We start from the raw sequence: 45,026 nt of genomic DNA on the forward strand, positions 1-45,026 counted from the left end.
GGGCTCGGTCTGCGGAGCACCCCATGCATCAGACTGCACGGGCGACGGGTCAACAACGGGAGCATCCTCAACGACAGGCGAGGGCTCAACGGCAGGAGCTTCCTGCGCGACGGGCGCCGCCTGGACAGCGGGCTGTTCCACGGGCGCGGCAGCCTGACTGTAGGGATCGACCGGTTGCGCCGGGGCAGCGACGGGAGCAGGCTGCGCAACGGGAGGATGAGCGGGAACAACACCCCGGTTTGCTAGCCACTGGGCAAGCGCAGGATACAGCGACGGGTGCGTCGCCACGTAGGGGTGTAGATCCGCGCGAGCGGCGGTGATATCGGCGAGGTCCTGCGCTGTCAGCGCCGGATTGCCCATGTCAGCAGCGGTGAGCTGCGACAGATCAAGAGTGCTCATCTCTATTCCTCTCGCGCCCGAAGGCGCAGTTCATGATGGCGAACATGCAATACTATCGCGTCGAGACGCGGATTAGTCAAGGCGTTTGCCCTCTGACATACAAGTGACAAACAAAAGACCCGGCCCCTCACGGGACCGGGTCTGTGGTGGTAGCGGGGACAGGATTTGAACCTGCGACCTCCGGGTTATGAGCCCGGCGAGCTACCGAACTGCTCCACCCCGCGTCGGCTCTAAATAGTCTAGAGCATCATCCGGGTGGGCACAAACCGAACGCGGTGATGTACGTCCTAGCGACGGAGCGCTGTCAGGAAGCGCAGAATCGACGCCCTATTCGGAGGCCTGCACAGGATCTGTCGGCGTTCCAGGCGCGAGCGGGGCACCGCTCGGAGGTGCAAGCACCGGGCTCGAGGCTTGAACCTGCACGGGAGCACCCTGGGGCGGCGCGGCCTGAGTCGTCGGCATCTGCACGGGAGCACCCTGGGGCGCCGCGAGCTGGGCCGGCGCCACCGCATGAGGGTAGTAGCCGACCGGGGCAGCGCCCGGAGTGGGCACAGTCCCCTGCTGCGACATCGTGGGAGCCTTGCGGTCCGGGATCACCAGGACGAAGGAAGAGACGACGCACAGCCACTTGAGGACCCACATGAAGAGTGATCGCAGGGAGGCCACCACTTCGCCGACCTCCCACTCTGGCGGAGTAAAGGCGATCAGCCAGTCTCCGCCCAGGAAGTGGATCCACACGGGCAGGATGATGAAGTAATCGACGAGCACGATAGCGGCGGCGACGTATCGCAGAGGCTTGATTCCCAGACGCACGTACAGGAACAGGAACACCACGATCACAAGATCGAGCAGCAGCCACGTCCAGAACATGACATCCGTGAACCTATCAAAGTAGTACTCAAGGCGCTCACTGCTGTAGGGAATGAAACGGTTGACGATGAAAATGAGCTTGACGGCAAGGACCAACCACGCGGCAATCCGCCCGTGGGTGGACAGCACGGGGCGCTTCGGGTTCGGCGCAGCCGCGTAGGCAGGAGACGGCGCGAATACGCCGGAGGTCGGAGCGGGCATCGTCGGAGCGGCCGAGGCCGGCACCTCGAACGGCTGGGGCACACCCGTGGGGGCAGGCAGAGAGCTGCGGGGGTCAGTCATGGGTTTCCTTCCACATCGTTGACGAGTCCGCACTGCGGACGCTTCGCACCATAGTAGTGACACTGGACGACGCACACAGGGCAGTCTTGCCGCGAGCACCGCTCCCCTCAGAGAGAAAAATGCCCGGCCCCGCGTCACAGTCGTGACAGCGGGGCCGAGTGCAACAGCGAGCGACTGTGATTATGAGCCGCTTTGCGTTCCCGATTGGGCCGACGTGGTCGGGCTCGGGCTGGGTGTCGGCGAGCTCGAGGCCGCCGACGAGGACGTACCAAGCGCCGCCTGGGCGGCCTCCGCGCGGGCCAGGGCATCGCGCAGGCGCGTCTGGGCCTCGCCGTAGGCGGTCCAGTCAGACTTGCTCATCGCCGCATCCGCGTCGCGCAGCGCCTGCGCGGCGTCGCTGACGGCCTGCGCCAGCTGGGCGTTCGCGTCACTGGAGGTCGCGCCCGACTGCGAGGTATCCCCCGTTGAGGGGTTTGTCGTGCCAGACGATGGGGACGAGTTTCCATCGTCGGAGACGAGCTGGCGCAGCGATTCCTCGAGGGTGGGCGCGAAGCCGACCTTGTCACCGAAGGCGGTCAGAACCGAGCGGAGCACGGGGTAGGACGCGGAGCCGGTGCCCTGCACGTAGACGGGCTGGACGTAGAGGAGGCCGCCGCCGACCGGCAGTGTCAGGAGGTTACCTCGGATCACTGTCGAGTCGGCCTGGTTCAGCAGGTTGAGCTGGGTAGCGATCTTCTCGTCGGAGTCGTACTTGTTCTGTACCTGGCCGGGGCCGGGCACGGTCGTCGACGAGGGCAGGGCGAGCAGGCGGAGCTTGCCGTATCCCTCACGCACCTGGCCGGGGGTGTTACCGGTCTCGGAGTCGACCGCGAGGAAGCCGGCCATGGCCTCGCGACGCCCCTCGCCGCCGCCACCGGGCACGAAGACCGAGGTCAGCGAGAACTCAGCGCTCTCCTGGCCGGGCATCTGCATGGTCAGGTAGTACGGGGGCTGCAGGGCCGTCGGCGCGGGCAGAGGATTGCCCATCGCGTCGACGCGCGGGCTCGCGGCGGCCGAGGAGGCAGCACCGTAGGTCGAGGTCTCCTCGGCCAGGCGCCAACGGTCACCGCCGGAATAGAAGCCGGCGGCGTCGGTCACGTGGTACGTGGCGAGCAGGTTGCGCTGGACCTTGAACATGTCCTCCGGGTAGCGCAGGTGACTCATGAGATCGCCAGAGATCGCCGAGACGGGCTCGACGCTGCCGGGGTAGATCTTTTCCCAGGTGCGCAGGATCGGGTCCTGATCGTCCCAGCGGAACAGGCGCACCGAGCCGTCGTAGGCGTCGACGATGGCCTTGACGGAGTTACGCATGTAGTTGATCTTGTTTGCCTGGACGTACTGGCCAACCTCGGTGGAGCGAGAGTCCACGGTGGCGTTCGAGAGTGTCTCGTGCTGGGCGTAGGGGTAGTTGTTCGTGGTCGTGTACGCGTCGACGACCCACACAAGGCGCTTGGGGGTCGAGGCGTCACCGTCCATGTCGACGACCGCCGGGTAGGCGGACTGTTCGAGTGTCAGGTAGGGGGCGACCTTAGCGACGCGCTGGAGAGGATCACGGTCGTAGAGGATCTGCGAGGCCTCGTTCGTCTGAGAGGAGAAGAACAGGTCCGTGGAGCCGAACTTGATCGCGTACAGGAGTTTGTTCCACACGTTGCCCACGGAGGGGCCGCCGTTGCCGACGAAAGTCGTGGAGACCTGGCCGCCGACCGCGGTGTCGTCCGGGTAGTCGAGTTCCTGCGGCTCAGCGCCTTCGGGGGCTCCGACAATCGAGTAGTCGGGCGAGCCGGGGCTGAAGTAGACGCGCTCCTCGTAGTCACCCATCTCGCCGACCGAGGGCACGGACTGCTCCCAGTAGGAGGGCAGGCCGTCGCTGGTCAGCTGGTTACCGTAGGCGGCGACCGCGCCGTAGCCGTGCGTGTAGACGGTGTGCTGGTTGACCCAGGTCTGCTGCTCGGCGGACAGGCCCGAGAGGTTGAGTTCGCGCACCGAAATGACGGTGTCACGGCGCTCGCCACCGACGTTGTAGCGGTCGACCTTCATCCCGGAGTTGAAGCCGTAGTACAGGCGCGACTGCTGGAGCTGCTGGACGGTCTTCGTAATGACCTGCGGGTCGAGCAGACGCACCTGGGAGGTCAGCGATTCGTTGTCGAACTGTCCCGCCGAGGCCGTGGTGGCCGCGTCGTAGTTGGTCTGATAGTCGACGTCCTGCAGGCCGTAGGCGGCCAGCGTGGCGTCGATGTTGCGCTGAATGTAGGGAGATTCAAGGCTGCGCTGGTTGGGGCGCACGCGGAACTGTTCGACGAGGGCGGGGTACGCGCCAGCGAGGACGAGCGCGGCAACGACCGTCACGGCGACACCGGCGACGGGCAGGCGCCACGTGCCCTTAAAGGCAGCGACCACGAAGAGGAGTGCAACGAGGCCGGAGATGACGGCCAGAATCGAGTGAGCGGGCAGCGTCGCGTTGATGTCGGAGTACATGGCGCCGTGGATGGAACCCGAGTCCGAGGTGAGTAGTTCGTAGCGGCCCAGCCAGTAGTTCACGCCGATGAACAGGGACAGGCAGGCAGCCATCATGCCGGTCTGCAGGCGCGATTGCTTGGAGGCGTGAGGGCGCGGAGTCAGGCGGATCGTGCCGTACAGGTAGGACACGATGATCGCCGCGACCAGGCCGATGCCGGTGACCGTCATGAGGAAGGAGACGAGCACCTTGAGAGCGGGCAGCACGAACACGAAGAAGGAGATGTCAAGCCCGAACTGGGGGTCAACCTGCCCGAAGGAGGATCGGTTGAGGAGTTGCAAGAGCGTCTGCCATTCGGTGGCCAGGCGGGCGCCGTTGGTGAAGCCAAAGAAGAGCGCGACACCCCAGAAGGCGAGGCGACGCATGGGTTCGAGGGCCTCCTGGTACCCGCGCAGGGCGGCCGAGGCCTCGCCCCTCGACGAGGAGGTGCGGTGACGGTAGACGAAGGCCATCGAGAAGTAGACGAGAGCGGTCGCCACGATGAAGCCAACGACGAAGAGGCCGATGTGCGCACCCCACTGGGTGAGGATGACGCGAGTGGCGCTCATCTGGCGGAACCACAGGATCTCGGTCCACACGATGGAAGCCGCATAGATGACGGCTCCGATGATCAGCAGCGCTGCGATCGTGATGCCGGCGGGGCCAGGCTTACGCACCTTGAGTTGCGCACGCGCACGATCGGGGTCTCGCGGAGCACGCGCTCCACCCGGGGGAAAGACTGAAAAATCGAAGCTCACGGCATTCCTCTCTGTCAAACCGATAGCTCCCAACCAGTGTAGCCGGGCACAGGTGTAACTTCGCCTCGGTCTTATTCGCTCTCCGTGAGATTATGGGAGGCATGACTGTTGAGATGATGCCGAGCGCGCGCGAGATCGCGCTGGCCAATGTGGTTGTCGATATCGAGAAGGGCGCTGCCCGTGTGGGGTGGGATCACGCGCCCTCGATCTACGCGCTGGTGCCGACGGCGATGCTTCTGGCTGACCCGAATCTGCCGGCTGACATCGCCGAGCAGCTGCGTTCGGGGTGGGATGGCAGCGATGAGCACCTGAGCGCGATCATCCAGGAGGACCTGGCCGACGACGATATTGAGCAGGTCCTGGCTCACCTGGCGTGGCCGGAGACGGTGCCGGGTGCCGCAATCACGGTTGAGCGCATCGTCGTTCCTCCGGAGGTCGAGGACGAGGCCCCCGAGGATCCCGAGGAGGCCCTCGCGTTCGTCGCCAACCACCCGCTGCGCACTGATGTGCGTCTCGCGGTGGGAGTCATGCGCACGGGCGAGTCCTGGTGCGCGCTGCGTACCCGCGCCTTCGACTCCGACGACAAGGTCGGGCAGGGCTCGGCGCTCGTCCCCGCGCTGGTCGACGCCCTGCGCGCATCCCTCGAGCCCGTGACGGAGGAGGAAGCCTGAGAGCATAGAGGAGGCCCCGGCCTCGTCCGGACCAGAAGGACGAGGCCGGGGCCCTTTGTCACCCCTCCTGCCCGTGGGCGGTGGGCGAGCGTGAGAGCACTACTGGCAGGTCGGCAGGGTGTCTCCCGTACCGTCGGCGATGGAGCGAACCGCGAAGACAGCCTCATCGAGGGTGGATACCGAGACGACGCGCAGGCCGTCGGGAACGTGTCCGACGACCTCGGAACAGTTGGTGCTGGGGGCGAGGAACCACTGGGCCCCATCGCGATGGGCGCCCCACAGCTTCTGCTGGATGCCGCCGATGGCCCCGACCTGACCGTCGTAGGACATGGTGCCGGTCCCGGCGATTGCGTTGTTACCCGTCATGTCGCCCGGCGTCATGCGGTCGATGATGGCCAGGGAGAACATCATGCCTGCGCTGGGTCCTCCGATGCCGTCGAGGTTGAAGGAAATCGTGACGGGCAGGGTGGGCTGCACGGAGAGATAGATGCCCAGCTTGGATCCGCTTTCCGTGGCCGAGGCCGCGACAGAGTCGAAGGAGAGCTCGCGGGTCTCACCGTTTCTCTCGACCGTCAGCGTCATCTGCGATCCCGCGGGGACCGTGCGCATGAGCGAGAAGGGCGTACTGGCATCCGTCACGTCGTGGCGCGTTCCATCCGGGGTGGTGATAGCGCGCAGGATGTCTCCCTTCTCGACGATCCCGTCAGCGTTGGATCCCTCGACCGCACCCTCGATCGTGACGGTGGCGGGGACATCCCATCCAAGGTATTCGAGCGCGGCAACCTGGGAGGTCGTCTGCGAATTACGCATCATCGCCAGCTGAGCCTCGTTGTTCTGCTCGCGGGTGGTTCCCTGGGGATACTTCGACTCATAGTCGGTGATCGTGCTGTGCGGGTCCAAGTACGCGGCAATGAGCTGAGCAAAGTTCAGGCGGGCGTCGGGAGCCCCCGATTCGGAGACCGTCACCATGCGCAGCTGACCCTGCCCCGGCTTCGCAGGCGCCTCGTACGGGCTGGATTGAGGCTCGTCCTGTTGCACGGATTCCCCCGTCTCAGGATTAGTTCCTTCGACAGTGAAGACGGGCACACCTTGTTCGTTGGACGCCAACACATTGATGGTCGGTCCGGGGCTGGAGACCACAAAGGGGACGGGGATCACGAAGAGAATGATGACCATCGCGAGGACGGCCAGGACTGCCGTGAGGATGCGCCAGCTGACGATCGGCGCACGTTTCGTCGGGGCTTGCTCGAAGGCTAGTAGACGGTCAACTGACGAGGTCATCTCCATGTCACTCACCGTGTCATTGTGTCCCACGCGAGGCCCGACCGCACGCGCGCCCCGCCTGCTGCGTTCAGCTCTCAGCGTTTTCGCAGAGATTTGTCAGCCCGGTCGCACGCGTGCTCGCTAGGCTGAATTCATGAACGAGAACGAGTCCGGCACCCCCTTTGAGGATTTCCTGCGCTCCGTGTTGGGCGACGAGGCCGCGGCGGAGGCCGCTCGCGCTTTGCAGGCCCAGGGTTTTGATCCCGCGAACCTGCCCGCGGAGTTTTCCGATCCTGCGCGCATGCGTGCGGCGATGGGTCAGTTCCAGTTCCTCATGAACACGACGGCGGGTCCTGTCAATTGGCGTTTGGTGGAGGACGGCGCAAAGCAGGCCGCCTACGCCAGCGGCGATCCGGCCCCCACCGCCACCGAGGCCGAGGCGGCTCGCCAGGCGATGACGGTCGCAGACCTGTGGCTCGACGCAGTCACGGATTTCGCCTCGGGTCCCGTGACCCGAGGCGTGTGGAGCAGGGTGTCGTGGGTGGAGAACACGATCCCCACGTGGAAGCGCATCTGCGAGCCGATCGCCCTGAACGTGTCGCGCGCACTCTCAGCGGCTCTGTCGGAGCAGTTTGGAGAGGGCGGCCTCGAGGATTCCCCGTCGCTGCCCGACGGCATGGCTGCAATGCTGGGCAAGACGCAGGAGATGATGCCACGCCTCTCCGCGATGATGTTCTCCGCGCAGATCTCGCGTGTGCTGGCAGCCCTGGCGGGCGAGTCCTTCGGCACCTACGACACAGGCATTCCCCTGTCGGACACCTCGCACGCGGCGCTCCTGCCCCACAACATCGCCCAGTTCTCCGAGGGGCTCGACATTCCCTTCGACGAGGTTCGTCAGTTCCTCGCTGTCCGGGAAGCAGCCCACCGACGTCTCTTCGCGTCCGTGCCGTGGCTGGAGGGTGACCTCGTGCGCGCGGTCGAGCGCTACGCCTCTCAGATCGCGATCGATACGGAGGCAATCACCGAGGCCGCCCGCTCGGTTGACCCCTCTGACCCGTCGTCGGTGGAGTCGGCGCTCAGCGGCGGCGTGTTTGCGCTGTCGACGACGCCGGACCAGCGCCGCGCGCTCACCCGTTTGGAGACCATGCTTGCCCTCATCGAGGGCTGGGTCGAGGTCGTCACGGCCCGCGCGACGCTGCCCTATCTCCCCCACGCGGACGCGCTGCGCGAGATGATGCGTCGACGCCGTGCCTCGGGTGGTCCCGCGGAGGAGATTCTGGGGACCCTCATGGGCCTCAAGATGCGCCCGCGCCAGGCCCGGGGAGCTGCCTCCATCTTTACGCTGGTGGAGGCCGACGGTGGTCGCGATGCCCGCGAAGCCCTGTGGTCGCACCCGGATATGGTCCCCTCGGAGACGGAGCTGGCAACGCCCGACACGTTCCTGACGCTGCGGCGAGCGGCGGCTGAGGAGGACGCGGATATCGACGCCGCGCTCAACTCTCTTCTCGATGGAACGCTCGGCTGGGCGGACGGGCTGGAGCCGGGGGACGAGGCCTCGGCAGGCTCGGATGAATCATCCTCGGACCCCGGAGAATCGGACGATCCGAACAAGACGAACTGATTCGCTCCAAAAAGATCTGACAAGTTTTCCACAGATTTTTCAAACGCCCCCGCACGCTCATCACACGGGTCCATGATGGCTCCATCAGCTACAAACTGAAGGAGATTGACATGAACCTGGCACATAATACGGCGGTTCTCTGGCGAGGCCCGGGCAGCGTACAAGTTGGCGGGGACCGCGCTCGACACGTCTTGCTCGACAATCTGCACGCGAGCGACCAGCTCTGGCTGAGCCATCAGGCACACCCAGCCCGCGAGCGCGACGATGTTCAGGCATCGCCCGAGCTTCTCGCGGCTCTGACTGAGGCACGCCTCACCGACGGAAGCGAGGCACTCCCCCACCTTGCACTCGGCATTGTCGGAGCGGTTCCGGCGACGCTCCTCGCGCTCCACAGTCTCGTCGACACGCTATCACTGTCGCTGTCGATCGAGACTCATTCCCTGGTCGACGAGGATTGGGATCGCGTATTCGGCGGGCACTACACGGGCACCCCTCGCCACCGCGCGGTGCGCCGTACGCTTCGTGATCTCATCCCGCTGCCCCGTCTGTACTCCCAGTGTCCGCCCGAGCTTTCGATTGTGTCGGCGGATCGAGTCGTCGATCCGGGGATACCGTTCGAGCTCACCGCTCACGACACCCCTCATCTGATCGTGACGCGTGGCGAGCACTCCTACGAGGTGGGTCCGTTCGTCATCCCGGGGGTGACCCCCTGTTACCAGTGCTCGCAGCTTGCTCGCGCAGCGCAGGACCCGTTCCATCTGACGCACCTGCGTGAGCTGGAAGCGTGGCCGCTCGCGCCGCTGGCTCTGCTGGCTCACTTCGCGGCGGCCCAACGCGTGGGTCAGCTGGTGATGGACTTCGTCTCGGGGGCGCTCACCGAGTCGCAGTGCGCACAGGTAGCGACCATTTGCGATGACGGGTCGGTACGCGTCGAAGACGTGGAACCCGCCAGCCGCTGCGTGTGTGGCATCAACGGGCTCGATTCCTAGCTCAGGCGCCTTCGTCGACGACGACCTCTTCGCCGCGCACGAGCGCAAGAACCGGGGCGGCGAAGCGCTGCACTTTCACGTCGCCGATGCCGCGGATGACACGCAGCTGCGTCGTATTCTTTGGCATGGCCTGGGCGATGTCGCGCAGGGTCTGATCGGTGAACACGGCGAACGGCGGCACGCCCGCCTGGCGTGAGACCTCGAGGCGCCACGCCTTGAGGCGCCCAAAGAGCTCGATAGCCTGGGGCGATGCCTCCTCCTCGAAGGCCTGGTTGAGGGCGCGGGCGGAGGCACGCGCCTTCTTCTTCGGCGCGCCCACTCGTGTGTCTTCGGGCCAGATGCCGTCGAGGAGGCGACTGCGCTTGCGCTTCCCTCGCCCATCGGCGCCGCGCGAGCGCGCCCACGACAGGGTCAGCAGGTCACGGGCACGGGTAACGGCCACATACAGCAGGCGACGCTCCTCCTCACGGGCGGCCGCGGTCTTTGCGTAGGAGATCGGCAGGAGGCCTTCGGCGACGCCGACGAGGAAGACGGCGTCCCATTCGAGGCCCTTGGCGGCGTGAATGGTGGCCAGCTCAACGCCGGCCTTGTCCGGTTCGACCTGATAGGCGACTCGTTCGTCGAGCTCCGCAACGAACGCGGCGAGCGTCTCCGCCTTGCTGTCATCCGCCCAGCCGACGATCGCGTTCATGTTCGACCAGCGCTCGGATCCCGCCTGGCCGGAGGGTGCCTCGGGCGCCCAGCCAACGCCCGACAGGACCTCGCGCACAATCTCGCCCACGCTCCCGTCGTCGGTGGCGGCCGCCGCCGCGGCCCGCAGGCGCGAGATGGCGGTACGCACGTCGTCACGAGCGAAGAAGGGCTTGCCCCCGGCGACGGCCACGGGGATGCCGCGCGCCCCCAGGGCCTCCTCGAAGGCCTGGGACTGGCCGTTCGTCCGCATGAGGACAGCGATCGAATGGGGTGCCATGCCTCCCGCAATAAGGTCGGCAATCGAGGCTGCGACGCCCTCGGCCTCGGCTCGATCGTCGTCGTAGGTGCGGTAGGTAACCTGAGCGCCGCCGTCGCGCTGGCTGGACAGGCGCACCGTACCCTCGCGCTGGCTCGAGCGCGCCAGGACGTCGTTCGCCACACTCACGATCTGCGGGGTCGAACGGTAGTCGCGGGTCAGCTCGACGATGCGTGCGCCCGGATGCTTGCGCCCAAAACCAGTCAGGTAGTCCGGGGACGCACCCGTGAAGGAGTAGATGGTCTGTGCGACGTCGCCGACGACGCACACGTCGTGGCGCCCACCCAGCCACAGGTCGAGCAGACGAGCCTGGAGGAGGTTGACGTCCTGGAACTCATCGACCACGAAGGAGCGGTACTGCTTGCGCACGATCGAGGCGACGTCGGCACGTTCCTGCAGCATGCCGCACAGATAGATGAGGATGTCCTCGAAATCAATGACACCGCGTTCGTTCTTCGCGTCCTCATAGACGTCGAGGAGGCGCGCCATGTCGCCCGCATCCAACCCGGCGGGCACGTCACGGCGCAGGCGAGCCACGCGCGAGGCGTAGTGTGCGGCATCGATCATCGACACCTTGGCCCATTCAACCTCGGCTGCAATGTCGCGCACGTTCGTGCGGTCAATCGTGATCCCCAGACGCGCTGCGGAGGCCGCAACGAGGGAGGCCTTGTGCGGAATGACGTCGGGCAGCGGACCGCCCACGACGGTGGGCCAAAAATGGCGCAGCTGGCGCAGTGCCGCGGAGTGGAAGGTGCGTGCCTGAGCCTTGGGAACCCCCAGCTGGGCGAGGCGGTGGCGCATCTCGAAAGCCGCACGCTGCGTGAAGGTCACGGCGAGCACGTTGGATGGGTCGAAGGCGCCGACGGCCGCCCCGTACGCGATGCGGTACGTGATCGCACGGGTCTTGCCGGTGCCCGCGCCCGCCAGAACAGCGAGCGGGCCAGCCACCTGCGTGGCGACGGCGCGCTGATCGGGGTCCAGGGCATCCAGCAGTTCCTCGGGGTTCATGGTCCCCATTGTTCCATCGCCCGCCCTCAGTTGCGTCCCGCGCCGTCCGGGCCGCTCGGCAGCTCGTCGCCGTACCACTCCCGCAGCAGGGCGTAGGCAATCGAGGCGCGACCGGGGGCGCTGATCTCCCCAGATTCGAGCGCGCGCGTCAGCTCGTCGCGGCTGTAGAAGCGCGCCCACTCGATCTCCACGCCGTCCGCCTGCGGGGTCGGGTGCGGCGAGACGGTGCGAGCCCGGTAGCCCATCATCTGCGAGCGTCCGAATGGCCAGGGCTGCGTCGCGACGTAGGTGGGCGTCTCGATCTCGACGCCGACCTCCTCGGCGACCTCGCGGGCGACCGTGACGTCCGGGGATTCCCCTGCCTCGACGTAGCCGGCGATGATGGAGACGAATCCGGGGCGCCACAGGGCGTTGTGCGCCAGGAGCACACGCCCGTCATGGTCCTGGACGAGGACGATGATGGCCGGGTCCTGGCGCGGATATTCAAGCCGGTCGCACGTCTCGCATCGCGCGGCCCATCCACCGGACACCAGCTGCACCGGCGCACCACAACGCGGGCAGTAGCGATAGTTCGCGTGCCATCCCGCGAGCGCGAGCGCGGTCAGCGCCAGGGCCGCGTCGTCTCCGCCAAGCTGCCAGCCGACCGCACGCAGGTGCTCCCAGCGCCCCCACGCCTCGTCCCGACTCGTCTCGATCGCGACAACAGGCCGACCACCCACGACCCCGATGAACGAGGCAGTGGCTCCCTCAAGCGCGCGCGTGGCCTCGTCCCCACTCAGGCGCCGCAGGACAGGGGCTCCCGAGGAGGATGCCTCAACCTCGTCGAGAAGAACGAAACCGGACGGGTCGACGACAATGACATCGGCCTCACCGGCACGCACCAGCGCCGCGGGAGCCACGGATTCGCGTAGCGCGACGGCCGGGTCGACGTGACCGCGGACGAGAGGTAGATCAAGACTCATAACTCCACGGTAACGCGGTGGGCTACCCTAGGCAGTATGACAAATACTCCCCTGCGCGCCGATGGGCGCACCCCGTCCCAGCTCCGTCCCGTCTCCATTACCCGCGGTTGGTCGGGCACCGGTGAGGGTTCCGTTCTCATCGAGTTCGGCAACACCCGCGTCCTGTGTGTCGCTTCTTTCACTGAGGGCGTGCCGCGCTGGAAGCGCGACTCCGGCGAGGGCTGGGTGACCGGCGAGTACTCGATGCTCCCGCGCGCAACCGAGCAGCGTTCCTCCCGTGAGTCCATCAAGGGCAAGGTCGGCGGCCGCACCCAAGAAATCTCGCGCCTCATTGGCCGCTCCCTGCGCGGCATCGTCGACGTCTCCGCGCTCGGCGAGAACACCATCGTCCTGGACTGCGACGTTCTGCGCGCCGATGGCGGTACCCGCACCGCAGCGATCACTGGCGCTTACGTGGCCCTCGCCGACGCCGTGAGCTGGGCGAAGGAGCAGGGCATCCTCAAGCCCTCCGCCAAGGTCCTCACCGATTCGATCTCCGCGATCTCCGTGGGCGTCATCGACGGCACCCCCATGCTGGACCTGCCCTACGTTGAGGACGTGCGCGCCGAAACCGACATGAACGTCGTCCAGACGGGTGATGGCCGCTTCATCGAGGTCCAGGGCACCGCCGAGCACGCCCCCTTCAACCGCGATGAGCTGGGCGAGCTGCTGGACCTGGCGACCCTGGGTAACGCCCAGCTCGCTCAGGCGCAGAAGCTCGCGCTCGAGGCTCCCCTCATGGAGCGCGTCGAGGTGCGCCCGTGAGCGCGCGCCTGGTCTTCGCGACCTCCAACGCGCACAAGGTCAGCGAGCTTGAGGCCATCCTGGCCCCCGCATGGGAGGGCTTCGAGGCCGGATGCGTGGCTCGCATGAGCGATTTCGACGTGGCTTCCCCGGTCGAGGATGGGGTGACCTTCGAGGAGAACTCCCTCATCAAGGCCCGCGCTCTGGCTCGCGCCACCGGCCTGGCTGCCATTGCCGACGACTCCGGTATCACGGTGGACGTGCTGGGCGGGGCGCCCGGCATCTTCTCCGCGCGTTGGTCTGGCTCCCACGGGGATGACGAGGCGAACCTACGTCTGCTCATCGATCAGCTCTCCGACGTTCCCGACGCCCACCGCGGCGCGGCCTTCGTGTCGGCCGCAGTTCTCGTGACCCCGGACGGTCGCGAGTTCGTCGAGCGCGGCGAGGTGCGCGGCACCCTGACGCGTTCCCCTCGCGGCGACGGCGGATTCGGCTACGACCCGATCTTTGTCCCCGAGGGCTTCGAGGTCACGACCGCTCAGATGAGTGCGGAACAGAAGAACGCGATCAGCCACCGCGGCATCGCCTTCCGCGCCCTCATGCCCCACATCGTGGAGTACCTGCGCGGCTGAGAAGCACCGCAGACACAAATGTGCCGGGCACCCGAGGGTGTCCGGCACTTGTGTGTTGCGCCCGCAGGCGCGCCATCAACGGGCGACGAGGTTGCCGAAGATGGGGCGGTCCATCGAGAACTGCAGGGGGTTGCGCTGTTGGCGCACCCTGCGGTGATGGGTGAGGCGATGAAGGAGTGATGCGACGAAACGAGACATTGTGTGCTCCTCTTTGAGTACCGTGCGATGGATCTGTCACCGCGTCGTACTGACATGATGCGCCTACGTGCCCATTTTTTCCATCGATATTTTCTAATTTTTCTGTGAAGCTTTTCTTACGGACTTTTCCTTGATAATACTTGAAAAAGTCTTGACTGAGGAGATTCGTTTTTCTTAATTGATCGGCCGGTGGATAGAGTGAGGGGGCAGGCCCACGTCCTGCCCCCTCACTTCCCCAATTCAACGAAGAGTCAGCGAGCTCGCGCCAGTCGCATGCGGCGCGGCAGGTAACGGCGCACGTCGAAGAAGCGAACGACCTGCATGACGCGACGCGCGAGGCGGTCGCGCACGCGCCAGATCATGGTGCAGCCGACGCCGATGAAAATGGCGTTGGTCAGGAAGGACGGCCACGCACCGGTGGACGCACAGGCAAGGGCCAGCAGGATGCAGCTGGAGACATTCAGGGAGTGGTAGCGCAGGGAATCAGGAGCAAAGCGCTTGGAAGAAACCAGGTAGTAGGCGGCGATAGAGGCGCCCGCACCCAGCCAACCGAGAACCGGAATTACAAGAGATGAGATCGTCATGACTCATATGATGCACCTTCCGCTAGTCAAGCACAATTGAATGGTTCTATAGTTATCTTACAGTTTCACTTAACCAAGGAGTTCGCGTGGACATCGACCCCCGCCGCTTGCCTTTCCTTCTGTCCGTCGCACGAGAAGGCGGCATCGTTGCCGCCGCGGACATCCTCATGGTCTCGCCCTCCGCAGTGTCCCAGCAGATTCAAAAACTCGAGGAGGAAGTCGGCCTCAAGCTCGTCGAGCGCACCACATCCGGCGCGATTCTCACCCCCGCCGGCACGATCGTCGCCGAGGCCGGCGAACGCATCAACGCCGACATCGAAGAAGCCCTCAAGGCCCTGCGCCCTCTGACGGGACAGGTCACGGGAACGGTCACCATCGGGGCGTTCCTGACGATCTGCAGATCGACCCTCATCCCCGCGCTCCCCGACCTCCTCGACGCACTCCCAGGCGTCGACCTGCGCATCGAGGAAACCGAAGAAACCCCCGGCATGGCGGCACTGCGCACGGGCCAGTACGACATCCTCGTCATTGAACGAGACGAGGACCCGGGTCTGGCCCCTCGCGGCTACACGGACATCCCCTTCCTCGACGAACCCTGGGTGCTCGTCACTCCCGACTCCGCTCCCCCGATTGGCTCGATTGAAGACCTCGCGGACCTCACCTGGCTGCGCGTCAATCCGGGCACCAGCGGCGACCACGTCATGCGCCGTATCACGAAGGCGTTCCCGGATACGCGATGGGCGCCCCACCTCTACGCGACCTACGAGGCCGCCCGTGCCCTCGTGCGCGCCCGCACGGGATCGACGATCCTTCCGGCCATGGCGCTGGCCGGGGCCCACACGGAGGGCATGCGCATCACGCCTCTTCCCTCACTGGGAACGCGCAAGATTCTGCTGCGTCACAAGAATCACGGATGGTCCGAGGCTTCAGGACCGGCGCGCGTGGCCACATACCTGGCGGAGTGGAAGCGACACAACGCCTCGTACTCGACGTCTAGCGACTGACCAAAGAACCACCTCGCCTCACCCACCGGTGGGGCGAGGGTAGGCTCAGAGGATGACCTGCATTCCCGAGGTCGCGAAGTCGAGGGGACCCGACCAGGTCTGTCGGACTTCAGAGGCCACCCGATCACGGGGCGTCCAGGGCTGGATGTGGGTCGCGATCATGCGGCCCACTCCGGCTCGCGTGGCAACCTCGCCCGCGCGCACGCCATCCATGTGCATGTCAGGCTCGGTCTCGTCGCTCGTGAAGCCGACCTCACTGAGGAACACGTCAACCCCGCGGGCGCCTTCGATGATCGTGTCGCACAGGTCGGTGTCGCCCGTGTAGAACAGGGACACGAGGCGCTCGGGATCCTCCTCGGAGGGTCCTTCGATACGCAGGCCGTACGCCTCGACCGGGTGCAGGGCCCGGTAGGGGCGGATCGTCATGGGTCCGACCCGGTAGGCCTCGCCCAGCTGCATGTGGGTGAAGGCGAATTCGACCTCGTATGCCTCATCGTCCGGGGCGTCTTCGATCTGGCGCACGCGGCGCAGCGTCTCGGCGGGACCGTACAGGGGCAGCGCGGATGCGGCCGCTCCCGGGCCCCACTTGCGATAAACCTGGAGGGAGATGATGTCGCCCATGTGGTCGGCGTGGCAGTGCGACAGCGCGAGGGCGTCGAGCTCGCACGGGCACACATGAGCCCACAGCGCGCCGAAAGACCCCGGCCCCATGTCGCACACGAGCGAGAAGGTCCGTTCTTCCCCCGATCGCGGGTCGATGCCGCGAGCCTGAACCAGGTAGGACGATGCCGGCGACTCCGGGCCAGACATCGAACCGGTAGTGCCGATAACAGTCAGCTTCACGCGATACCACCGCCGGTGTTCACGCGGGCAACGGAGCCCACCTCGGGGCCGAGGAAACGGCGAGCCAGGCGCGGGAACGCGTCGGAAGCGCCCGTGGCCAGGAACTGATACTGCGGCCCCTCACCAGCGGGCCACGGATCGTGAAGGAGCCCGCGGTCCACGAGCTCGTTATAGGTGACGTTCGCGGTCGCTTCCGAGGAGGTCACGAGCGTGACTCCCTCGCCCATAATTCGGCCAATGACGCCGGTAAGCAGCGGGTAGTGCGTGCACCCCAGGATCAGCGTGTCCACGCCCGCTTCCTTCAGCGGCGTCAGGTACTCGCGCGCCACAGCCTCGATCTCCTCGCCCGTGGTCACCCCGGCCTCGACGAAGTCGACGAAAGCGGGGCACGCCTGCTGGCTAACCGTCAGCCCGGGGACGGCCGCGAGCGCGCGCAGGTATGCCTCGGACTGGATGGTGGCCTTCGTGCCAATGACGCCGACGTGGTGGTTGCGGGTGGCGATGACGCTCTGGCGCGCGGCAGGGGTAATGACCTCGATGACGGGGATGCCGGCATCGATCCAGTAGCGTTCCCGGGCATCCGCAAGCGCCGCCGCCGTGGCGGTATTGCAGGCGATGACGAGCGCCTTAACGCCGCGCGAGGCCAGCTCGTCGAGGGCGGACAGCGTCAGCGAGCGAACCTGCGCGATAGCTCGCGGGCCGTAAGGCGTGTGCTCGGTGTCGCCCAGGTAGATGATCTCTTCGTCGGGCAGCTTGTCGATGACTGCGCGCGCCACCGTCAGCCCACCTAGGCCCGAGTCGAAAATTCCGATCGGGGCGTTGTTCATATGACGACCTTATGCGTTACTCAGAATTATTGACGGCTTCTAGGAGTGAGTCCTGCCACCATGTGATGAGCATATAGATGGCGGCGACGGTTTGCGAGCGCTCCCCCGTCGGCTCACTGAGCGCCAATTCTTCGATGCGCTGCGCGTCTTGTTGATCCGATAGGCCCAGCTCAGCGGCTAAGCCCAGCCTGATGTCATTGAGAGCCCCCAGCCAGGACCACACGGCCTCGGGCTGGATCCTGAGGGTGTCACTCTCGCCGTGGACGATGTGGTCAAGATCGCCGACGATGGCGCGCAAACGGACAGATTTGTCGGTGCGCAGAGAATCCTCGGTCAGGGCGCGCAGGCGGCCAGCGTCTTCGTCATCCTCACTCATCGAGGGCAGCAGCATACGCAGGGTACGTTCGTGGGGTTCGTCTCGTCGCTGTTCGGTCTCGGTGGCGGCGTTCACCATGGACGAGGTCGCGGCGTACTCACCGGGATCATCCAAGACGACGAGAACCTCCGTCGCCAACTGACGCAGGAGGAGCGCCTCGTCGTCGCTCATCGACGAGGCGTAGACACCGTCTCGAAGAGCGAAGCCTTCCATATCTTCAGTCCCGGTCCTCTTCGATGGTGGCGCGTAGACCGTAGGAGTGCATGGCCATGACGTCGGCCTCGATGCGTTCGCGCACTCCCGTGGAGACGGTGGCACGTCCGCGCGTATGAACGGCCATCATGAGTTCCTCCGCTCTAGCCGCGGAATAACCGAAATACTGGCGAAAAACAGCGCTCACGTAGCTCATGAGGTTGACAGGATCGTCCCACACGACGGCACGCCAACGCGGCACCGCGGTGGGTGCCTCGTGCGTGCGGGACGCGGGCTGGAAGATCGTTGTCATATGTCAACACTAAGACGTATTTGTGTATCAGGGAAGGAAATTCGCACCCCGGTGACACGCTTCTCAAGGTAGGCTCACAGTATGCCTGCATCGACATCTACTTCATTGCTGACCGATATGTACGAGCTCACGATGCTCGACGCCGCCCTGAAGGATGGCACCGCGCATCGTCGCTGCACGTTTGAGCTGTTTGGCCGCCGCCTGCCCGCCACGCGTCGCTTCGGCGTCGTGGCCGGAACCGGCCGAATTCTCGAGGCCCTGGAACGCTTCGAGTTCGACGCGGAGCAGATCGATTGGTTGCGAGACCAGGGGATCATCTCCGAGGAGGCCGCCCAGTTCCTCGCCTCGTGGCGTTTCACGGGCGACATCTGGGGCTACGCCGAGGGCGAGTGCTACTTCCCCGGCTCTCCCCTGCTCACCGTTGAGGGCACCTTCGCGGACTGCACGCTCCTGGAGACCCTGCTCCTGTCGATCCTCAACCACGACTGCGCCGTGGCTTCGGCCGCCTCGCGTATGACGATCGCCGCTCATGGCCGTCCCTGCATGGACATGGGCGCGCGCCGCGCCCACGAGCGTGCCGCCGTCTCCGCCGCCCGCGCGGCCATCATCGGTGGCTTCCAGGGCACCTCCGACCTTGAGGCCGCCAAGCGCTACGGCATCCGCTGCATCGGCACGGCCGCCCACGCGTTCACGCTCCTGCATGACAGCGAGCGCGACGCCTTCGATTCCCAGGTCGCCAAGCTGGGCGCGGGCACGACCCTGCTCGTGGACACCTACGACATCAGGCAGGGCGTCATCAACGCGGTCGAGGCCGCACGCGCTGCGGGTGGCGAGCTGGGCGCTGTGCGCCTGGACTCCGGCGACCTGGTCGCCGAGGCCTTCAAGGTGCGCGGACAGCTCGACGCGATGGGCGCGACCTCAACCAAGATCACGGTGACCTCCGACCTGGACGAGTACGCCATCGCCGCGCTGGGCGCGGCCCCCGTCGACTCCTACGGCGTGGGCACCAAGCTCGTGACGGGCTCGGGTGTGCCGACGGCCGCCCTGGTCTACAAGGTCGTCCAGCGCGAGGACAGTAACGGCCAGATCGTGTCTGTCGCCAAGAAGGCCGAGTCCAAGTCCACGGTCGGCGGGCGCAAGGTTGCCGGCCGCGTCATGGGCGAGGACGGCTACGCGACTGAGGAGCTCCTGCTCGTCGGTACGTCCTTCGAGGAGGGCCAGGCTCTCCTGGCCGAGCGCGGCGCCCGCCCGCTGCAGGTCCAGCTGGTCCGCGGCGGCCAGATCGATGCCGAAGCCTGGGGTCCCGAGGCGCTGTCCCGCGCTCAGGAGCACCACCTGCGCGCCCGCAACGAACTGCCCTACCAGGCATGGCGCCTGTCCGAGGGCGAGGTTGCGATCCCGACGCGCTACGAGCAGGTCGACTGACCCTCAGCTCGCACTCAACGAAGCCCTGGCCTCGTCCTTCACTGAACTGCCTCCCGTTTCTTGGACATCGACAAAAAGTCCGAGGAACGGGAGGCTTTTCATGCCTGTAGCTCCGCGCATGAAGCATGGCCGTATGCTGCGAGTATGAGCTGTCGTCGGCGACTAGTTCCACAACGAAGGTTGTTACCGATGGGGTGTAACACCTGATCGGGAAGATTCAACCCCTTCTGATCGGGTTGAATGCTGCCGATCAGGTTGAATCCTGACGATCGTGTCTTTCGTATTCAGCGTCGGCCCGATGCAGGTCTGGAGGATCAGGCTCACCACGTCACCAATGACGAACTCACACATGTCCCCGCAGTGCGGCTTGTTGCTAAGTGGTGTTACACCACTTAGCAGGGTATTGCACCAGCTCGGAGGTGGTGTAATGCTCCCTAAGTGGTGTAATGCTCCCTAAGCGGCACAGTACTGCCTACCGCAGCTTAGTTGACAGCAATGTAACGACACATTGGGGCTTACCCTGCCGCACGTGAGCTTGTTCTAAGCAGCAGTGCACTACTTGGCGCAGCATTGCACTAGATAGAAGGCAGTGCAATGCCCTCCTAACTAGTGCATTGCTGCTGCATCTAGTGCAGCACTGCCTGGTCTGGCTCGGGTGGAGGCTTGTCGGAGCGTCTCTCGAGCAGGTTTTCCACGACGGGGCTTATTACCGACGGGGCGTGACACCCGATCAGCAAGATTCAACCCCTTCTGATCGGGTTGATTGCTCCTGATCAGGTTGAATCCTGTCAATCGTGCATTCGCTACCTAGTGTCAGATTGACGCGGAGCCGGCGCAGTGGAACCGCGCGTCAGTGGCGGCCGACGAACCACTCGCGCAGCAGGGCGATGCGGGCCTCGATCTGCTCGGTCGTAGCCTGGGCGACCTCGGGGCCGCCGCAGCGCGAGCGCAGGCGCGAGTGAATGGTCGCGTGGGTCTCACCGGAGCGGCGCGACCACGTAGAGACCAGGTGCTGGAGCTCCTTACGCTTGGCGGCACGCAGCTTGTGGGCGGGGATGCCTGCGTTTTCTTCACGCATCTTCTGCGCGGCGCGGGTCTTCTTCTGGGCGGCAACCTGGTCGGCCTGGCGGGCGCGAAGCAGGGTCGTCACCTGGTCGGCGTCCAGCAGGCCGGGAATACCCAGGTATTCCTGCTCTTCCTCGGAGCCGACCTCGGCACCCGCGCCCCACGCGGCACCGTCGAAGAGGACGCCGTCGAACTCGGCGTCCGCACCCAGAACCTCGAACTGTGAGAGCAGGTCGGAGGAGGCTTTCTCCTCGCGGTTCGCGGCCGCGACGAGAGCATCCTCGGGATTCCACATGTCGTCTTCGCTGGCCTCATCGCGCTTGGGGCGATCCAGCGCATGGTCGCGCTCAACCTCCATGCCGCCAGCGAGCGTCAGCAGGGGCACGACGGAGGGAATGAATACGGTGGCCGTCTCGCCGCGGCGACGGGCTCGCACGTAACGGCCGATCGCCTGAGCAAAGAACAGAGGCGTCGAGGCATTCGTCGCGTAGACGCCGACCGCGAGGCGGGGCACGTCGACGCCCTCGGACACCATGCGCACAGCGACCATCCACTTGTCGGTGGAGTCGGCAAACTCGGAAATGCGGTCGGAGGCGTCCGCGTCATCGGACAGGACGATCGTGGGGGCCTTGCCGGTGATCAGGCGCAGGTGGCGGGCGTAGGCGCGCGCATGCTCCTGATTGGAGGCGATGACGAGGCCGCCCGCGTCTGGCACGGCGCGGCGCACCTCTTCGAGGCGCAGGTCGGCGGCGCGCAGGACGGCGGGAATCCACTCGCCCTTCGGGTCCAGGGCGGTGCGCCAGGCCTGCTTCATCATGTCCTTGGTGAGGGGCTCGCCCAGGCGGGCACTGACCTCGTCGCCCGCGCTGGTGCGCCAGGCCATCTGACCCGAGTACGACATGAACAGGACGGGGCGAACGACGCCATCCTTGAGGGCGTCACCATAGCCGTAGGTGTAGTCGGCGCGCGAGCGTCGGATGCCCTCCTCGTCCTCCTCGTAGGTGACGAAGGGGATCGGAGAGGTGTCGGAACGGAAGGGCGTACCCGTCAGAGCCAGGCGGCGCGTCGCGTCCGTGAAGGCCTCGCGCACGCCGTCGCCCCACGACAGGGAGTCGCCGGCGTGGTGGATCTCGTCGAGGATGACGAGTGTGCGGTAGGCCCGGGTGCGCGCCGCGTGGACGGCCGGGTTGGAGCCAATCTGCGCGTAGGTGACGGCCACGCCATCGAAGTGGGAGCCGGCAACGCCCTGCGAGTTCGTAAAGTCGGGGTCGATGTGGATGCCGAAGCGCGCAGCGCTCGAGGCCCACTGCCCCTTGAGGTGCTCGGTGGGGCACACGACGGTCAGCTTGTCGACGATGCCGCGGGCGATCAGCTCGGTCGCAAGCGTCAGGGCGAAGGTCGTCTTACCTGCGCCCGGTGTCGCGACCGCCAGGAAGTCACGCGGGGAGGTCGCCATGTAGCGGTCCAAGGCAGCGGCCTGCCAGGCGCGCAGCCTGCCAACGGGTGCGCGCCGGGTCGTCTCGCTCACTTGTCGGAGCCCTTTCCACCGTCGGAGAAGGGCCAGTTACGCCCGTTCTTTCCCATCGAGTCGCGCAGTTCCTTGCAGGTGGGGCACACCGGGTACTGCGAGGCGTCGCGGGTAGGGATCCAGACCTTGCCGCACAGGGCAACGACGGGCTGCCCCGTCACCATGGACGAGTTCGCCTTGTCCTTGCGCACGAAGTGGGCGAAGCGATCGCCGTCCCCACCGGTGCGCTCCTTGCGGGTCTCGGTACGCTCCAGCAGACCGGTCGAGGACGCGGTGGAGGGACCTGAGGGCGCGGAGGGGCCGGTGGGTTCGTCGAGGGCATTACGCATGGGGACCATTGTACGTGCCTGGGGGTCCTTCCAACGGGTGGCGCGCGTGCGCCGGGAGCGAAGAAAGACGTCACAGTAAAGCCCCGGCCTCGCATTGACGAGGCCGGGGCAACCGGGTAGGGAACCTATCTCACAGGTGTTCCTTCTCCCAGACCTCCTTGTAGAAGTCTGCGAGCTCGAGCTTGGAGGCGGCGGCCTCGTCGAGGAGCACGGTGACGTCGGGGTGGTGCTGGAGGATGGACGCGGGCCAACGCTGGGTGACGCCGCCCTCGATCATGGCCTTGACCGCGTCGGCCTTGCCTTCACCCGTGGCGATGAAGATGTGGGCGCGCGAGTCCATGATCGTGCCCAGGCCCTGGGTCACGCAGTGCGTGGGGACCTGGTCGATGTCACCATCGAAGAAGCGGGCGTTGTCACGGCGGGTCTGCTCGGTCAGGACACCCACGTGGGTGCGCGACGCGAGGGTGCCACCGGGCTCATTGAAGCCGATATGGCCGTCAGAGCCGATGCCGAGGACCTGGATGTCGATGCCGCCGTCGGCCTTGATGGCCTCGTCGTAGGCGGCAGCGCCGGCCTCGAGGTCATCACACCAGCCGTCGGGGCCGTGTGCCGCACCCTCGGGCATGTCGACGAGGTCGACGAGGTTGCGGTGGATGAAGTTCGCGTAACCCTCGTAGTGGTCGCGGGGCAGGCCCACGTACTCGTCGAGGTTGTAGGAACGAACCTGGGCAAAGGAGATCTGACCGGCCTCGTAGCGGCGCACGAGCTCTGCGTAGAGCTTCAGCGGCGAGGAGCCGGTGGCCAGGCCGAGCACGAAGTTCGGCTTAGCGCGGTACACCTCGAGGATGCGGTCCGCTGCGAGGGATGCGATCTGATCTTCGTCGTTGAAAATTCCAATTCTCATGTGTTTAACCTTACACTGCCGACATCGATTTGTCAGACGAATCAATGAAGATTTTTCGAAAACGTGTGAGCTGGGCTATCCGTGCAGGGCAGCGACGATTCGCTCGACCTCCGCCTGATCGGTTCCCGAGGTTCCGGGGGCGCGCATGTGGACCTCTCGTGCTCCCGAGGCAGCCACGACCTCGGCGACGTTATGAGCGCGCAGGCCACCCGACACCAGGATGATGATGTCGTCTCCCCCGCGCTCAACGAGGCGGGCCAGGGCGTCCGGCTGTGCGACGGCCGGATCCCCACCCGTCGTCAGCACGCGGTCATACCCGAGTTCCATGAGGACGTCGAGGCCGCGATCCTGATCCACGACCTGGTCGAATCCACGGTGGAAGGTCAACGGCGCATCCTCGGCCGTGTCCCGCAGGCGCGCGGCCGCATTCACGTCGATCTGCCCGTCACGGGTAATGACGCCGACGACGAAGCCGAGGCGCACAGGCGCTCCCCGACCGATCGACGAGAGGGTCACGATATCGGAGGCGATACGGTCAACCTCTTCGCGCGAATGGACGAAGTCCCCGGGCCTCGGACGCACGAGCACCTGAACGCCGCCAGCGGGCGCCACCTCGAGGGCGGCGGCCACCTCGTCGAATGCGGGGGTCAGGCCGCCACACGACAGGTCGGTGCAGATCTCAATGCGATCCGCTCCCCCGTCGCGCGCACGGCGCACGCCCACGGCATCTTCCACACAAATCTCTACAGTCGTCACGGCTGCCACCTCTCGTAGCACGTCGAACCGCCCACACGGGCGGCCAGGATCGCGGCACCCCAGCGACCGCCCGCGCCCCCGAGGGAAGCACGGACAATCTCGGGAGCGTCACGGAATGTCAGCATCGAAGCGAATTCCTCGCGCAGCGGCGCCAGCAGGTTCTCCCCCGCATGCGACAGGCCGCCGCCGATGATGATGCGCTCGACGTCGACGGTGAGCGTCATGTGGGTGAGGGATAGCGCGAGTGCACGAACCGCGGTGTCCCACACCTCGGTCGCGACCGGATCCGTACCGATGCCGGCTTCGATAGCCTTCGCGCCGATGTCCTCGCCGGTCGCCTGCTCGTAGCGCCTCGCGATGCCCTTCGCCGAAGCGTAGACCTCCAGGCAGCCGCGCGACCCGCAGCGGCATGACTCACCACCGGGGAAGACGGGCGCATGCCCGACTTCGCCGGCGCTAAACGTTGCGCCACTCCACAGGTTGTCCCCGAGCATGAGAGCCACGGAGATGCCGGTGCCGATGGGCATCATGAGGAACGACGAGGCTCCGCGCCCCGCGCCGAGGAGTCCCTCAGCCAGGCCGGCGGCGCGCCCGTCATGCATGAGTGCGGCGGGCACGCCCGTGGCGTCCTCGACCGCGTGGGCCAGCTGGACGCCGCGCAGCTCGAGGTTCGCCGCGTACACGACGGTCCCGCTCTCCTCATCGACGAGGCCGGGGCAGATCAGGCCGAAACCGACCAGTCCCGGATAGTCGCTCGCGAGTCGCGCGCCGATTCGTCCCACCTGCTCGGCCACGGCCTCGCGGTTGGTCGGCTCGTTTCCCTGGGTGAGGATCGCGCCTGCCTCATCGACGATCATCCATTTGATGGATGTGCCGCCGATGTCGATGCCCGCAAATACCGGGCCCTCGGAGTCCTTGACGGCGCTCATGGTACGACGACCTGAGCATGCAGATCGGGATCTGCCATATCCGGATCGAAGGGGAACATCGGGCGCTCAATCTTGTGGTGACCGAGGCGGATGAGGTCCTGATCGACGCCACCGGGGGTCAGCGCCATGAGCCAGCCCTTCTGAGTCTCGTACAGGTCGGGCTCCAGGTAACCGATCTTGACGACGACGACGTCGGCGGTGGTGATATCCACGCCGAGCAGCTCGAACTGGCTGTACATCGTGTACTGGTTGCGGTTCGTCGTGATGATGAAGCGCAGGCCGCCCGTGCGCAGCAGCGCGGTGTGGCCACCCATCGGATCGTCGGCGAGGGCCTCGACCGTGGCGTGGACGTTCAGCGGACCAGGCTCGCGAGTGTCGATGTGCCCACCGACCTCGAGGTCGACCTCGGCGCCGACGCCAGCCTCCCATGCAACGGCTGCTGCGGCGGGATCGATGATCGAGGCGTAGATGACGTCGAGCGTGGCCTCCTGGACGGGCTTCCACGCGAGCAGGGCCGCGAGCGCGACCGTCACGTCGTCGGCACCGCCGGCGCCCGGGTTGTCGCCGGAATCGGAGATGAAGAAGGGCTTGGGGCCCTCCTCGGCGGCTGCCAGGCACTCTTCCATGGAGGCAACAGGGGCCACGAACTCGAAGCGGTCGTGCACGTCCCAGAAGTACTGGCCGATGCGCTCGGCCTGCTCCTTAACGAGCTCCGCGTCGTCACCCGTGACGACGACCGCACCCTTGCAGCGCGGCTGGTCGGCCCACGCAAAACCGATCCAGATCGCGGCGTCCAAGATGCCATCCATCGCTTCGATGGGGTCAATCATCTTGTACAGGGGCTTGGCGGGTTCGATGCGGGTCGAGGTCTTCTCGCCCGGGAGCAGGACGGGGACGTGGACGAGGGCCTTGACGGGCTTGGGCTGGCCGTTCAGGAGGCGCATGCCCAGGTTGTAGGCGGCGCGACGACGCGACTCGAGCGCGTCCTCGTGGGGTGCGAGGCGGTAGCAGGTGAGGATGTCGCAGCCGTCGAAGAGGTCCTGGGAGACGTTTCCGTGCAGGTCCATCGAGGCGCTGACCATGGGCTCGGGGCCGATGACGCCGCGGATAGCGTTGATGAGGTCACCCTCGGCATCGTCCATGCCCTGGACGCTCATGGCGCCGTGGATGTCGAAGAAGAGGCCGTCGAGGGGGCCGGCGGCCGCGAGGCCCTCGAGGATCTCAGCCTTCCAGGCGTCGTAGGCGCCGCGCTCGACGACGCCGCCGGGCAGGGCGCGCGCGTGCAGGACGGGAATCCACTCGATCTGGGTGGCCCAGTCCTCGTCGCGCCAGTAGAAGCGGTCCATCAGTTCCTCGCCGCGGGTGACGATGAAGTCGTCGGCGGTCGAGATGTAGGGGGTGAACGTCGAGGATTCGATGTGGATGCCGGCAACCGCGATGCGGGGCTTGGTCATGAGCGATTCTCCTTTGAGATCTTCGAGGGGGTGAGTGTCGAGAGCCCCCAGAGCGCCGCTTCGCGCCCTGATCGAGACGATTCGATCACGAGGTGTTCCATGATCGAGGGGAGGCAGGATTGGTGGAGTGCGGCACGCACTCCGGCGGTGAAGGCATCGACGGCGGAAAGTGCTCCACCGACAATGACTCCCTGGGGAGCTAGGAAGGACACGAGGTGGGCGACACAGTGGCCCAGGAGGGTGCCCGCCTGGCGGATGGCCGTCGCAACTTCGGGGATACCGTCACGCGCGGCGGCCAGAAGCTGTGCGTTGTTCTCATAGACGAGGCCTGCTGCGGCCAAGTCTGCTCGGATCGAGTCTGCGGACGCAATCGTTTCGAGGCATCCGACATTGCCACACTTGCAGGGGCGGCCTGCAGCGGCCTCGACGGGGATGTGCGAGATGTCCCCGGCCAGTCCGCCCTGCCCCACCTGCGGCACGCCATCGACGAGGTAGGCACCGCCGATGGCGGAGCCAGCCTTGACGTAGATCAGCGTGTCGATGGGAGTCACACCCTGGAGACGACGCCGGTAGACGGATTCGCCGATGGCTCCCGCGCGCGCGTCGTTTTCGATGAGGGCGGGCAGGCCGCACTGCTCGGTGATGGCCTCGGCGACGTTGATGCCGTCCCACCCGGGCATGCGGGCGGGGCGGATCACGCGAGAGCGCTCCGCATCCACGGGACCAGGAACCGCCAGAGCAATGCCACCGACCCGCACGCCGGCAGCTTCTTCCTGGCGGGACACCTCGTCCATGACGGCGTCGAGCACCACCTGCGGACCTTCCGCGATGTCGATAAGGAGGCTTGAGGCCTGCCCGACTCCGCGGGTGGAGTCCGTCAGGGCGACGAGGCCGTGGTGGGCTCCCAGCTCGACGAGGGCGAGTGCTCCGGCGCCGTCGGAGGTGACGAGGCGGCGCGCACGCCGCCCGCCCGTGGAAACAGAGTGTTCCGCTTCCGCGATGACCCCGGCTTCGACGAGGCGAGACACAGCGGCCGACACCGTTGATGGTGCGAGGCCCGTTTGCTTGACAATTGCGGGCCTGGTGTCTGCTTGACCGGACCCAATCAGCGTCAGGACGGTCTCGTCGACATCATGCGTGGCCATGACACCTCCTCTAAGTACGTATGCAGTAACTACAACGTTACACTGCGCTCATCGTTGAGAACATGATTCATTATGCCCCACCGAAGAAAGTCTGACACTTCTTTCGCTGAAATATCTTGTTATTTTTTCGTAACATTCCACATTTTGGCCAAAGTGGCAACATTCGCCGACAATCTGTCATATGATGAACGTCATCTGACAGGGTTGTCATCCGTCAGTGTCCCCGATCAACGTTGATTTGGAGCAGTCATGAACCTTAGAAAGAAGCGGTGGATGGTCACCGGCGCGGCCCTCGCAATGGTCGCCTCCCTGGGCCTGTCCGCCTGTGGTGGCGGCAGCAGCAGTAGCGGCGGCGGCCAGGCAGCCAACTCGGAAACCGGAAAGAACGAGGTCACGATGGCCTCGCGTACCCCCAACTGGATCTTCCCGGTCTCGGCAAAGGGCTACACGCAGGGCGAGAACGGCCAGTTCATCCAGGCGATGTACCGCCCACTGTTCGCCTACAAGTCCACCTCTGATACCCCCTACAAGATCAACCTCCCCAAGTCCCTGGGCACCGTTCCCGAGGTCTCTGAGGACGGCCTGACCTACACCATCAAGCTGCGCGACGACGCCAAGTGGTCCGACGGCACGCCCGTCACCACCCGCGACGTTGAGTTCTGGTGGAACCTCGTCACCAACAACAAGGACGAATGGGCCTCCTACAAGAAGGGCTTCTTCCCCGACGGTGCCGACCTGAAGATCATCGACGACCACACCTTCTCGATCACCACCGAGACCAAGTTCGCCCCGGCCTGGTTCATTGACAACCAGATCAACAAGGTCGCTCTGCTCCCCCAGCACGCCTGGGACAAGACCAGCGCCGACGAGGCTGTCTCCGACCTCGACCGCACCCCCGAGGGCGCCCAGAAGGTCTTCGCCTACCTGCAGGGCGAGGCCAAAAACCTGTCCTCCTACGCCACCAACCCGCTGTGGCAGACGGTGAACGGCCCCTGGAAGCTCAAGGAATTCACCCCCGACCAGGGCCTGACGCTCGTCCCCAACGAGAACTACTGGGGCGAGGACAAGCCCAAGATCGACGCGCTGATCTACAAGGCATTCACGGGTGACGACGCCGAGTTCAACTCCGTGCGTTCGGGTTCCATCGACTTCGGCTACATTCCGGCCGCGCAGTACAACCAGCGCAAGGCTGTGGAGGACAAGGGCTACAACGTCTTCCTGTGGCCCGGCAACTCCATCACCTACCTGGCCCTGAACTTTGCTCCCCAGGCCCCCGGCTCGAAGTTCATCAACCAGAAGTACATCCGCCAGGCGATGCAGCAGCTCATTGACCAGCCGACCCTGTCTGAGAAGATCTGGTCCGGCACCGCTTCCCCGACCTGTGGCCCCGTCCCGATGGCCGCCGAGAAGACCGGCACCACCGAGGGCTGCGTCTACAAGTTCGATCCGGAAGCCGCTAAGAAGCTCCTCGAGGACCACGGCTGGAAGGTCGTGCCCGACGGCGAAACCACCTGCGAGAACGCCGGCACCGGCGCCAACCAGTGTGGCGAGGGCATCGCGGCTGGCGACAAGCTGAGCTTCAAGCTCGTCTCCCAGTCCGGCTTCGTCTCCACGCACCAGATGTTCGAGGAGATCATCTCCCAGTTCGGCAAGGTCGGCATCAAGATCGACATGAACGAGGTCCCCGACTCGGTCGGCGCCTCGCAGGCATGCGACGACGAGACCCCCTGCACCTGGGACCTGTCCTTCTTCGGATCCCAGACCTCGTGGGGCTTCCCGATCTACGCCTCCGGCGAGCGCCTCTTCGCCTCTGACGCTCCCGTCAACCTCGGCCAGTACAAGAACCCCGAGGCTGACAAGCTCATCGAAGAGTCGACCCGCTCCTCCGAGCCCAACGCTCTCCAGGCATACAACGACTACCTCGCGGAGGACCTCCCCGTTCTGTGGATGCCCAACCCGTACTACCAGATCACCGCGGTGAAGAAGACGCTCGACCTGGGCGAACTCGACGCCACCGGCGACACCTGGCCCGAGGATTGGTCGTGGTCGACCGAAGGTAAGTAATCCTTCGCCTTGACGCCTCACGGGGCAGGCGCCCGCACCCGCACATGCGGGCGCCTGCCCCCTTACTGTGGAGTTCGCAATGTTCCAATTCATCCTCAAACGCCTCGGCCAGGCAGTCGTCGTTGTCTTCCTGGTCACCATCATCACCTTCATCCTCCTCCAGTCTCAGCCGGGCGGCGCAGCCCGAGCGGCACTCGGTAAGGATGCGACCCAAGAACAGCTCGCGGCCTTCGACCACGAAAACGGATACGACCGGCCCATCCCCGAGCAATACGTCAACTACCTGAACAAAATTGCGCACGGCGACTTCGGCTACTCCTACCAGCACAACCAGTCTGTGAACGACCTGCTGGCAGCCCGCCTGCCGCGCACCATCTTCCTGTCTCTCCTGTCCACCATCCTGGCTCTCATCGTCGCGATCCCCCTGGGCGTGTGGCAGGCCGTCAAGAGAAATAAAGCACCCGATTACATCGTGACGATCGCGTGTCTGCTCGCCTACTCGACGCCGATCTTCTTCGCGGGCCTGCTCCTCATCGTCCTCTTCTCCCAGGTATGGCCGATCCTGCCCAACGACGCTCCTCAGGGCGAGGCCCTGTCGGTCATGTGGGAACAGTGGGATCACCTGGTCCTGCCCGTGTGTGCCCTGTCGATCGGCACGATCGCCGCCTACGCGCGCTACGTGCGCTCCTCGATGGTGGATAACCTCAACGAGCAGTACGTCCGTACCGCCCGCGCAAAGGGCCTGTCGGAGTTCCGCGTCGTCTTCGTCCACACGCTGCGCAACGCCATGTTCCCCGTCATCACGATGATCGGCCTGTACATCCCCGCGATGTTCTGTGGCGCCCTCGTCATCGAGACGCTCTTCAACTTCAACGGCATGGGCTACATGTACTACCAGGCGACCGGTAGGCGCGACTACCCGATTCTCCTCGGCGTCGCCCTGATCGTCTCCTTCGCGACCGTCATCGGCGCGCTCCTGGCAGACTTCCTCTACGCCCTCGCTGATCCCCGTATCCGACTGGCAGGACGTGCCAAATGACCACCGCAACAGCACCCATCGCCGCGCCGGCCAAGGCGCGCACCGCCCGCAAGTCGACGAAGCTGCAGGGCCTGCAGGTCTTCATGGAGAACAAACTCGCCGTCTTCGGCGTGTGCCTGATCCTCATCCTGATGGCATTCTCGTTCATCGGCCCGATGTTCTACGTGACCGACCAGATCCACACGGACCTGTCGAACTCCGCCCTACCGCCCTCTGCCGAGCACCCGCTCGGCACCGACATGGTTGGATACGACCAGCTCGGACGCCTCATGAAGGGCGGCCAGACCTCGATCATCGTCGGTCTGTTCGCCGGCATCTTCGCCACCACGATCGGCACGCTCTACGGCGCGATCGCCGGCTTCGTGGGCGGCTGGATCGACGCAATCATGATGCGCATCGTTGACGCGCTCATGTCCGTGCCCGTCCTGTTCCTCTTCATGCTGATCGCCACGATGATCCCGCCGACCGTCCCGGTCCTCATCATCATCATGTCAGCCCTGTCCTGGCTGGGTACGTCCCGATTGATTCGAGGCGAGGCCCTGTCCCTGCGCACGCGCGAGTACGTCGTCGCGATGCGCGGCATGGGCGGCTCGATGCCCCGAGCGATCCGGACGCACATCGTCCGAAACACGATCGGCACCGTCATCGTCAACGCGACCTTCCAGGTCGCAGACGCCGTCCTCTACGTCGCCTACCTGTCGTTCCTCGGCCTGGGCGCGCAGCCTCCCGCCACTGACTGGGGCGCCATGCTCTCCAACAGCCAGTCGCACGTCTACTCGGGCAACTGGTGGCTGCTCTACCCTCCGGGCGTCCTCATCATCCTCCTGGTCCTGTCGTTCAACTTCATTGGCGACGGCCTGCGTGACGCCTTCGAAGTTCGACTGCGCAAGAGGTGAGCACTGAACTATGAATACTCCACTCCTTCAGATCAAAGATCTGCACACCGATATTGAGATCCGCAACGGCGTGGTTCGCGCCCTCTCGGGTGTCGACCTGCACGTGAACCCGGGCGAGACCCTGGGCATCGTGGGCGAGTCCGGCTCCGGCAAGACCATGACGGCGCTGTCCCTCATGGGCCTCCTGCCCCAGGGCGGCAAGGTCTCCTCCGGCTCGATCATCCTCGACGGCCAGGACCTGACGAAGATGCCGCTGCACCTGAAGCGCAAGATGCGCGGCACCAAGGTCGGCATGATCTTCCAGGATCCTCTCACCTCCCTGAACCCGACCATGAAGATCGGCCTTCAGGTGTGCGAGCCGCTGCGCGTGCACGAGAAACTCTCGAAGAGGGAAGCCCTCGCGCGCGCCGTCGAGATCCTCAAGCGCGTCGGCATGCCTCGCCCCGAGGTTGTCATCAACAACTACCCGCACCAGCTCTCGGGCGGCATGCGCCAGCGCGTCATGATCGCCATGGCCCTCGTGTGCAAGCCGCGCATCCTCATCGCGGACGAGCCGACGACGGCCCTGGATGTCACGACACAGATGCAGATCCTCGACCTCATCGATGAGCTGCGCGACGAGTACAAGATGGGCGTCATTCTGATCACCCACGACCTGGGTGTTGTGGCCGGTCACACCGACCGTGTCGCCGTCATGTACGCCGGCCGTATCGTCGAAACCGCGCCGACGAAGACGCTGTTCACCGAGCCGAAGCACCGCTACACGAGCTCGCTGATGGCGGCTCTGCCCGAGCGCGCCCTCGCAGCAGGCACCAAGCTCTTTTCGATTCCGGGCGCTCCCCCGTCGCTGACCAACCTGCCGAAGGGATGCCGCTTCGCGGCCCGCTGCCTGTGGGCCACCGACGAGTGCCGCGCCGGCTACCCGGATCTGAGCGGGGACGACAACCACACCTTCTCCTGCTTCCACCCGGTGCAGGAGGGCGACGAGTCCCCCGCGGTCCTCCAGGCCATGATGGATTCCGGCAAGGCCGAGGACGCGGTCGACGCCACCGGGCAGATCTCCCACGAGATACTCCTCGACGTCAAGGAGGCCTCGCGTGAGTACGAGTCGGCGGGATCCGGCTTCTTCAAGCGTGACAAGGGCGTTGTGTCCGCCGTCGACCGCGTCTCCATCACGGTCAACAAGGGCGAGACCTACGGCCTCGTCGGCGAGTCCGGCTGCGGTAAGTCCACCGTGGGTCGCCTTATCGCCGGCCTCGAGCCCCCGTCGGGCGGCGCCATCGAACTCGATGGACGCGACCTGGCCACGCTCAAGGGACGCGACGCTGTGCGCATCCACCGCGACGTGCAGATGATGTTCCAGGACTCCTACGCGGCAATGGACCCGCGCATGCGCATCGACCAGATCCTGGCCGAGCCCATGAGCATCCAGAAGACCGGCAACGCTCGCCAGATCGCCGAGCGCATCATGGAGATCCTCGAGCAGGTCGGCCTGACCGAAGAGGTCCTGGACCGCTACCCGCACGAGTTCTCGGGCGGTCAGCTCCAACGCCTCGGCTTCGCCCGTTCGCTGACCCTGGCTCCCGACCTGATCGTGGCCGACGAGCCCGTCTCGGCGCTTGACGTCTCCGTCCAGGCGCAGGTCCTCAACCTCATGAAGGATCTGCAGCAGGAGCTCGGCCTGTCCTACCTGTTCATCAGCCACGACCTGGCGGTCGTTCAGTACATGGCCGATCGCATCGGCGTCATGTACCTGGGCCGCATCGTCGAGGAGGGCCCCGCCCACGAGGTCGTCAAGAACCCGAAGCACCCCTACACGAAGGCGCTCATCGACTCGATCCCCGTGCCGGACCCCGAGTTCAAGCACGACGAGAGCGCCATCAAGCTCACCGGCGAGCCGCCGAGCGCCGTCAACCCGCCCGAGGGTTGCCGCTTCCGCCCGCGCTGCCCGTTCGCTGGCGAGGAGTGCAAGGTCCAGCCGATGCTCACGGATGAGACGCACCGCGTGGCGTGCCACCACCCGCTCCTGACGCTGAGCGTCAAGGAAGAGGTGAACGCCTAACACACACGTTCATGCGAACTCCATGCGTTGCCCCCGGCCCGCTGATGCGAGCCGGGGGCAACGTTATGCACGACAGCCACGCCTTTGGGCCGCTATGCGCGTCTGAAGGGCGCAGGGCAGCGTCGCCCTCCTGGTGCCCGCCGCTGCCTCATCACGGCGCGTTGGGGTTATAGGACAAAACGTGCTGGTCGAGGTTCGGCCCCAGGCATCATCGAGGGCGGTGTCGTTGGGCTTGCGCGCTCGCGCCGCTGCGCCTCAGACAGGATGCGCCCCAGCGGGAACATTCCACCTGATCGGGAGCATTCAACCCGTTAGGGAAGATTCCACCCGATCAGAAGGGGTTGAACCTTCCCGATCGGGTGTAGCACCTCTTCGGCCACAAGCGTCGTCGCGGAGCTGGCCGCTCGTGACCTCCGCCGTCATTGCTGGCGACACCCTACCGGCGTTTATCGGCACCCTGCCGGGCAGTCATGCACTAGTGAGGGAATATGACACCAGGGGTCATGGCGGGGGTTTGGCAGCATTAGGAGCCTCCCTTCGGCGTGTCGCCGGCGTGTCGCGCCCCTAATGATGCAAATCCCCCGTTTGGTGGCGGTGATGTCACGGTTCGGGGCGGTAAGGCGCCCAAATCGCAGACCACCTCGGTGAAAAACATTGAAAATGGGGTATTGCGGCTGAGGTGGTCTGCGTTTTGGGCACAACGGTGCCTGGCCTGGTGTGTTGGTCGCACGCAAACCGCTGAATATGCACGTCACCCCCTTGATACGCACGTAAACCCGCAAATTGGCGCGTTAAACCTCTCATGTGAGCGTGGGCGGGGCTGCCCAGGCCAGCAGATACGCGTGTGGGGCACGACCACTCGGTCGTGCCCCACAGGCTATTCGCTAGTGTCAGCGCGTCACTTGGAGACGGCCTTCTTCAGGGTGGAGCCAGCGGAGAGCTTCACGCCGTAGCCAGCGGGGATCTTGATCTCTTCGCCGGTGCGGGGGTTACGGCCGGTGCGGGCGGCGCGCTCAACACGCTCGACGGAGAGCAGACCGGTCACCTTGACGGCCTCGCCCTTAGCCAGGGACTCAACGAGGACGGCCTGGAAGGCGGCCAGGGCCTCGTCGGCCTTCGCCTTGGTCAGGTCGGCACGTTCGGCAATCTGAGCGACAAGCTCGGTACGGTTCACGGACATTGAGAAACCTCATTCCTGTTCGTTCTTGGTTACCACTGTCGTGGCCACGAATGACACACTACGAAATCTTTGGCGATTTTGCCGACTTTAGGGCCAGATTTCGCGGATTTCACGAAAATATCTCGTTTTTTTGCTCAAAAACCGTCAATTCTGTGCGACAGGTCACTCAAACTTGCCGAGTGGTTGCAATTCTGCGGAACTCAAATGCGCCGCCACCGGCACGTTTTTCGGTAACAGGAACTTTGCCCCACGCCAAGTGGGCACCCCTCTCATTAGACCTGACAAACATAGACGACCGACATACAAAAGGGCGGGGAGCGACCGCATGGCCACTCCCCGCCCTGATAAGAAGCTTCGCGACACCTCAGGCCGAGGCGCGCTGCTTGTTCCACACATCGAAGGCAACCGCCAGGAGCAGGACTGCGCCCTTGACGATCTGCTGGGTGGAGGTGGAGGCACCCATGAGCTGCATGCCGTTAGACATGACGGCCATGATGAGGCCACCGATGAGGGCGCCGGAGAGGCGTCCGATACCACCGGTCGTCGACGCACCACCGATGAAGCAGGCGGCGATGGCGTCGAGCTCGAACATGTTACCCGCCGAGGGCTGCGCGCCGTTCATACGAGCCGAGTAGACGACGCCCGCAACGCCCGCAAGGAAGCCCATGTTGACGTAGCACCAGAAGGTGACCTTCTTGACGTTGATGCCGGACAGGGCGGCGGCAGACTTGTTGCCGCCGATCGCGTACACGTCGCGGCCGAACATCGTCGAAGAGGCGAGGGTTCCGAAGACGAGAACGAGAATCGCCAGGAGGATCAGAACGATGGGCAGGCCACGCTCGGTGGAGAGCTTGTACGCGAACCACATGACAACAACGGCGGTGACGACGATCTTCGCGACGAACAGCCACATCGCCTCAACCGCCTGGTTGTAGGAGATGCGTGCACGGCGGGTGCGCACCTGCTGGTAGGCGAATCCTGCCACACCGATGCCGAAGACCACCAGGGTGAAGACGTCGAAGCCATTACCGCCCAGGAGACCGTTGAGGAAGCCGTTGGCGATGTTGTAGTAGCCCTTGGGGAAAGGCGAGAGCGAGACGTTGTCGAGAACCTGGTAGGTCAGGCCACGGAACAGGAGCATGCCGGCCAGCGTGACGATGAAGCCGGGGATGCCCACGTAGGCGACCCAGAAACCCTGGAATGCGCCGATCAGGATACCCATGACGAGGGCGGCGACGACGCCAACCCACCAGGGGTAGCCCTGCTTGATGACGAGAACGCCACTGAGCGCGCCGGTCACTGCCACGACCGAGCCGACGGAGAGGTCGATCTGGGCCAGGACGATGACGAAGAGCATGCCGATCGCGAGGATCAGGATGTAGGAGTACTGCAGGACGATATTCGTCAGGTTGCCCGACGAGAGGAAGGTGTCGGGGTTGAACGCCCAGAAGAGGACGACGATGGCGATGAACGCGATGAAGATGCCGCCCTGACGCAGGTTGGCCTTCAGCGTGTCAACCAGGCTGATTTCGGCGGTCATTTCTGGTCCTCCCTTGCGGGTTCGATAGTCATGAGTTCCATGAGGTTTTCCTGGGTGGCGTCTTCGGCCTTGACCTCGCCGGTGATGCGGCCGTACGCCAGGGTGTAGATGCGGTCCGAGACGCCGAGGACTTCCTCGAGCTCGGAGGAGATGACGATGACGGCCTTGCCTTCTTCGACCATCTTGTTGATGAGCGTGTAGATCTCGAACTTCGCGCCGACGTCGATGCCGCGCGTGGGTTCATCGAGGATGAGGACGTCTGCGTCCGTGTAGAGCCACTTGGACAGAACGACCTTCTGCTGGTTGCCGCCCGACAGGGAGCCGGTGTTTTGGAGGACCGAGTTGGAGCGAATGTTCATCCGTTCCTTGTAGTCGGCGGCGACCGCCAGTTCCTTGTGCCCGTCGACGAGGCCTCGGCGCGAGAGCTTGAACAGGCCTGCGGTGGCCACGTTATGCCGGATGTCGTCAATCAGGTTGAGACCGTACTGCTTGCGGTCCTCGGTCGCGTAGGCGATGCCGTGCTTGATCGCGTCCGAGACGGTCTTGATCTTAATCTCTTTACCATCCTTGAAGAGCTTGCCCGAGATACGCGTACCGAAGGAGCGGCCGAAGATACTCATCGCAAGCTCGGTACGTCCGGCACCCATGAGGCCGGCAATGCCGACGACCTCGCCATGACGCACATTGAAGGAAGCCCCGGAGATCACGACACGCCCAGCCTGGGACGGGTGATAGACGGTCCAGTCCTCCACGCGGAAGACCTCCTCACCGATCTCCACGTTGCGCTCGGGGTAGCGCTGAGTGAGGTCGCGGCCCACCATGAGCGAGATGATCTTGCCCTGCGTAGAGGCGGGGTCCTTCATGTCGATCGTCTCGATGGTCTGGCCATCGCGCAGGATCGTCGTGCGGTCGGCGATCTCGGCGATCTCCCCAAGCTTGTGGGAGATGATGACGATGGCCACGCCCTGGTCACGCAGGCTGCGCACGAGGTCGAGGAGCTGGGCCGAATCGTTGTCGTTGAGGGCGGCGGTGGGCTCGTCCAGAATGAGCAGGCGCACGTCCTTGGACAGGGCCTTGCCGATCTCGATGAGCTGCTGCTTGCCCACGCCGAGCGTGCCGACCTGGGTCGTCACGTTTTCCTTCAGGCCGACCTTTTCCAAGACCTTTTCGGCGCGGTGGTTGACCTCATGCCAGTCGATGAGGCCGAGCTTGCGAGGCTTCTCAGCACCCAGGAAGATGTTTTCCGCGATCGACAGGTAGGGAACGAGGGCCAGCTCCTGGTGAATGATGCCAATGCCGAGCGCCTCGGAGTCCTTGATGGAGCGGAATTGGACTTCCTTGCCATCGAAGATGATGGTGCCGTCGTACTGCCCGTGGGGGTAGACGCCGGAGAGAACCTTCATAAGGGTGGACTTGCCGGCGCCGTTTTCGCCGCACAGGGCGTGAACTTCACCGGGGCGGACATCAAGGTTGACGTGCTTGAGGACGGGCACGCCACTGAAGCCCTTGTCGATGTCACGCATTTCCAAAATGTTCTGCGTCATGTTTGCATTCCTCGAATCGGAAGGGGTGGGGTGCGGGGCGAGTGCCCCGCACCCCGTCGTCGCTTACTTCTTCACGACGCCCGCATCAACGTCGGCCTGGGTGAAGTAACCGGAGTCGATGAGCTTTTCCTTGAGGTTGTCGGCGTAGATGGTCTCGACCTCGAGCAGGTAGGAGGGCACGACCTTCACACCGTTGTTGTAGGTGGTGGTGTCGTTGGCCTCGGGCTCCTTGCCCTCAGCCATCGCCTTGATGACCGTCACGGCCTGGGCGGCCAGGGTACGGGTGTCCTTGAAGATCGTGGACTGCTGGATGCCATCCGCAATCATCTTGGTGGACGCAATCTCGGCGTCCTGGCCGGTCACGATGGGCAGGCCGTCCTTGATGGCGGGGCCGTAGCCGGCGCCCTGGAGGGCGGTGATAATGCCGCGGGAGATGCCATCGAAGGGCGAGAGCACGCCGGCGAGGGGCTCAGAGCCGCCGCCGTAGGTCGAGGTCAGCAGGTCCTCCATGCGCTTCTGGGCGACTTCCTGCTGCCAGCGCAGGATGGCGACCTGGTCGAAGCTGGTCTGGCCGGACTTCACGACGAGGGTGCCGTCGTCGAGGTAGGGCTTGAGAACGCTCATGGCGCCATCGAAGAAGAACTTGGCGTTGTTGTCGTCGGGCGAACCGGCGAAGAGCTCAATGTTGAGCGGGCCCTTGGGAGCGTTATCGAGCTTCTTGCCATCCTTGTCGGTCAGGCCCAGGCCGTACAGCAGGGCGTTGCCCTGTGCGACGCCGACCTTGAAGTTGTCGAAGGAGACGTAGAAGTCAACGTTCTCGTTGTCGCGGATGAGGCGGTCGTAGGCGATGACCGGGATGTTCTTCGAGCCGGCGGTGTCCAGCTGGCTGGAGAGGGCCGTGCCGTCAATGGAGGCGATGACCAGGATGGTGGCACCGTTGGTGATCATCTGGTCGATCTGCTGGGTCTGGGTGGGGATGTCGTCGTTGGCGAACTGGAGGTCAACCTCGTATCCGGCTGCCTCGAGGCCTTCCTTCACCGCGTTGCCGTCGGCGATCCAGCGCTCCGAGGTCTGGGTCGGCATCGCGACGCCGACCTTGACCTTGCCGCCGTTTGAGGCCGCAGCGCCGCTATCAGAGCTGGAAGCACCGCCACCGGCGCCGCCGCCCGCACATCCGCTCAGCGCGAGGGCGCCGGCTGCGAAAGTGGCAGCAACCGTTGCCATCTTTCCAAAGAAACCACGTGTCTTCATGGAATATCTCCTGTTTATTGCCTCGACATCACTGTCGATGGGCGTCACGTCTCCACACGTCCGTCGTGTGGTCTGACAACTTGTACCATATGAGAGAGGGGTCACCCTCGCATTGCCCAATTGATAACGTTCCGATAACAATTGTTAACGTTCACAGTTTTAAGAACGGACATATACACAAAAGAAAACCTCGGGAGTGTGAGGCACGAACGCTTCACACTCCCGAGGTCACTGAGTTTTACAGCCCCTCGGCGAGGCGGTGGTACGCCTGGTTCCAGCGCACACCCGAGGCGAAGTCGCGTCGCGTCGTCGACTCGTCGATGACGACGAGCTCCATGCGCGCCAGCGCCGCGAAGTCTTCCCACACCTCGGGCTCAATCTGCGTCGACATGCACGTGTGGTGCGCGCCGCCAGCCGTCAGCCACGCCTCGACGGAGGTGTAGAAGTCAGGCTCGGGGATCCACATCGCGCGAGCGACGGGGAGCTTGGGCATCGGCTGGGGAGGCTCGATGACATTGACAATGTTCGCGGTGAGGCGGAAGCGGTCGCGCATGTCGGACATCGCGACGACGACGCCGCGTCCCGGAGCCGCGTCGAAGACCATGCGCACGGGATCCTCGCGGTCCCCGATGCCCAGGGGATGGATCTCGATGCGCGGGCGGGCATTCGTCAGCGAGGGGCACACCTCGAGCATGTGAGCGCCCAGGATCATCTCCTGGCCCTCAACGAGGTTGTAGGTGTAGTCCTCCATGAGCGAAGCACCGCCGGGCAGCCCCTCCCCCATGACCTTCGCGGCGCGCACAAGGACCGCGGTCTTCCAGTCCCCCTCGGCACTGAAGCCGTAGCCGGCCTCGGTCAGGCGCTGCACGGCCAGGCCGGGGAGCTGACGAAGCCCGCCGAGGTCTTCGAAGTTGGTCGTGAAGGCCATCGCCCCGCGCTCCTCAAGGAAGGCGCGCAGCGCGATCTCCTCACGGGCGGCGTAGCGCAGCGATTCCGCGCGATCCCCACCCGGGGTCAGCTCGGGGGCCACCTCGTAGCGCTCGCAGTATTCGGCCACGAGGGCATCGATGGCTTCCTCATCCACGGCATCAACGACGGCGACAAGGTCGTTGACCGACCATGTGTTCACCGAGACGCCGAGGCGACGCTCGGCCTCGGTCTTGTCTCCCTCCGTGACGGCCACGTTGCGCATGTTGTCACCGAAGCGCACGACGCGCAGCTCGTTGGTCGCCGCGAAGCCGCCGGCCGCGCGCACCCAGTTGGCGACGCGGCGACGGGTGTTCTCCTGCGAGGCATGACCGACGACCGTGGCGCGAGCCAGGCCCAGGCGCGTGAGGATGTAGGCGTATTCACGGTCACCGTGCGCCGCCTGGTTCAGGTTCATGAAGTCCATGTCGATGCTGTCCCAGGGGATCTCGACATTGGCCTGGGTCGCCAGGTGCAGCAGGGGCTTGCGCAGGACCTCGAGGCCTCGGATCCACATCTTCGCGGGGCTGAACGTGTGCATCCAGGAGATGACGCCAAGGACGCGGTCGTCCGCGCTGGCCTCGAGCATCGCACGCTTGATAGCGTCGGAGTCCTTCAGGACGGGCTTCCACACGATCGGCGCGGGCAGCAGGTCAGATTCGTTGAGCAGGCGCACAACCTCGCGGGACTGCTCGGCGACTTGCGCCAGCGTTTCCTCGCCGTACAGGTCCTGGCTGCCGGTGACGAACCAGACCTCGCGGCCCTCGTAGAAACTGGTCACGGTGAAATCTCCTGTGATGTCAGTGCTGTCCGTAGACGTTTTGGTAGCGAGCGTAGAGGGAGTCGATGTGATGCTGTTCGATGGGAACGAGAGGCCCGCCCGCCCGGGCGACGTGCACGGTCTTGGCGACCTCCTCGACCATGACGGCGGCCTTGACGGCAGCACGTGCGTCGCGCCCGATCGTGAAGGGGCCGTGGTTGCGCATGAGGACCGCCGGCGAGCGCGATTCGCGCAGGGTATCGACGATGCCGCGCCCGATCGAGTCGTCGCCGATGAGAGCGAAGGGACCAACGGGGACGGGACCGCCGAACTCGTCGCCCATCATGGTCAGGACGCAGGGAATCTCCTCTCCGCGCGCGGCCCAGGCGGTGGCGTAGGTTGAGTGCGTGTGCACGACGCCGCCCACCTCGCTCATGTGGCGATAGACGTAGGCATGTGCGGCGGTGTCCGAGGAGGGAGATCCCTCCCCCAGCACGAGGTTTCCGTCGAGGTCGCACACGACCATCGCCTCGGGGCTCAGGTCATCGTAGGACACGCCCGAGGGCTTGATGACGAGGAGGTCCTGGCTGCCATCCTCGGCCTCGCCGCGCACGCGCTGGGAGACGTTTCCTGCCGTCCAGACGACGAGGCCCCAGCGTGGCAGGTCGGCATGCAGGGTGGCGACGTATTCACGAACGCGCTCGATCTCGCGCGCGAACTCGGGGGTCCATGTGTCGGGGTTTCGGTGATCCATTCGTACTCCTCACTGAGCACCGATGAGCGGTTGGGTTAACGTTAACATTCACCCGCGCACAAGGCAAGCACGACTACGAAAAGATCCTCTAACGAGTACTTACTCCCGTCGAACCGCGCACGACGAGGCGTGTTGGACGCACGAACGTATCCACCGCTTCACCGTCGAGCGCGCGGCTGACCGCCTCAAGCGCGCAGCGCCCAAGGTCCGCAAAATCCTGGCGCACCGTCGTCAGCCCCGGCCCCGCGTAGGCTGCCATTGGCACGTCGTCGAAACCCGCCACCGACACGTCACCCGGAACGCTCACCCCGGCCTCGGTGAACGCACGAAGAAGGCCGACAGCGACCTCATCGTTCGCGCACATGACGGCGTCAGGCAGGCCATCCTCGACAAGGGCCTGTCCGGCGACATACCCCCAGCGCGCCTCCCACGAGCCAACGAGCGGCGCACGCTTCGACAGGCCTGCCTCATCCATTGCCTCGCGCCACCCGGCCACGCGCTCGCGCGCCTCGAACCACTCCTGAGGACCCGCCACACACGCAATGTCTTGATGCCCCAGCGACATGAGGTGCTCCGCGAGCGCACGCGCACCTCCACGCTGATCCGCGTGAACGACCGACACTCCGCGACCGAACGTGCGCCCACCGGAGACCGCGACCACCGGCACGGACGCACCCTGGGAAGCCACGGCCTCGGCGAGGGAGTCCACCGGCGCGATGACAACGATCGCCTCGGCGGCCAGGGAGGAGAAGTGATCGAAGGCGCTGGCCACATCGTCAGCACCAAAACGATCGAGGGCCACGACCGACGTGAAGAGCCCGGACTCGCGGGCGGCGACCTCCAGGGCGACAAGCATCGAGGAGGGACCGAAGTGAGCCGAGGTCGTGGTCACGAGGCCGATAATGCCCGAGCGGGCGGTCACCAGTGCACGGGCCACGGAGTTCGGGCGGTAACCCAGCTGCTCGATCGCTGCCTGCACGCGCTCGCGCGTCCGAGGCGATACGCGCCCCTTGCCGTTCACAACGCGAGACACCGTCTGATGCGAGACTCCGACCAATTCGGCCACGTCCGCCATCGACGGAGGACGACCATTGCGCGTCATACCGGCCTCCCTCCCGCATGCGTCACGCTGTGCTCACATCGTAAACGACAAGAGCCCACGACATAGAACTCGCCACACTTTTTAAATAACTCGTAAAACAATCATGCTGATCACAGAGAATAGAGGCGTCCCTAACACAACTTGGATAAAGGTCCAGGAGACACAGATGGCATCAAGCCCCTCGTCCGCTCCCCACCCCGTCGATCAAGTCCCTCCCTTTGGGAAACTCACCATTCTGGGCATTCAGCACGTCCTCGCGTTTTACGCGGGCGCCGTGGTCGTCCCGCTCGTCATCGTCAAACAGCTTGGACTCGACGATGAAACTCTCATTCACCTCATCAACGCAGACCTGCTCACCTGCGGCATCGCCACCATCATCCAGTCGGCCGGCATCGGCCGCTTCATCGGCGTGAAGCTCCCCCTCATCCAGGGCGTCACCTTCACCGCAGTCTCCCCCCTCATTGCGATCGGTGCGGCGGCTACGCCACCCGGTGCCGACCCGAAGACCGGCCTAGCCACCATGTACGGCTCCATCATCGCCGTCGGCCTCCTCGTCTTCCTAGTCGCGCCCGTCTTCGCGAAGTTCCTTCGCTTTTTCCCACCGGTCGTCACGGGCACGCTCCTGACGGTCATGGGCACGACCCTGCTGTCCGTCTCTGCCGACGACATTTTGAGGTGGACTGACAATGCACCGGCAGACACGAAGGCCGCGCTCACGTTCGAATCACTCGGCTACGCCATCGGCACCATCGTCGTCATCGTCCTCATTCAACGCCTCTTCAAGGGCTTCATGGGAACGCTCTCAGTCCTCCTCGGCCTCGTCATTATGACGGGCGTCGCCTTCGCGATGGGCAAGACCAATTTCACAGGCGTCGGAAAGGCCAGTTGGGTGGCCGTCACCCACCCCTTCTTCTTCGGGCTCCCCCAGTTCTCCATCACCGCCATCATCGCCATGATCATCGTCATGGCCGTGACCGCAGTGGAGACCACGGGCGACGTCTTCGCCACCGGCGAGGTCGTGGGCAAGCGCATCGCCCCGCGCGACATCGCCAACGCCCTGCGCGCCGACGGCCTGTCCACCCTGCTGGGCGGCGTCCTTAACTCCTTCCCCTACACCTGCTTCGCGCAGAACGTCGGCCTTGTGCGCCTCACCCGCGTGAAGTCCCGCTGGGTCGTCACCGCGGCGGGCGTCTTCATGATCATCCTGGGCCTGCTGCCCAAGGCTGCGGCCATCGTCGCAGCCATCCCCTCCCCCGTCATCGGCGGCGCTTCCCTGGCGATGTTCGCCAACGTCGCCGTCGTCGGCATCCAGACCCTGGCGAAGGTCGATCTGCGCGACAACCGCAACGCCGTCATCGTCTCCACGTCGATCGGCCTGGCACTCCTCGTCACCTTCAGAAGAGCGGACATCCTCTCGGCTATGCCCTCCTGGCTGCAGATCATCTTCGGCTCCGGCGTGACCATCGGCTCGCTGACGGCGATCATCCTCAACATCCTGTTCTTCCACATCGGACGCCAGGCCTCGCCGGACGTGGCCGTGGTCGACGGAAAGAAGATCAACCTGGACGACGTCAACGCGATGGATCGCGACCAGTTCGTCGCGACCTTCTCCTCGATGTTCTCCTCGCACACGTGGCCGGTCGAGCGCGCCTGGGAGTCTCGCCCCTTCGCCTCCGTCTCCGAGCTGCGTTCCTCCTTCGAGGACGCAGTCCTGGCGGCCAGCCCCGAGGAGGCCGAGGAGCTCATCGCGTCCTACACGGACGTCGTCTCCCTGATCCTCGACGGCGCGGGCGACGAGCAGGCCAGCTCGGATACCTCGTCCCTGTCGGTGGGCGACGTGACCCCCGAGGAGGCCGAAGAGCTGCGCGCCCTGGCTGCCGCCTACCATGAGAAGTTTGGTCGCCCGCTGGTCATCTGCGTGGACAACGTGGTGGATCGCAAGCACCTGCTGTCCTCGGGCTGGCGCCGCGTCGAGCACTCCCCCGCTCGCGAGGCACGCTTCGCGCTCGGCGAGGTCATCGACATCGCCGACCTGCGTTTCGATCAGCTGGTCGCCGACGCCAACCCCATGCGCGCCGCGTGGGACGCTGGCTTTGAGCGCCTCTGAGTAGCGCTCAGCGTCTCGTAACAACGAGGCCGGGGCGCGTCGGGCGATATGCCTGACGCGCCCCGGCTTTTTCATGCCTCAGCCGTGACGGTTCCNCCACGAGTCACTC

At 65.2% G+C, this 45,026-nt stretch carries 38 protein-coding genes and 1 tRNA gene; 12 read left to right on the forward strand and 27 right to left on the reverse strand.

Annotation, left to right across the window (positions count from 1 at the left end; genetic code table 11):
- The 4 genes from HMPREF1137_RS10520 to HMPREF1137_RS06470 form a co-directional block, all read right to left on the reverse strand.
- A partial coding sequence (locus tag HMPREF1137_RS10520; protein WP_007590235.1) for a variant leucine-rich repeat-containing protein occupies positions 1–399 on the reverse strand: 399 nt, incomplete at its 3' end.
- A gap of 147 nt (positions 400–546) precedes the next feature.
- Positions 547–623, reverse strand: a tRNA-Met gene (locus tag HMPREF1137_RS06460).
- A 103-nt stretch (positions 624–726) separates the two neighbouring features.
- On the reverse strand, positions 727–1,551 hold the full coding sequence (locus tag HMPREF1137_RS06465) for a hypothetical protein (RefSeq protein WP_007590218.1): 825 nt from the start codon (positions 1,549–1,551) through the stop codon (positions 727–729).
- 180 nt (positions 1,552–1,731) lie between these two features.
- Positions 1,732–4,761 carry a UPF0182 family membrane protein gene (locus tag HMPREF1137_RS06470; protein WP_034497198.1) on the reverse strand — a complete coding sequence of 1,010 codons (3,030 nt, stop codon included), beginning with the start codon at positions 4,759–4,761 and terminating at the stop codon, positions 1,732–1,734.
- A gap of 182 nt (positions 4,762–4,943) precedes the next feature.
- Here HMPREF1137_RS06470 and HMPREF1137_RS06475 point away from each other — a divergent pair, with 182 nt between their 5' ends.
- Positions 4,944–5,513, forward strand: a complete 570-nt coding sequence (locus HMPREF1137_RS06475; protein ID WP_034497179.1) for a PPA1309 family protein — start codon at positions 4,944–4,946, stop codon at positions 5,511–5,513.
- Positions 5,514–5,612: 99 nt separating this feature from the next.
- Here HMPREF1137_RS06475 and HMPREF1137_RS06480 read toward each other — a convergent pair whose 3' ends face one another.
- On the reverse strand, positions 5,613–6,800 hold the full coding sequence (locus HMPREF1137_RS06480; RefSeq protein ID WP_502685353.1) for a YlbL family protein: 1,188 nt from the start codon (positions 6,798–6,800) through the stop codon (positions 5,613–5,615).
- Between the two features lie 130 nt (positions 6,801–6,930).
- Here HMPREF1137_RS06480 and HMPREF1137_RS06485 point away from each other — a divergent pair, with 130 nt between their 5' ends.
- Both HMPREF1137_RS06485 and HMPREF1137_RS06490 read left to right on the forward strand, forming a co-directional pair.
- On the forward strand, positions 6,931–8,397 hold the full coding sequence (locus HMPREF1137_RS06485) for a zinc-dependent metalloprotease (RefSeq protein WP_007590219.1): 1,467 nt from the start codon (positions 6,931–6,933) through the stop codon (positions 8,395–8,397).
- Between the two features lie 110 nt (positions 8,398–8,507).
- Positions 8,508–9,386: a hypothetical protein gene (locus HMPREF1137_RS06490; protein ID WP_007590211.1), complete on the forward strand. Its 879-nt coding sequence runs from the start codon at positions 8,508–8,510 to the stop codon at positions 9,384–9,386.
- 1 nt (position 9,387) lies between these two features.
- Here HMPREF1137_RS06490 and HMPREF1137_RS06495 read toward each other — a convergent pair whose 3' ends face one another.
- Positions 9,388–11,403 (reverse strand): ATP-dependent DNA helicase UvrD2, encoded by a 2,016-nt coding sequence (locus HMPREF1137_RS06495; protein WP_007590194.1) that lies wholly within the window; start codon positions 11,401–11,403, stop codon positions 9,388–9,390.
- 26 nt (positions 11,404–11,429) lie between these two features.
- Entirely contained in the window at positions 11,430–12,365 is a 936-nt protein-coding gene (gene nudC / locus HMPREF1137_RS06500; RefSeq protein ID WP_007590256.1) for an NAD(+) diphosphatase, read from the reverse strand.
- 36 nt (positions 12,366–12,401) lie between these two features.
- Here nudC and rph point away from each other — a divergent pair, with 36 nt between their 5' ends.
- Together rph and rdgB are read left to right on the forward strand one after the other, a co-directional pair.
- Positions 12,402–13,169, forward strand: a complete 768-nt coding sequence (gene rph / locus HMPREF1137_RS06505; protein ID WP_007590222.1) for a ribonuclease PH — start codon at positions 12,402–12,404, stop codon at positions 13,167–13,169.
- Positions 13,166–13,780, forward strand: coding sequence for an RdgB/HAM1 family non-canonical purine NTP pyrophosphatase (rdgB, locus tag HMPREF1137_RS06510; RefSeq protein ID WP_007590240.1), 615 nt, complete (start codon positions 13,166–13,168; stop codon positions 13,778–13,780). The genes rph and rdgB overlap by 4 nt, the downstream gene beginning before the upstream one ends.
- A gap of 75 nt (positions 13,781–13,855) precedes the next feature.
- On the opposite strand, the gene HMPREF1137_RS10610 is transcribed toward rdgB, so the two are convergent.
- Together HMPREF1137_RS10610 and HMPREF1137_RS06515 are read right to left on the reverse strand one after the other, a co-directional pair.
- Positions 13,856–13,978, reverse strand: a complete 123-nt coding sequence (locus HMPREF1137_RS10610; protein ID WP_007590243.1) for a hypothetical protein — start codon at positions 13,976–13,978, stop codon at positions 13,856–13,858.
- A 251-nt stretch (positions 13,979–14,229) separates the two neighbouring features.
- Positions 14,230–14,562 carry a CBU_0592 family membrane protein gene (locus HMPREF1137_RS06515; protein WP_007590199.1) on the reverse strand — a complete coding sequence of 111 codons (333 nt, stop codon included), beginning with the start codon at positions 14,560–14,562 and terminating at the stop codon, positions 14,230–14,232.
- Between the two features lie 86 nt (positions 14,563–14,648).
- Between HMPREF1137_RS06515 and HMPREF1137_RS06520 the strand changes: the two genes are divergently transcribed.
- Positions 14,649–15,566: a LysR family transcriptional regulator gene (locus HMPREF1137_RS06520; protein WP_007590238.1), complete on the forward strand. Its 918-nt coding sequence runs from the start codon at positions 14,649–14,651 to the stop codon at positions 15,564–15,566.
- Between the two features lie 45 nt (positions 15,567–15,611).
- On the opposite strand, the gene HMPREF1137_RS06525 is transcribed toward HMPREF1137_RS06520, so the two are convergent.
- The 4 genes from HMPREF1137_RS06525 to clpS are packed head-to-tail and all read right to left on the reverse strand — an operon-like array spanning position 15,612 to position 18,117.
- The gene (locus HMPREF1137_RS06525; protein WP_007590234.1) at positions 15,612–16,409 is read right to left on the reverse strand and encodes an MBL fold metallo-hydrolase; all 798 of its coding nucleotides are present in this window, start codon (positions 16,407–16,409) and stop codon (positions 15,612–15,614) included.
- Positions 16,406–17,236 carry a glutamate racemase gene (gene murI / locus HMPREF1137_RS06530; protein ID WP_007590258.1) on the reverse strand — a complete coding sequence of 277 codons (831 nt, stop codon included), beginning with the start codon at positions 17,234–17,236 and terminating at the stop codon, positions 16,406–16,408. The genes HMPREF1137_RS06525 and murI overlap by 4 nt, the downstream gene beginning before the upstream one ends.
- A gap of 16 nt (positions 17,237–17,252) precedes the next feature.
- On the reverse strand, positions 17,253–17,825 hold the full coding sequence (locus HMPREF1137_RS06535; RefSeq protein WP_007590232.1) for a DUF2017 family protein: 573 nt from the start codon (positions 17,823–17,825) through the stop codon (positions 17,253–17,255).
- Positions 17,826–17,829: 4 nt separating this feature from the next.
- Positions 17,830–18,117, reverse strand: coding sequence for an ATP-dependent Clp protease adapter ClpS (gene clpS / locus HMPREF1137_RS06540; protein ID WP_007590216.1), 288 nt, complete (start codon positions 18,115–18,117; stop codon positions 17,830–17,832).
- An 81-nt stretch (positions 18,118–18,198) separates the two neighbouring features.
- On the opposite strand from clpS, the gene HMPREF1137_RS06545 reads away from it, so the two are divergent.
- Positions 18,199–19,542: a nicotinate phosphoribosyltransferase gene (locus tag HMPREF1137_RS06545; protein WP_007590212.1), complete on the forward strand. Its 1,344-nt coding sequence runs from the start codon at positions 18,199–18,201 to the stop codon at positions 19,540–19,542.
- Between the two features lie 850 nt (positions 19,543–20,392).
- Here the strand turns inward: HMPREF1137_RS06545 and HMPREF1137_RS06550 are convergent.
- The 7 genes from HMPREF1137_RS06550 to HMPREF1137_RS06580 form a co-directional block, all read right to left on the reverse strand.
- The gene (locus tag HMPREF1137_RS06550; RefSeq protein ID WP_034497187.1) at positions 20,393–22,135 is read right to left on the reverse strand and encodes a DEAD/DEAH box helicase; all 1,743 of its coding nucleotides are present in this window, start codon (positions 22,133–22,135) and stop codon (positions 20,393–20,395) included.
- Positions 22,132–22,464 (reverse strand): DUF3039 domain-containing protein, encoded by a 333-nt coding sequence (locus HMPREF1137_RS06555; protein ID WP_034464295.1) that lies wholly within the window; start codon positions 22,462–22,464, stop codon positions 22,132–22,134. Before HMPREF1137_RS06555 ends, HMPREF1137_RS06550 begins: the two co-directional genes overlap by 4 nt.
- Before the next feature lie 130 nt (positions 22,465–22,594).
- Complete coding sequence (nagB, locus tag HMPREF1137_RS06560; RefSeq protein ID WP_007590223.1) at positions 22,595–23,368, reverse strand: glucosamine-6-phosphate deaminase; 774 nt, start codon at positions 23,366–23,368, stop codon at positions 22,595–22,597.
- Positions 23,369–23,443: 75 nt separating this feature from the next.
- A complete protein-coding gene (locus tag HMPREF1137_RS06565) occupies positions 23,444–24,124 on the reverse strand; it encodes a copper homeostasis protein CutC (protein WP_034497204.1) in 681 nt (226 codons plus the stop codon).
- Positions 24,121–25,053 carry an ROK family protein gene (locus HMPREF1137_RS06570; RefSeq protein ID WP_007590241.1) on the reverse strand — a complete coding sequence of 311 codons (933 nt, stop codon included), beginning with the start codon at positions 25,051–25,053 and terminating at the stop codon, positions 24,121–24,123. Before HMPREF1137_RS06570 ends, HMPREF1137_RS06565 begins: the two co-directional genes overlap by 4 nt.
- Positions 25,050–26,507 carry a M81 family metallopeptidase gene (locus HMPREF1137_RS06575; RefSeq protein ID WP_007590220.1) on the reverse strand — a complete coding sequence of 486 codons (1,458 nt, stop codon included), beginning with the start codon at positions 26,505–26,507 and terminating at the stop codon, positions 25,050–25,052. Before HMPREF1137_RS06575 ends, HMPREF1137_RS06570 begins: the two co-directional genes overlap by 4 nt.
- A complete protein-coding gene (locus tag HMPREF1137_RS06580) occupies positions 26,504–27,652 on the reverse strand; it encodes an ROK family transcriptional regulator (protein ID WP_007590201.1) in 1,149 nt (382 codons plus the stop codon). The genes HMPREF1137_RS06575 and HMPREF1137_RS06580 overlap by 4 nt, the downstream gene beginning before the upstream one ends.
- A 249-nt stretch (positions 27,653–27,901) precedes the next feature.
- Here HMPREF1137_RS06580 and HMPREF1137_RS06585 point away from each other — a divergent pair, with 249 nt between their 5' ends.
- The 4 genes from HMPREF1137_RS06585 (at position 27,902) to HMPREF1137_RS06600 (ending at position 33,713) form a co-directional block, all read left to right on the forward strand.
- Positions 27,902–29,716, forward strand: a complete 1,815-nt coding sequence (locus tag HMPREF1137_RS06585; RefSeq protein WP_034497191.1) for a peptide ABC transporter substrate-binding protein — start codon at positions 27,902–27,904, stop codon at positions 29,714–29,716.
- Between the two features lie 79 nt (positions 29,717–29,795).
- A complete protein-coding gene (locus tag HMPREF1137_RS06590) occupies positions 29,796–30,755 on the forward strand; it encodes an ABC transporter permease (protein WP_007590227.1) in 960 nt (319 codons plus the stop codon).
- Positions 30,752–31,651: an ABC transporter permease gene (locus HMPREF1137_RS06595; protein ID WP_007590224.1), complete on the forward strand. Its 900-nt coding sequence runs from the start codon at positions 30,752–30,754 to the stop codon at positions 31,649–31,651. The genes HMPREF1137_RS06590 and HMPREF1137_RS06595 overlap by 4 nt, the downstream gene beginning before the upstream one ends.
- Before the next feature lie 10 nt (positions 31,652–31,661).
- Entirely contained in the window at positions 31,662–33,713 is a 2,052-nt protein-coding gene (locus HMPREF1137_RS06600) for an ABC transporter ATP-binding protein (RefSeq protein ID WP_007590249.1), read from the forward strand.
- An 898-nt stretch (positions 33,714–34,611) separates the two neighbouring features.
- Here HMPREF1137_RS06600 and HMPREF1137_RS06605 read toward each other — a convergent pair.
- The 7 genes from HMPREF1137_RS06605 to HMPREF1137_RS06635 form a co-directional block, all read right to left on the reverse strand.
- The gene (locus tag HMPREF1137_RS06605; protein ID WP_003790058.1) at positions 34,612–34,893 is read right to left on the reverse strand and encodes an HU family DNA-binding protein; all 282 of its coding nucleotides are present in this window, start codon (positions 34,891–34,893) and stop codon (positions 34,612–34,614) included.
- A gap of 364 nt (positions 34,894–35,257) precedes the next feature.
- A complete protein-coding gene (gene mmsB / locus HMPREF1137_RS06610; protein WP_007590236.1) occupies positions 35,258–36,433 on the reverse strand; it encodes a multiple monosaccharide ABC transporter permease in 1,176 nt (391 codons plus the stop codon).
- On the reverse strand, positions 36,430–37,977 hold the full coding sequence (gene mmsA, locus HMPREF1137_RS06615; RefSeq protein WP_007590244.1) for a multiple monosaccharide ABC transporter ATP-binding protein: 1,548 nt from the start codon (positions 37,975–37,977) through the stop codon (positions 36,430–36,432). The genes mmsB and mmsA overlap by 4 nt, the downstream gene beginning before the upstream one ends.
- 63 nt (positions 37,978–38,040) lie before the next feature.
- The gene (chvE, locus tag HMPREF1137_RS06620; protein ID WP_007590229.1) at positions 38,041–39,228 is read right to left on the reverse strand and encodes a multiple monosaccharide ABC transporter substrate-binding protein; all 1,188 of its coding nucleotides are present in this window, start codon (positions 39,226–39,228) and stop codon (positions 38,041–38,043) included.
- A 238-nt stretch (positions 39,229–39,466) separates the two neighbouring features.
- A complete protein-coding gene (gene araA / locus HMPREF1137_RS06625) occupies positions 39,467–40,975 on the reverse strand; it encodes an L-arabinose isomerase (RefSeq protein ID WP_007590217.1) in 1,509 nt (502 codons plus the stop codon).
- Between the two features lie 19 nt (positions 40,976–40,994).
- Entirely contained in the window at positions 40,995–41,708 is a 714-nt protein-coding gene (locus HMPREF1137_RS06630) for an L-ribulose-5-phosphate 4-epimerase (RefSeq protein WP_007590209.1), read from the reverse strand.
- Positions 41,709–41,796: 88 nt separating this feature from the next.
- Positions 41,797–42,810: a LacI family DNA-binding transcriptional regulator gene (locus tag HMPREF1137_RS06635; RefSeq protein WP_007590251.1), complete on the reverse strand. Its 1,014-nt coding sequence runs from the start codon at positions 42,808–42,810 to the stop codon at positions 41,797–41,799.
- Positions 42,811–42,976: 166 nt separating this feature from the next.
- Between HMPREF1137_RS06635 and HMPREF1137_RS06640 the strand changes: the two genes are divergently transcribed.
- On the forward strand, positions 42,977–44,917 hold the full coding sequence (locus tag HMPREF1137_RS06640) for a solute carrier family 23 protein (protein ID WP_007590213.1): 1,941 nt from the start codon (positions 42,977–42,979) through the stop codon (positions 44,915–44,917).
- The last annotated feature ends 109 nt before the right edge of the window (positions 44,918–45,026 follow it).

This window comes from Actinomyces sp. ICM39, from assembly GCF_000282935.1.
Classification (GTDB): domain Bacteria; phylum Actinomycetota; class Actinomycetes; order Actinomycetales; family Actinomycetaceae; genus Pauljensenia; species Pauljensenia odontolytica_B.

What these genes read in the sequence shown, in the direction of transcription:
- HMPREF1137_RS06465 (WP_007590218.1), bottom strand. Translation starts at nt 1,551, where the DNA reads ATGACTGACCCCCGCAGCTCTCTGCCTGCCCCCACGGGTGTGCCCCAG.
- HMPREF1137_RS06475 (WP_034497179.1), top strand. Translation starts at nt 4,944, where the DNA reads ATGACTGTTGAGATGATGCCGAGCGCGCGCGAGATCGCGCTGGCCAAT.
- HMPREF1137_RS06480 (WP_502685353.1), bottom strand. Translation starts at nt 6,800, where the DNA reads ATGGAGATGACCTCGTCAGTTGACCGTCTACTAGCCTTCGAGCAAGCC.
- HMPREF1137_RS06485 (WP_007590219.1), top strand. Translation starts at nt 6,931, where the DNA reads ATGAACGAGAACGAGTCCGGCACCCCCTTTGAGGATTTCCTGCGCTCC.
- HMPREF1137_RS06490 (WP_007590211.1), top strand. Translation starts at nt 8,508, where the DNA reads ATGAACCTGGCACATAATACGGCGGTTCTCTGGCGAGGCCCGGGCAGC.
- HMPREF1137_RS06495 (WP_007590194.1), bottom strand. Translation starts at nt 11,403, where the DNA reads ATGAACCCCGAGGAACTGCTGGATGCCCTGGACCCCGATCAGCGCGCC.
- nudC (WP_007590256.1), bottom strand. Translation starts at nt 12,365, where the DNA reads ATGAGTCTTGATCTACCTCTCGTCCGCGGTCACGTCGACCCGGCCGTC.
- rph (WP_007590222.1), top strand. Translation starts at nt 12,402, where the DNA reads ATGACAAATACTCCCCTGCGCGCCGATGGGCGCACCCCGTCCCAGCTC.
- HMPREF1137_RS10610 (WP_007590243.1), bottom strand. Translation starts at nt 13,978, where the DNA reads ATGTCTCGTTTCGTCGCATCACTCCTTCATCGCCTCACCCATCACCGC.
- HMPREF1137_RS06515 (WP_007590199.1), bottom strand. Translation starts at nt 14,562, where the DNA reads ATGACGATCTCATCTCTTGTAATTCCGGTTCTCGGTTGGCTGGGTGCG.
- murI (WP_007590258.1), bottom strand. Translation starts at nt 17,236, where the DNA reads ATGAACAACGCCCCGATCGGAATTTTCGACTCGGGCCTAGGTGGGCTG.
- HMPREF1137_RS06535 (WP_007590232.1), bottom strand. Translation starts at nt 17,825, where the DNA reads ATGGAAGGCTTCGCTCTTCGAGACGGTGTCTACGCCTCGTCGATGAGC.
- clpS (WP_007590216.1), bottom strand. Translation starts at nt 18,117, where the DNA reads ATGACAACGATCTTCCAGCCCGCGTCCCGCACGCACGAGGCACCCACC.
- HMPREF1137_RS06545 (WP_007590212.1), top strand. Translation starts at nt 18,199, where the DNA reads ATGCCTGCATCGACATCTACTTCATTGCTGACCGATATGTACGAGCTC.
- HMPREF1137_RS06555 (WP_034464295.1), bottom strand. Translation starts at nt 22,464, where the DNA reads ATGCGTAATGCCCTCGACGAACCCACCGGCCCCTCCGCGCCCTCAGGT.
- nagB (WP_007590223.1), bottom strand. Translation starts at nt 23,368, where the DNA reads ATGAGAATTGGAATTTTCAACGACGAAGATCAGATCGCATCCCTCGCA.
- HMPREF1137_RS06570 (WP_007590241.1), bottom strand. Translation starts at nt 25,053, where the DNA reads ATGAGCGCCGTCAAGGACTCCGAGGGCCCGGTATTTGCGGGCATCGAC.
- HMPREF1137_RS06575 (WP_007590220.1), bottom strand. Translation starts at nt 26,507, where the DNA reads ATGACCAAGCCCCGCATCGCGGTTGCCGGCATCCACATCGAATCCTCG.
- HMPREF1137_RS06580 (WP_007590201.1), bottom strand. Translation starts at nt 27,652, where the DNA reads ATGGCCACGCATGATGTCGACGAGACCGTCCTGACGCTGATTGGGTCC.
- HMPREF1137_RS06585 (WP_034497191.1), top strand. Translation starts at nt 27,902, where the DNA reads ATGAACCTTAGAAAGAAGCGGTGGATGGTCACCGGCGCGGCCCTCGCA.
- HMPREF1137_RS06590 (WP_007590227.1), top strand. Translation starts at nt 29,796, where the DNA reads ATGTTCCAATTCATCCTCAAACGCCTCGGCCAGGCAGTCGTCGTTGTC.
- HMPREF1137_RS06595 (WP_007590224.1), top strand. Translation starts at nt 30,752, where the DNA reads ATGACCACCGCAACAGCACCCATCGCCGCGCCGGCCAAGGCGCGCACC.
- HMPREF1137_RS06600 (WP_007590249.1), top strand. Translation starts at nt 31,662, where the DNA reads ATGAATACTCCACTCCTTCAGATCAAAGATCTGCACACCGATATTGAG.
- HMPREF1137_RS06605 (WP_003790058.1), bottom strand. Translation starts at nt 34,893, where the DNA reads ATGTCCGTGAACCGTACCGAGCTTGTCGCTCAGATTGCCGAACGTGCC.
- mmsB (WP_007590236.1), bottom strand. Translation starts at nt 36,433, where the DNA reads ATGACCGCCGAAATCAGCCTGGTTGACACGCTGAAGGCCAACCTGCGT.
- mmsA (WP_007590244.1), bottom strand. Translation starts at nt 37,977, where the DNA reads ATGACGCAGAACATTTTGGAAATGCGTGACATCGACAAGGGCTTCAGT.
- chvE (WP_007590229.1), bottom strand. Translation starts at nt 39,228, where the DNA reads ATGAAGACACGTGGTTTCTTTGGAAAGATGGCAACGGTTGCTGCCACT.
- HMPREF1137_RS06630 (WP_007590209.1), bottom strand. Translation starts at nt 41,708, where the DNA reads ATGGATCACCGAAACCCCGACACATGGACCCCCGAGTTCGCGCGCGAG.
- HMPREF1137_RS06635 (WP_007590251.1), bottom strand. Translation starts at nt 42,810, where the DNA reads ATGACGCGCAATGGTCGTCCTCCGTCGATGGCGGACGTGGCCGAATTG.
- HMPREF1137_RS06640 (WP_007590213.1), top strand. Translation starts at nt 42,977, where the DNA reads ATGGCATCAAGCCCCTCGTCCGCTCCCCACCCCGTCGATCAAGTCCCT.